The sequence below is a fragment of the Alteribacillus sp. JSM 102045 genome (assembly GCF_041949975.1).
In the GTDB taxonomy this organism is placed as follows: Bacteria; Bacillota; Bacilli; order Bacillales; family Marinococcaceae; genus Alteribacillus.
Genome location: NZ_JBHFQG010000028.1, coordinates 1 through 49,239 on the forward strand (window position 1 = coordinate 1; position 49,239 = coordinate 49,239).

The window sequence follows — 49,239 nt, forward strand, 5'->3', positions numbered from 1 at the left end:
TCAATTGAATATGGAGGTGATTTAGAGACATGATATTTTTTTGGGCTTTTGTGGTGGGCGGATTAATTTGTGTGATAGGCCAAATTATGTTCGATGTTTTTAAATTAACACCGGCCCATACATTAGTTACCTTCGTTGTTTTAGGTGCTATTCTCGATGGATTTGGTTTATATGAACCTCTTATCGCTTTTGCGGGCGCTGGTGCTTCCGTACCTATCTCTAGCTTTGGTAATGCTCTTGTTCATGGTGCGATGGCAGAAGCAGAACAACACGGATTAGTAGGCGTTGTCACTGGAATGTTCGAAGTAACGAGTTCTGGTATTTCCGCCGCTATTATTTTTGGAATGATAGGAGCATTAATTTTTAGACCAAAAGGATAAGGAGGAAGGCTTTGTGACAGTTGGTTCTGATGTAAAACAATGCCTTTCCAGTATAAAAAACGTGAAAGGCAGTTTAGCTAGTTTAGAATTACGGACAGAGGATGAGGAAGCAAAACAAATCTTCAGAGAAACGATAACAATTATGGAGGAAATAATAGAAGACTTGAAAAAAAGGGTTGGCCAACTGGAGCTTGAAGAAGATCAATATAGAGGCTTTTAGTCTAGCCGAACATCTATCATAAGAGGGGGTAATCCAATGCCAGATTGGTTAAATATTGTTGCGCGGTCGTTAATCTTTTTAGTTGTCCTTTTTATCATTACAAAGATAGCAGGAAAAAAACAACTTTCCCAACTCTCCTTTTTTGAATACGTTAGTGGCTTTACGATTGGTAGTATAGCGTCAGAGGTAATGATGAACATTGATCTTAAAGTTCGACACGGGATTTTAGGTATTGTGATTTTTGGTGTAACCCCGTTTTTAGCAGGTTTTATATCCATGAAAAGCAAAAGAGTTCGGGATGTCTTTGAAGGAAAAGGGACCGTTTTCATAAAAAATGGAAAAGTGATGGAAGAGAATTTAAAAAAGGAGAAATATACCATCGATGAACTGATGGAGTTACTTCGATCAAAAGATGTCTTTCAAATTTCCGATGTCGAATTTGCTGTATTAGAAGCAAATGGGGAATTAAATGTTTTATTAAAGAAAGAAAATCAACCTTTAACAGCCAAAGATTTTGGGGTTAAAGTTCCCTCATTTAAGGAACCACAAACGGTCATTATGGATGGAGAGATTCTTGATGAACCATTATCGACGATTGGTTTAAGTCGAAATTGGTTAAAAACGGAATTAGAAAAAAAAGGTGTAAGCATCGAAAATGTTTTCCTCGGTCAGGTGGATTCCTTTGGGCAGTTATCTGTTGATCTTTTCGATGATAAACTTAAAGTTGCTGAACCCGTAGAAAAACCGTTAATTCTTGCAACAATGAAAAAATGTCAGGCGGATTTAGAGCTCTTTGCTCTTGCTACAAATGCAGAAGAAGCAAAGCAGATCTATAGTAAAAATAACAAAAAACTAGAAGAAGCCATAAATAAAGTGACTCCTCTATTAAGAGAATAGGTAATATTTAATTCTTATGAAGAGGGGTCTTCCTCTGTTTTGCTCTACCATATAAAACACAGAGTATCTATATTAGTACATACAGCAGCACTTTTGAAAATAACTTTTAAGGCCGGTGGATAAATAGATTTTAGCATTTTTATGAGCTTGTGCAGAAAAAAACTAAAAGAAGGGATTTATTAAAATGAAGAAAACAACAACCGACTTTCGAGATAAAGAAAATGAAAAATATGATATTCAAGACAATCCTGTTCAAGGAGATGCCAGCCTGCAAAATGACAAGTTCGATCCGGGAGAGAATAGCTATTTAAATGAATATTCATACTCAGGTGATGAAAATGGAGAAGAAAACCAATTTGCTGAGGAACTTTCAGATGGAGGGGAAAGGAATGAATTGATAAAAGAACAAACTAATAGGAATTTTAATGAATAATATAAAAACAAAGAATATAAGGGCTGTTCATGCAGCTCCTTATTTCTTATTTCAATTTCACCGATAAAAGAAAAGGAAAAGTTTCCAAACCATGAATAAAAACAACATATACCCAATAAACGAATAAACATGAGACCAATCTGTATCATGAACAAACCACCCTAATTGTTCGGTGATCTGTTCTATAAAAAAGATAGCAGCCCCAGTGATGAGTATGATCATCCAACGAATAAAAAAATGAACTCGTTTTGCAACAAATAAAAAAAGAATAGTGAACAAAGGCAGAAAAAATAAAGTGAACACAATATTAATTGTAAATATTTCTGGAAAGAGTCTGATAGGAAAATGATATATTCCTTTTCCTACAAAAATTAAGTCTAAGTAAGTCCCCGCCAGGGAAGCGAATAGAGCTGTAATTATATAGGCATAAGGTTTATTATTCACGCTGGAGAAATATTGCTTTTTTTGCAATGATTGTACTCTCCATTTTTTCAATCGTTCTGCAGTACTTTTCATAAATGTCCCCACTTTTTAATTTTTCGTCTTTCCACAAATAATCAACAATTCTCCAATCCTCAAACCAGTCGCCCTTTTCCGCTTCTGGTTGATTAATATTTTTCCAAGCATACTGTAAGGGAGGGCTGTAAATACGGGCTGCTCCTTCTCGCAGCTGGCAATTTTTTGTTCTACGCTGATAAAGTTTGCCCGGCACCTTTTCGTTAACATGATGAAAAAGATGATTCCAATAATCTTTCCGTGAGCCAGTATGAGAATGTTGAGTTGCCCAACATAAAACACCATGTAAGGCAGGAGGATACTGAAAAAGCAATGAATATAAACGTTTGCCTAACATGATCCTCTCATGAAGAGAACCGAAATAGTGCAATGTATCGCCAATTAAGCTTGGTTTGTCTGTCGTATCGTTCTTATAAAATGGAAAGATAATATGATTAAAGCGTAAAAAACTATATAGTTTAAAACCTAAAGTGTTTAATACTGTATTTTTATAATGATGGTGTTTAATAACTCTTTTTTCTAAATAACTTTGTTCATTAATCACCATAGCAATAGCTAAAAGATTGCAGTCACCATGCTTCCAAAAAAAATTCCATATCGTTTCCATAAATGTCGAAACATCAAAATACGGAAGAAGATAAAAATGATTTTTATTCGTCCTTAAACTTTTCTGATACAGTAAAAATTGCGGGTATACATCTTGAAATACTAACCAGTTTCCACGTTCTAAAAATAAAAAGAAATTTTTCTGTTCTTTCTCTGACAATAATCTGGTGAGAAGATCACCTTTTAAATCTGTCATATACCAGCCGCCGTTTCGCGATACCATATGACCTAAAAAAGCCCAGTGAATTTCAGGGTGCCGTAGAAAAAAATTCAAATATGCCTTTGTCCGCGTAACGTTATTTATATTCCATTGGTTTGTCGTTACATTAATATCATCAATTAATTTTCTTTCTTCTTTTGATAGTTTATGTTTTGGAAAAGAGCTTATTTTATTTTTTGTTTTCTTTTTTAATTCTTCTTTTATTTCCTTATAACATTTTTCCTTCCATTTCTTTTTTCCCAACCAGCTGACTTTCAATCTATTACCCTCCTTTCTATTGGGGGAATATAGATGTGAAGAAGGGAATAAGTATTGTAAAAATGTTTGTAATAAGAGAGGGTAAGTTGTTACATGAAAAACGTAGAAGCTGAAATAAATAGGCTGATTAACCTTTTGATTGAGGAACAGAATCATGACGGTTCATGGTCCTATCCATTTGAAACAGGTATTTCAACCGATTGTTATATGATCATCTTATTACGAACGCTGCAAATAAATGATGAAGATTTAATTTACTCTCTGGTGTGTAGAATTCTAAATAGGCAGGAAGAAAATGGGGCATGGAAATTATTTTATGATGAAGATGAAGGGAATGTAACGGCAACAGTTGAAGCATATTATGCTCTTCTCTTCTCTGGTTATCGAACACAGAATGATCCAGACATACAATTAGCCAAAGAGTTTATTGTGGCAAACGGCGGTTTAAAAGAAATTAATATGTTTACTAAAATCATGTTAGCTTTGACGGGTCAATATAAATGGCCGAGTTATTTTCCTGTTCCGATTGAGATGATCCTATTGCCCAGTTCATTTCCAGTTAACTTTTTTGACCTTTCGATATACGCAAGAGCAAATTTAACTCCTATATTCATTGCTGCGAATTATAAATTTAGCTTAAAGACAAAAGGGGCTCCAGATTTATCGGATTTATTTTTAAAAAGAGGCGATGATGAGTGGGGGCAAGAGTTAGATCATTTACGGACTTTTCTTCCTCCTATTCAACAAGGGATCAATCATCTTATAGGTTATCCACATAAGCTCCATGAGCTAGCTTTAGAACGCTCTGAGCATTACATGTTGCAGCGTATCGAGTCAGATGGGACTTTTTACAGTTATTTTAGTTCTACATTTCTTATGATTTTTGCTCTAATGGCACGTGGGTATCCAAAGCATCACCATACCATTAGGAGGGCTGTTCAGGGACTGAAATCGTTTCATACCAACATTGATAATCACACGCATATACAGTACACCACAGCCAATGTTTGGAATACGGCTTTAATCTGCCATGGATTACAAGAAGCAGGAGTTTCCCATTCCTCTGAAACTATTCAAAAGGCCCAAAAATACTTACTATCCAAACAGCATTTTTTATATGGTGATTGGGCTATCCATAATAAAAACATGTTACCTGGGGGATGGGGGTTTTCCGACATAAATACGTTCAATCCTGATATAGATGATACAACGGCTTCCTTAAGATCCTTGAGAACCCTTGTTGTACATAACCCTGTTTATTATCAAGCTTGGGACCGAGCTATTCAATGGGTTATATCTATGCAAAACGATGACGGCGGCTGGGCTGCATTTGAGAAAAATGTTGATAAATCACTTCTTGCATGGCTGCCAGTGGAAGGGGGAGGAAAAATGGTACTTGACCCTTCTACGGCAGATCTAACCGGGAGAACATTAGAATTTTTAGGCAATTTTACTCATTTGGACCAACACAATCCCTTTATAAAGAACAGTATTCATTGGCTGCTCCAAAATCAGAGAAAGGATGGTTCATGGTATGGCAGGTGGGGGATCTGTTACATTTATGGAACATGGGCAGCTGTTACGGGATTAATGGCCGTAAAATTTCGTAAAAATCACTCGTCCATTCAGAAGGCAATAAAATGGCTATGTGAAATCCAAAACCAAAACGGTGGATGGGGGGAATCGTGCAAAAGTGACATAAATAAAAAGTATGTTTCTTTACAGGCAAGCACTCGGACTCATACCGCCTGGGCGCTGGATACACTTATAGCAGCAGAAAATGAAGAAACTTCCGAAATAAAGCACGGGATTAAGTTTTTGTTAGAGTCATCTGAAAAAAGTGATTGGACAACATCGTATCCTAAAGGACAGGGTCTCCCAGGAGGATTTTATATTCATTATCATAGTTATGAATACTTATTTCCATTACTCGCTCTGAGTCATTATAAGGATAAATTTATGAAATAAGTTAATAAGCTCCGATTCTATGACTTTAAAGTCCAGGATTTCTTAGTTAGACATTCTGGACTTTATGATGGATGAATTCAGAGGATAATCTGTTTCAGTTAATTTGTATAGACAGACAGCTTCTGATGATATCTTTTTATCCATTTAGAGGATTGAATAATTTAATGGTAAGAGAACAAAATAGGTGAAGACAATGACATTGGAAGTGATGGGGTTGAAAACACAGTTAAACATTATGATATCCATATTAATCTTTACCTTGCTAATGGGCAGACCATTGGTTATTAATGCTAAAGAACCCCAAGAACTGCAAGGCTTTTCTTATTCTCCATTTGAATATATAGTACGTGAGCAATATTATGGTGACATGCTTCCATGGGAAGATGTTCGTTCATTATTGCCTCATAAGGTGAAATTTCAGGTTATTGATCTTGACACTGGCTTAAGTTTTCGTGTGCAAAAGCGTGCTGGTAATCAACATGCAGATGTACAGCCGTTAACGAGAAAAGATACTCAAATTATGAAAGAAATTTATGGTAATAGCTGGAGTTGGAAAAGACGAGCTATTCTGGTTAACACTAATGATCGTATGATTGCTGCTTCTATGCATGGAATGCCTCACGGGGGAGGGGGTTTGTCGAATGGGTTTCCTGGCCATTTCTGTATTCACTTTGCTGGAAGCATAACCCACCGGACAAAAAACTCGGATCCAACTCATCGACTGATGGTTTTAAAGGCCTCTGGGAAACTGGCAGAATACCGTAATGAAATGAATCCATACGAAATAATAGATCTTTTTATTACAGCCATAAATCAAAGTGATCCTTATATGTTACAAATGACCCTGTCTGAACCTCATACGTTACAAATGGCAGCTATTTTAAAACGTATGGACCGGATGGGAATGGTTTCAAAACATACGAGTTTCAAAAAGCTGAAAAAACTGCCTATCGTGGCATTGGAGGTACCTGTCGAACTTCAATCTTATCAACGTGATCAGGGAAAAGAGAGAAAATCATATACTTTCATCCTGACACGAGATGTAATAACCAATCGATGGGAGATTCTCTCCGAAGATTTTTTAAACCTTATGTAATTTACATTGAAGCGGAGTAGAAGAAACAATGGTCAACAAGGAGTAGATAAGAATCATTTTCTCCTAAAGGGTTGGATTTTTCTTCATTATTATTTATACTGTAATAAAATAGAATAGCTCATAACTAGGGGAGTCCAATAAGCTGGGCTGAGAAAGAAATGCTTTGAAGTTTCTTGACCCTTTGGACCTGATCTGGATCATACCAGCGTAGGGAAGTTAGAAACTCATCCATGATGAATAAACTTCTACATATACAAAGCCGGGTCCATCCTTTAAATGGGACCGGCTTTTTTATGTACTTCTACCTGTTTGCAATTTGTTATGTTCTAGATCTCGTCCTTTATCAATGAACTTATTGAAAAGGAGAGATTTTTTTATGTCCATTTCTTCATTAAATGAAAAAAACATTTCCATCATGTCCAGTTTCTCCGGTAGTAAGAAAGTTTATGTAGAAGGTTCAAGACCGGATATTAAGGTACCTATGCGCGAAATCGACCTAAGTCCGACAACAGGAAGCTTTGGGGAAGAAGAAAACCCGCCACTACGTGTCTATGACACAAGCGGACCTTACACGGACTCTGATTATTCGGTTGACATAACAAAAGGACTTCCTGCCCTTCGCAGTAAATGGATTCAGGAACGATCCGATGTAGAAGAATATGAAGGCCGTGATACAAAACCTGAAGATAACGGATATCGTGATGAAGATGATCCCCGTGCTAATCATGACGTGTTTCCTGGATTAACACGGAAACCACTGCGGGCAAAAAAGGGGAAGAATGTTACTCAGCTTCATTATGCTAAACAGGGGATTATTACGCCTGAAATGGAATTTATCGCAATAAGAGAAAATATGGACCCTGAATTCGTACGTGACGAAGTGGCAAAAGGTAGAGCGATTATTCCCGCTAGCATTAATCATCCAGAAACAGAACCAATGATTATAGGACGACATTTTCATGTCAAAATTAACGCCAATATCGGTAATTCTGCTGTTTCTTCGTCGATTGAAGAAGAGGTTGAAAAAATGACCTGGGCAACGCGCTGGGGAGCAGACAATATTATGGATTTATCAACTGGTAAAAATATCCATAAAACTCGCGAATGGATTATCCGCAACTCAGCCGTCCCTGTTGGCACTGTTCCTATATATCAAGCATTAGAAAAAGTAAATGGAGTTGCTGAAGACCTGACTTGGGAGGTTTACCGGGATACGCTGATTGAACAAGCGGAGCAGGGGGTGGATTACTTCACCATTCATGCTGGTGTGCTTTTGCGGTATGTTCCGTTAACAGCAAAGCGCCTGACTGGTATTGTCTCTCGGGGCGGCTCGATTATGGCACAATGGTGTCTCTATCACCATGAAGAAAGCTTTTTATATACTCATTTTGAGGAAATCTGTGACATTATGAAAACCTATGATATTGCATTTTCATTGGGTGATGGTTTGCGACCCGGTTCCATCGCAGATGCCAATGATGAAGCACAATTTGCAGAACTGGAGACTCTTGGGGAGCTAACAAAGATTGCTTGGGAGCATGACGTTCAGGTGATGGTGGAAGGCCCAGGGCACGTACCAATGCATCTTATTAAAGAAAACATGGACAAACAATTAGAGACGTGTGAGGAAGCGCCGTTTTATACGCTTGGGCCTTTAACAACTGATATAGCTCCGGGCTATGATCATATTACATCAGCCATTGGAGCTGCCATCATTGGCTGGTACGGGACAGCGATGCTTTGTTATGTGACGCCAAAAGAACATTTAGGTCTCCCTAATAAAGACGATGTTCGTGAAGGGGTAATAACATATAAAATTGCTGCCCATGCAGCGGATTTAGCCAAAGGACATCCGGGAGCACACAAAAGAGATGATGCTTTATCCAAAGCTCGTTTTGAATTCCGCTGGAGAGATCAGTTTCATTTATCTTTAGATCCTGAACGTGCCTTAGAATATCATGATGAAACATTGCCTGCAGAAGGGGCAAAAACAGCCCATTTCTGTTCCATGTGCGGACCAAAATTTTGCAGCATGAGAATTTCACAAGATATTCGCAATTATGCCGAGGAAAATGAACTGTTTACCAAAGAAGAGATTGAAAAAGGGATGAAGGAGAAAGCTGAAGAATTTAAAAAATCTGGCGGCAATATTTATCAGTAACTTTTTAGGAGGTTCAGGATGTTGTCGAAGGTGGAAAAAATTGAAGAAGAAATGAAACAGTCAAAAATTCATCTTGCTTTTTTGGAGAATCGTTTAAAAGAGATTCAACAAAATTGTGATCATTCCTTTAAAGGTAATTCTTATTATGAAAAATGTGTGAAGTGTCATAAAATAGAAGTTTTCTATTACTAACAAGACTGACAAATTAAAACTGGTTCTAATGCGAACGTGTACCTGTCAAGTAGAAACAGTTAAAATACTTTTCATCAGTGAGGTCCAAAGTCTCATCATTTGGCCTCACTTTCTTTATCGTTCAAGCAGCTAGTTACACTCTTTCGTTTAAGTGCGTCAGATCCCTACGATGTTTCGTATTTCACGGGTATCTTGACAGTGAAACGTCTTTTGGTTGTTTTTGTTTCTAGAACAATCTATCGCACTTCAAGTGCCAAAAGAAGTTTTCGATGAAAGCATTGTCCCAGCAGTTGCCTCATCGCTGGACATGGACTGGGATTATCCCAAGTTGAGCACGAAATACCTCAAAGATGATTATATTATCTGCCTCCTTATATAAAGGCAGTTTTTCAATCTTGTCTGCTCTAAGGGCAATATCAATAAGGGCCAGTTTTTAAATGAAGAATTTGTTAAGCTAATTCCCCACAATAATGGCATATACGTCCACATGCGCCATTTCCGCAATTTACTATTTCATGGCTAGAGATTTTCAGCATTCGACCTATTAAAAAAAGATAAAGTCTTTGTCCACGAACACATAAAAAAACAATTATTTAGAGTATTGATTATTTTCAGAAAATATAGTATTGTATGATATATCATATATCAATAATCTACAATTTTACTAAGATGACTAATTTTTATGGCTAGGAGGTTTCATAATAATGTATAAAGTATCAGCAAACAATTTAAGAAATTACTGCAAAAGAATATTGGTAGAAGCTTCTTTACCGGAGGAAGAAGCAGAAGTAATAGTGGACAGCCTGGTGGAGGCCAATGAAATTGGGGTTGATTCTCACGGTGTAACAAGACTTGCAGACTATATAACTCGTTTGAATAAAGGGATAATAGAAAATAAAACGGAATTAACGGTATTAAGGGAAGCTGGCTCCACTATTTTATATGATGCGAACAATGGATGGGGCCAGTATGCCGGGAAAGTGGCAATGGAAAGAGCAATAGAAAAAGCAAAAAAATATGGTTCCAGTGTAAGCGGAGTAAGAAATTCAAATCATTTTGGCACCGCCTCTTATTTTGCAAAAATGGCAGCTAACGCTGGGTGTTTGGGGATAGTTATGACAAATGCCTCTCCTTTAATGGTAGCGTGGGGATCGAGAAAACCAACTTTAGGAACAAACCCCTTTTGTGCAGCCGTCCCAACAAATCAGCATCCTGTAGTCCTTGATATGGCTACAAGTAATGTCGCCCGAGGGAAAATAAATTTGGCTGCAAAAAATAAACAAAGCATTCCAGAAGGGTGGGCCATCACGAAAGATGGTGAACCTACAACCGATGCTGAGGAAGCTCTTAAAGGGTTTCTATTACCGGTTGGAGCGAAAGGCTCAGGGTTAGCTATGATGATTGATATTATGACAGGAGTAATGACCGGGGCGTTATTTGGGGAGGATATTCCGAGAATGTACGATGATGCCGATCCTCAACAGCTGGGTCACTTATTCATGGTGTTTAATATAGAAAACTTTATGGATCTCGAAGCGTTTAAGGAACGGATGGACGAGCGGATTAGACAAACGATAGAAAGTCCAGCGGCACAAGGGTTCGATAAGGTGTTTATGCCGGGAGATATTGAGCAAATGAGAAAAGAAAGCGCTTTAAAGGAAGGTATTCTGGTAAGTGCGGCAGTCTATAACGAACTAAAGCAATTAGGAGAAGAGTATGGTGTGAACGCCGATCTATAAAGGAACAAATTGGGTGATTTTTTTAAAAATTCTGTGATATATCAAATATCAATGAGATTAATCAAAATCTGAAAGGAAGATGAGGGGAAAATGGAAATGGATAAGCTGCTGACGGAGGTTACAGCAAAGACACAAAATATAAAGTCATTAAGGGATGTGGCTTTAGAATTTTTGAGGGAAGCAATTTTTACTGGACATTACCAACCAGGAGATCATTTAAAAGAAAGGGATCTGTCAAAGTTATTAGGAATTAGCACGACGCCGATCAAGGAAGCATTAAGAGTTCTAAGCCATGATGGTTTAGTGGAGACAGTCCCGAGAAAAGGAACATTTGTCTCTGAACTGGTGGAGACATCCATTGAAGAATTTATGATGCTTAAATCGGTGTTAGAGGGACTAGCTGCTAAACTAGCTGCGTTAAAGATCACAGACGATGAGGTGAAGGTTTTAGAAAAACAAGTGGCAGAGATGGAGAAGCTAACAAAAGCCAAAGAGGTTGAAAAGTTAGTTTCTGTAAATTTTAAATTTCATAGGTTAATTAGAGAAGCAGCAAATAATCCAATGATGTTTCAGACGTTGAACAATGTAGTTGCACTTGATATCGCTTTTCGAAAACGGGCTTTAAAGTACGACATGGAGATTGAGAAAGGGTTTCTAGAACATAATGAAATCTTCCAATCTATTAAAACCGGAAAAGCGGAGTTGGCTGAAGAATTAATGAAAAAACACATTATGAGAACAGCAGTTAATGTATTGGAACAAAAATAATTTTAGTGGAAAAAATAAGGATTTTTTGGGGGGTGAATAATGGGAAAAGTTTCTTATATACCATTTTAACAGGTTATATCGAGAGCTATCGGTAAAGGGACAAAAATTAACAAGGAGGATTTTGTAATGAAGAAATTAACCGGTTTTTCACTAATCATGTTATTTTTTTAGTAATGATTTTGTCAGCCTGTAACGGGGCGGAAGAAACAGAAAGTTCCGATAATAGCAACAGCGAAAGCGATGTTGAAAATGTAAGCGCTTCCTCCAAGTATCCTGAATTTTTGACGGTTGCGGGAGCTACTAGCGGAGGAACCTACTTCTTGTTGGCAAATGCGCTCAGTCAAATGATGGCAAGTGAATTCCCTGACATTGATACCAATGCTAAATCCACAGCCGGCTCTCCTGTTATTATTGAAAATATTGAAAACGGGGAGGTTGAACTAGGGATTGCGCAAGCCGGGGTTGCGGAGCAAGCATATAATGGTATTGCCCAATTTGAAGGACAAACAATGGAAAATATTCGACAGCTGACCTATTTTTATCCCAATGTAATGCAAATGGTGGTAAGAAAAGATGCCGAAATTGAATCGGTCGAAGATTTTTTTGGTAAAACCATTGCAGTAGGGGCATCAGGAAGTGCAACAGAACTGAACAGTCGAGATCTGGTTAAAGCGGCAGGGTTAACATATGATAACATCACACCTGAATATGTGAGCGAATCTCAGTCTGTAGAATTAATGAGAAATAAACAGGCCGATGGTGCCAATATGATTGCTGCCTTAGGAAGTTCAAATATGCTAGACATTTTAAGTACAGGTGATTACGAAATTCTTGAGATTGATGAAGAAACAATTAAGACGCTGTCAGAAGAAGTAAATGGCGCCTACTACCCGTATACGATTCCGGCCGACACATACCCAAATCAACCGGACCCAATTGAAACGTACGCTGTTGCCAATTGGCTGCATGGAAGCGCGGAGCTTTCGGAAGATTTTGTTTATGAAATGATGACGAGCATATATGAAAATAAGGAAGTCCTGGTTGAAACACACAACGTAGCGGAAAATATTAATTTAGAGGATGCCTTAAATGGTCAAACGATCCCTCTCCATGACGGGGCGATTAAATTCTATGAAGAGAATGGAATTAAAGTGAATCAATAAGTAGGAGCTCAGCCGGGGGAGAATGCATCCTTTCTACTCCGGCAGGTAATCATTTTACGCCACCGGCATTTTTAAAAGAAGAGCAATGTATGAGGGAAGAGGTGATGGTAATGGTCAAAAAGGCGAAGAACGATTCAAAAAAAAAAGATGACAAAAAGAGGCCAGCTGCTGCAAGTGATACAGAGGAGAAGAAAGAAATAGCAGAAAAAATTAATGTAGAAGACATAGCAAAAAATTTTGAGGTGGAAACGAAATACCGAAACATTAAAGGGAAAATAGGATTAATGGTTGCTTCCATTGCAATAGCAATGTCGGCCTTTCATCTGTTTACTGCAGCCATACCGATAGTCAGTGGGAAACACCGGGCGATGCACTTGCTGTTTGCACTCGTTCTTGTCTTTTTGTTATACCCTGGCCGAAAGAAGTCTAGTCAAGAAAAACCAACCGTATTTGATTATCTTTTTGCTATAGTAGCTGCTGTTTCCACAGGATACTTAGTTGTTATGTTTGATGCGATAGCAATAAGAGGGATGACTACTACAACGCTTGATTTGGTCATGGGCTTTATTACGATCGTAGTTGTAATAGAAGCAACCCGCCGATGTATCGGAATAGAGCTTCCCATTCTGGCTTTGCTGTTTTTAGCTTATGCTTATTTAGGTCCATACTTACCAGGAGAGATGACTCACCGGGGGTATAATCTGGAAACATTAATTCAGCATATGTACATTGGAAGCGAAGGAATTTTTGGAATAGCGCTTGGAACGTCGGCAGCGTATATTTTCCTTTTCATTCTATTCGGGGCTTTTTTAAACGGGACTGGTCTATCGAGCTTTTTTACAAATGCTTCGATGGCTCTGGCAGGTCATAGGCCAGGCGGACCAGCAAAGGTATCTATATTAACAAGCGGATCTTTAGGGATGATTAATGGAAGTGCGGTAGCAAACGTGTCAACGACAGGTCTGTTTACGATTCCTTTAATGAATCAAGTTGGATATAAACGGAGATTCGCTGCAGGTGTAGAATCGACCGCCTCAACAGGGGGACAGTTTACCCCGCCAATTATGGGTACGGCCGCTTTTATTATGGCTGAATTTTTAGGTGTTCCATATACAAATATTATTATAGCAGGTGTTATTCCGGCCATTCTTTACTTTGTTTCTTTGTGGGTGATGGTTCACTTTGAAGCATTGAAATCAGGGTTGCATGGAGTATCAAAAGAACTTCTCCCGGAAATGAAAAGCGTTTTTAAAGAAAAAGGGCACTTGCTGCTCCCTATTGTTTTGCTTCTGTTTATGCTATTTGCAGGTTATACACCAGTATACGCAGCCTTTTTTTCCATCGTAGCAACCTATTTCGTTAGTTTTTTACGGAACTCAACACGAATGGATATGAAAACATTGTTTAAAACGTTAGAAGAAGGTGCGAAAGGTGCTATTACAGTTGCAATGGCAACAGCAGTTGTGGGTTTTATTATTGGCGTTGTCTCGTTGACGGGGATTGGTTTAAAATTAGCGAACCTCATTTTAGTTTTTTCGAATGAACAATTATTATTAACTTTGGTCCTGACAATGATAACCGCCATTATACTAGGCATGGGTCTTCCGACCGCTGCCTGTTATATTGTTGGAGCTACTGTTGCAGCCCCAGCAATCACTCAATTAGGCGTTGAACCATTAGTAGCTCACTTTTTCGTTTTATATTTTGCTTGTTTGTCTGCCATTACACCTCCAGTCGCTTTAGCATCGTACGCGGCTGCCGGTATTGCCGGAGAATCACCATCAAAAGTAGGGTGGACAGGCTTTAGATTAGGTATTACAGGCTTTATCGTTCCATTTGTTTTTGTCTATTCTCCAGAGTTGCTTTTACAAACCAATCAATATTTAACGGTGGGACTTGCATTTGTAACCGCACTGGTCGGGGTATTTTCTTTAGGTACAGCCATTGTAGGCTATCTATTAGATTACACAAAGGTGTATGAGAGAGTCATGTTAATTGTAAGCTCCCTGTGCTTAATACAAGCTGGCATAACAACGGATGTAGTCGGGATTTCTCTGCTGGTCATTGTGTTATACGCACAATTGAGGAGAACAAAAAGTATAAAAGAGATCATAAAAGGAAAGAGGTTCGAGAATGAAGCCATTTAAGGTATTAGTCGTGCAGCCAATTTTAGAAAGGGGCATGCAAACGTTAATAGACGCAGATATCGATATTGTTCAACCAAATTCTTTGGAAGATGAGACGTTAGCAGAATTAGCAGCTGATTGTGACGGAATGTTAGTAAGGACAAAAACGATTCCACGAAAAATAATAGAGAGAGCAACAAAGCTTAAAGTGATTGCCCGTTCAGGAGTTGGTTACGATAATGTCGACCTGGAAGCAGCTGCTCAAAGGGGAATTTACGTCTGTAATGTTCCACAAGCCAATGCCAATTCGGTGGCGGAACAAGTCATTGGAATGATTATTGCGTTGGCACACCGTATTATCAAAGCTGATAAAGCTTTGCGGCAAAATCGCTTTGAGGTGCGGGAAACTTTTATTGGATCAGAGTTAAAAGGAAAAACAGTAGGTTTGATCGGTTTCGGGAGCATTGGCCAGTTAACAGCCAAAAAATGTGCGTTTGGATTGGATATGGATGTTGTTGCTTACGATCCATTTTTAGAAAATAAAAATAAATTTGATTATTTAACATTCATGGACTCTGTGGAATCGGTACTAAAAATATCAGACTTTGTGTCTTTACATCTTCCTTACAGCTCAGAACTCCATCATTTTATCGGTGAACAAGAAATAAATAAAATGAAAGGCGGAGCTTTTTTGATTAACTGTGCCAGGGGAGGACTGGTTGATGAAAAAGCTCTGTATCAGGCAATTAAGAATGAACGAATTTCAGGGGCTGGCTTGGATGTATATGAAGAAGAGCCGCCTCAAAAGAACCACTATTTATGGGAGCTGGATAATGTCATTGTTACACCGCATATGGCTGCCCATACAAAAGAGGCACTAGAAGCCATGGCGGTAGGAGCTGCAAAAGAAATTATTGATGTGTTTAATGGAAAACAACCACAGAGCTGTGTAAATAAATATCTTCTAGATAGAAAAATAAATGAAACAATTAATTGAAGATACTGGAAGAAGATCTAATATTGATTCAGCACTATTGACAGATGTAGATACTATAGAAAGGGGAATTTGAATGTTTCATAATAAATTAAAACAACAACTAATGGATCAGACTCAGGCAACAGCCTTTGGTGTTTTTATAGGTTTTCCTTCCACCCAAATGGTTGAAATGGCAGCCTACAATGGTTTTGATGTTGTCGTCATCGATAATGAACACGGCTTGCTTTCTACAGAAAATATAGAACATATGGTTATTGCTGCGGAACATGCAGGAGTAACTTCTATTGTGCGTGTCGTTTCCAGTGAGTCTGGCGAGATATTAAAAGCGATGGATCGCGGTGCCCATGGGGTCCATGTACCACAGGTCGATACGAAAGAGGAGGCCCAACAGGTAGTTAATGCGATAAAGTACCCTCCCGTTGGTAATAGAGGGGCCGCATTCTCCATGAGAGCAGCTCGTTATGGCGCGGTGCCTATCAAAGATTATTTAATCCATGCAAATGAAGAAACACTAGCATGTATTCATATAGAGAGTAAAAAGGCTTTGGATAATATAGAGGAAATCATAAGTGTTTCAGGCATTGATATGGTTTATATTGGTCCAACCGACTTATCTGTGTCCCTCGGTTATGAAGGAAGTATAGACCACCCGGAATTGCTTAAAGCAATTGATTCTATACAAGAAACAGCTCGGAAATATGATGTTAAGGTAGGTATTCATACAAAGGACAGTGAGGGAGCGAGATTAAGAAAGGAATGGGGAGCAGATTATGTTTGTTTAACAGTTACTTCTCTTCTTAACCAATCATTTTCAGGTTATATTCAAAATGCAAAAGAAGCAAGTGGAGAAAAAAATAACTTTAAATAAGGAGAGTGGAAAACATGACCTACAAAAAATTAGCAAAAAATTTAGAAACAATTTGTGCTATAAATATAACCCCATTTTATAAAGACACAAAGGAAATTGACTGGGGAGGACTAGAAGAAAATATTCAATTTTTATTGAAACATGGTACGGAAGTAATTGTTCCAAACGGAAATACGGGTGAATTTTATGCTTTAACGTTGGAAGAGGCAAAACAACAAACAAGAAACGTGGTCGACATTGTACAAGGTAGAGCAACAGTGGTAGCAGGAGTTGGCTATTCCGTTAATACAGCCATTGAGTTAGGAAAGGATGCCCAAGAAGCAGGGGCTGATTGTGTAATGATTCATCAGCCCATTCATCCTTATGTAACCACAGATGGAGCCATTTCTTATTTTAAAAAGATCATTGAAGCATTAGATATTCCTTCTATTATCTATTTTAAAGATCCACATTTAAGTGATGATGTTATTAAGGAATTAGCACCATTAGAAAAATTTATAGGAATAAAATACGCGATTAACGATTTACCACGCTTTAAGAAAGTTATAAGGGAAGTACCCGAAGAGCACAATCTGGCATGGATCTGCGGAACAGCTGAAAAATGGGCTCCGTTTTTCTATAACGCAGGTGCTAAAGGTTTTACGTCTGGAATAATTAATATTTATCCCGAAAGTTCTTTTGCTATGTTAAACGGGTTAAGAGAAGGCGATCATGAAATGGTGTGGAAAGTTTGGGAAGAAACATTGGATTATGAAAACCTAAGAGCCAAATACAATAACGGTAATAATGTCGTAGTCATAAAGGAATCCATGGCTGAAATTGGGATGAATAGTGGTGTTACAAGAGAACCAGTGAATCCATTAAATGAAGAAGATAAGAAAGAAGTTGAAGAAATTTTGGAAAGTTGGAATCTGCTAAACAAAGTAAATGACTAAAAGAGGAGTCGATACAGAATGATGAATACGATAACAGCTGCAAAAGCAATAGTAGAAGTAATGGTAAGGGAAGGTGTGGAAAAGGCCTTTTGTGTCCCTGGTGAAAGTTATCTTAGTGTCATGGATGCGATGTATGATTACTCGGAAATAGAGTTAATTAGCGGCCGACAAGAGGGCGGCGTATCCTTTATGGCAGAAGGTTATGCAAAAGCTACTGGAAAAGTTGGGGTGTGTTTCGCCACCCGGGGTCCTGGTGCAACAAACCTTTCGATTGGGCTTCATACAGCTTATCAAGATTCCACCCCCGTAGTTGCTTTTATTGGCCAAGTAGAAAGTAACTTCAGAGGAAAAGAAGGTTTTCAAGAAATTGATTTACCTGAATATTTTAAACACATCGTAAAATGGACTGCCGAATTAAGGGAACCCGAAAGAGTTCCTGAATTAGTCCACCGGGCTTTTCATATTGCTAGGTCAGGAAGACCGGGACCTGTATTAATTTCCCTTCCAGAAAATATTTTAAATGAAGTCGCAGAAATGGAATTTACTAAATCTGATACTTCTGTTTACTCCCTTCCCCGTCCATCTATAGATGCTGTTGAAAAAGCAAAGAAGCTATTAGAGGAAGCAAAACGACCAGTCATCATCGCAGGAGGAGGTGTGACTCATACAAAATCTGCATCTGAATTAGTTAAAGTGGCGGAATCAATAAACAGTCCAGTTGTCAGTGCATTTCGTAGGTTTGATGCCTTTCCTAATCATCATTCTCATTACGTGGGTTCTTTAGGACTTGGCACTCCGAAATATTTAATCGATTTCATCCAAAGCGCTGATGTAGTATTAGCATTGGGGACGCGTTTTTCCCAAATTACCTCCCAGGATTACTCGCTAATTAATGTTGAATCAAAGCTCATTCACATCGATATTTCCGAAGGAGAATTAAACAAAATTTATCGGCCTGAACTTGGGGTTGTCAGCGATGTAAAAAGTTTTTTGATTGATCTTCTTTCTGTAACCGAGAAAGGATTTAATAACACTTTAATAAAGAAAAATTATGTTCAAAATGTTAGAGAGGAGTACGAGAAATTCTCTACCCCACAGCCAATAGACGGAGAAACCACAGTAAACCTAGATGGCATGATGCACGATTTAAACAGTGTACTTCCAGAAGAAACGATTTTAACCAGTGACGCAGGAAATTTCTTTGGATGGATGTATCGATACTATTCATTTAAGCGAGAAGGAACATACATCGGACCGACATCTGGAACAATGGGGTATGGTCTGCCGTCTGCAATAGGGGCGAAGCTTGCTCACCCTGCCCGCCCTGTTATTGCCTTTGCAGGTGACGGTGGAATGATGATGACGATTCAAGAGCTTGAAACATGTGTGCGAAATAAAATTCCAGTGATTGTAATTGTAGTAAACAATAATATGTATGGAACTATTCGTATGCATCAAGAAAAAAATTATCCTAATCGCGTGATAGCCACGGACTTAACGAACCCTAACTTTGCTGAATTAATGAAAATCATGGGAGGAGACGGTGTTTTAGTTGAAAATAACAAAGACTTTGCACCTGCCTTAGAAGATGCGCTTTCATCACAAGTTCCTTTTTTAATTGAAGTAAAGGCTGATCCAGAACACATATCGGTAGGCAAGACCATGGAAGAATTAAGAGAAATGTCTCAACGAAAAGCTTTTTCATAAATCTTCATAAGTTCTTTGAACACATGCATTTTATCATTCTGAGAGTTTATCGTGTGATCACTAGTAAAATATATTTATTTAAAGTAACCATAGGGAAAGGCCAACAAAATAAATGTTGGCCTTCCAATTTGAATTGAGCGTAAGGTGGCGAACAGTAATGGAAGTACGAATCAGAGAAATGGTTGTAAATATCCAAATACAAGTTAAACAGTAGATCCAAAAGAGAGTGGGGACGGGGAAAAAGGTGGCCGAAGGAATAGATCGCGGTTTGCAAAAGTGTTTGACCGAAGAGCTGGAAAATATAATAATGGTGGTATTGTAGAAGACGCTACAATAGGCGCTGTTAACGACACAAAACAAAATAGTGTACCTTTAGACAAAAGAGTTGGATGGGACGAAGGACTCCCCCTATTCTTGAATGCTTACAATCATTCACCATGACCACTAGTTGTTCGGTCAAAACACTGTGATTTTGTAATTTCATAAATAACGCCTTATTTGGTAATTATAAATTCTGACTTTAAAATTAAAAAAGGAGAGAAGAAAATGAAATATCTGAAAGAGAACAGGTGAAAAAGTCTTAGGGGTTTCACGAGCAAAACGAAAAAGCAAAATGGATTTTGTTGATAAATATTGAAAATCCAATTATACATAGGCAAATACATAGAGATGAAATATGTACTCCATGAAATTTGCAAAGGGTATGGAATTAAATAAGTTTAAAAAACGATCACGTAAACAGAACTAATTTTCCATCCTAAATATGTATCAAAAAAACCCAGTAGGAGGAATCTCTGATGACAGTATCCAGTGATCTAAAAACAACAGTAGCAAGTTTAAAGACTCTCAAGCCAATTTTGAATCATTTGCTTTAGCAACAGAAAATGAACAAGCTAAACAATTGTGTCAAAAATGCAGCAAAGTAAGCTCGCAGATGATTGAACAGTCTCACCGCGTAGCCAGCAAATTGAGCAAGACCTCAGTACTAACATTGTCATGGAGATCCCTTTGCCACCTTAGCAAAAGGTTCACACGGAAATTTGGTTTTCCTCGTTCAAAACCATCTTCAAGGCAGCAGGATATTATCGAAGAACCTGTAATGGAATATATGATGATTATATGGTTACTGTGGTTAAAGAATTCCAGGAAAAAGAGGACTTATCTGTAACCGGATATTTTTTACATAGGGACTATATTCAGTTAGGTTTGCTTGAATAGAATTACTCTTAAACCGTTGATTTTTAACACGCATAGGTAGTATAAAATTATAACAGGCTGCTGATATTTGCAACAGCCTGAGGTGATTTTTCGTAACGTTTCATGCGCATAAAATTTAAGACAGTTAACACCAAGCTGCCCCTACTATGATAAGCAGGATAAATAGTACGACGATTAAAGTAAATCCAGCACCATAACCTGCTCTAGCGACAGGTGCACTATACCCGAATCCTACAACCAAATCCTCCATAACCAAACTACATGGAACCCCTCCTAACATGCTTATTTTAATGACAAGTTATTTAACCGCCTGAAACACGTTATCCAAAGAGTAGAAGATTAGCTAAAATTCTCTCTGAAAATCCCCGTACTATTAGCCAGGATGGTATGATCAAACGTCATAGTCAAATACGGCTGATACACAAATGCAGAAACCGACCCCTCTGAAACGCGTTATAGACGGAAAAATTTATGTATTGTTTTATACAAGGTCATTGATAGGGTACCTTGATAAATGCATTATTTCTGAAATGCTGTTAATCAGTAAACTTTATTTAATTAATAACCGTACCCAACGAAAGCTTCACCTACAATGATTAACAAGATAAATAGTACCACAATTAAGGCGAAACCTCTGCCATAACCGTACCCTGCTCCAGCGACAGAATCGCTTATCTTAATGCATCTCCTTGTTATTTGCAACTAATATATGTCCTCTTCAAAAACATTGATATAGACAATACCACTGTTTTAGGCTCCGGTGTTTAAAGTGTTTATTGCCTTTATATCATTAGATTTATTAAATTCCGCGCCTTCCTATTACGTTTGACCATTGCTACCGTTTAGAAGGGCACATACAATGTCGTAAGTTACGGGAAGACAGGGGGTGAAAGAAAGGATGTCAGCTGCACATTATCATAATGTATGCAATCGGTTTAGAGGCAGAGCTGTTGAAATAAGAACACGTGACGGCAGAAGGCATAGAGGTATTATTTGGCACGTTGACCACTCTAGAGTATTTTTAGAACCTTTTGGCCGTAAAAGAGACCTGGGTGGTTTTGGCTATGGTTTTTTCGGTCCTGGGTATGGGTTCGGATACGGTCTTGCATTAGGTGCTATCGTTTCATTAGCTTTACTTCCGTTTTTCTTTTGGTAACTCTTTTTTTAATGAGTGTTTTATAAAAGCAGACGAATTTTTTCGTCTGTTCCCCCCCCTTTTTCATCAGAAATGACTTTAAAGCTTCTTTTTAGAAAATGTGGTAGTTTTTGATTTGATGAAATAAGTCTGTTTGAGAATGAAGCAAATCTTTACAGATTAGACTATTTTCTAGCATGTATTTCTTGACTAAGTAATACCCAACACAATACCCAGCCATTTTGGGATAAAAGCGAAATCCGTATAGTATATCTTGGTGTTTACGATCAGATGGTAAAATATTTCTGTTTGGAAACACGAGGGTGTCCCACAATTTTTTTAACGTTTGATTTGAATAATACGTTGTCCAATTTGCTGTATATTCTTCACCAAATCTTTCCCGCACTGCATTTTCAGCTAAGCCTTCCAAAATAACTGTATCCAATAAAACATAATCTTTTTCGTTTTTCTTGTATTTGGCTAACCAACAAACATGGTTGTATTCGTGAGTGAATAATGCCCTTATTTCCTTTTGCTTGTTATCGTCTGAAAGAAATAAAAATAATTTATCCTTAAAGGCTAGACCTGATTTCCCATTATAATTTTGTTTTAAATCTCGGTTATGGGGGTCTGATGGGAAAATAAAAATAGGGATATCAGGTCCACCCCATGTTTCTTCAAGATACTGTTTTTCCTTTGTTACAACATCCCATACTTTATTATTCTGTAGTTTTTTTACCCATTCATTCTCTTTTTTGAAAGGGGGGCGATACATTCCGTGCAGAATGAAATATTCATAGATTTCGAGGGGTTTAACGTTATGAAAATATGCTTTTACCTGTTCACATATTTTAATTGGTTTATCATACCAATCTATTAGCCATTTATCTGTTCTAATTACTCCCATATTAATTCTCCCCTAACCACAGATTTCATCTTATATAGTATGATTACGCCAAAAACACGTGATGAAGTATTTAGGCTCTTTTTCATAAGACAGACAATCTCCCCATCGATTTTGTTTTTGAATAATATATAAAAAACCAAATAAGGAAGCACTGGGGTAAAAAAGATGTAGAAGTATCTGTCAAAGCCGAACCCCTTACAGGTCGGCAAAAATAGTATTACGATTCAGTCGAAGAAGAGCGTCAATTCGAAAAGGGCTGTGCCACCACCTTTTCATGTATCCGTCCTGAAGAATAGAGAACACGGCCTTCCGGCTTGGGAATGGAACCTACTGGCTTACCGGGAACATTATTCATAGGGCCGATACCATTCAAATGACAAGTAAAAGAAGTGAAAAAAACGAAGAGACAATGAGCTTCCGTTTCGCATACAACCCCCTGGAAAATGGCAACTGATTAAAGAAAGAGTAATTATAAGAATCTACTCCATGAGTAGAAGCCTTCCTTTCTCTATGCAGAATGAAGGTCTTTTACTTCCTGTTATCAAATTTAATAGTAATTTGAATTTCAAAGTTTCATCATACACTTATCATATTTTCAACAAATCAAGCATTTATCCTTGTATTAGTAATCAACGGGAAGTACATATCAGCTAAACCAAAATAGGAGGCAATAACATATGTCCAACTTTGGAGGATGGACATAAAATAAGAATCATGCCTAATCTTATCGCATATTAAATACCCTTACTTTTCAAGAACAACTTTCTAAATTGGCATATTCTCAATCCATATTAGAAATGATAATGGGAAGAATTGTTGAGTGGTTTCGTCCGCAATGAAGATACGATATTCATACTTAACAATTACAAATGAAAATGGTTTTATGGCGAATTGCTAATGGGATTGGATGTTTGAAAGGGCGAAGAGAAAATTCTAGACAAATGTTTTGACTTATGTAAAACCGGGAGTCATTATTCTTTTGCATGAGTTGCCACAAACGGTTTTTATTCTGTCTGCTTTCATTCAGGGTCTCAAAGAGAAAGGATAAACATTGAACAACCCTCAGAACCGTTGAATTTACCCATTTATAAATGGAGTGGATAGTGTGATTATACAGGAAAATATGCATATTTCGGAAATCGTAAAGGTCTGGCCAGAAACGATTAAAATTTTTGAAGACTACCATATTCCAGTTGATTCGAACAGAAAACTAGAGGATCTGGTTGACAGAGTGAAAGTTAGAGATGTGTTGAGTGATCTTAATCAATTGTTAGGAAGTTCGCAGGCAACCTGTATAGAAGGAGGCTGAAGAATAATAAAAGAGTAGGTTACTCTTTTTATTGTACCCATTTTGTCACTATTCTCTTAGCGCGGACAATGGACTGTCATGCAAAGAATATTATCCTCGCGCCCTTTAACACTCAGAGACTGAAAGGTAAAGGAAACCTGTTTAAATATTCAGCAGTGGGAAAGCTCTGTGAAGTACGGTTCTTCCCGGGGAACAGCAAATGAAAAAATACTTAAAATGGTTCTCTCCCTTCAGGCTCCTCCCATACTACAGAATTTATTTATTTTATTTATAGTTTCAACACATTCTCTTGCTACATTTTAATAACAGATTGGCAATCAGCTATCCAATGTAGAAGAGGAGGGAGATTTTTAAACAATGGGGTATCCACTTATCTACTGAAAGGGATATTGTTGCTTTTGATGGTTTTTTTGGAGAATGAGTAATTCTGGCACACGTAAAAGCCCTTGCAGTATGTTGGGAAGGGGATCTTGTTATAATAAAAGGGAAACAGGAAATCATTCTCCAAAGTATGTAGACTTGGAAAAGATTATGTTCAAATGGATGAACTAGAAAAGGAAAACCCGTGTCAATGTCTCGACAAAAGATGAAGCTGGATCGCTGGGCCCAGGCAATCAATAACTTAGCTGTAGATTTAAAAAGGTATCAGGATTCACGAAGAGATTTTTTGCGAATGTCTCTCATGAACTAAGAACTCCGATCACCTACTTGGGGAGGATATGCCCCTATTGTAAAAGAAGGCTTGTACTAAAGTGAGGAAGAAAAAGAGTAGTAATCAACGATCATGCATAAAGAAGCAGCCAGACTAAAACGTTTGATTGAGGATTTGTTTTATCTTGCTAAAATGGAAGAGGGTAAAATCGATCTGGAAGAAGAAGCGATCTATATAAAAGAAGTGTTGGAAACTGTGGTTGAGCGCATACAGTTACGGGCAAATGAAAAGGGAATCGGAAATTATTTCGAAATTGGAAAACAATATACCGTTTATATACGGTGACGGGATTCATATGGAACAAATTTTTTATAATCTGCTTGAGAATACGATTCGCTATACAGAGCATGGGACTATAAACGTCCGGCTGAAACAGGAAAGCCAAGAAATGGTGTTAATATAGGTTGAAGATACCGGAATAGGAATCCCGGAAGAAGAAAAGCCTTATATTTTTGAACGATTTTACCGTGTGGAAAAATCACGGACCCAAAAACATGGCTGCACAGAGCTGGGCCTTGCGATCACCAAGGAACTCATAGAATTGCAGGACGGAAGGATTGATATGTCGAGCCAAGAAGGCAAAGGAACCAGGTTTGACATACGGTTTCCGACAATACCAGATGAAAAGGAAGGACAAACATGAAAGGCATGGACTGGGTGGTAGCTGTATCTCTGGTGGTAATTGGGTTGTCGTGTCTTACAATGTCTGCTTCCGCTAAAGGGATATATCGATACGTTTTTAGTTATTTGTTTATTTGCGGGCATCCCTGCATTTTTAGGCGGCTTACTCTATTTGTATTTTAGAAAGAGATAAGTAGAGGGAATATTACAATGGAGAGATGGTTTACAAATAGCATACCCTCAACTGGAAGTATTGGCCGAAGAGAAAAAGAGAAAAGGAGAAAGTGTGTTATCTATAAATTATTTGGAAGGAGTAAAGGCCATTATGATGATGAATGGAATGGGGATTATCTGGATGCTGTTGTGGATTGTCGTCTTAGGCTTCGTTATTTATGGGGCGCTTAGGCTGATTCCCAACAAGAAGGAAGAGGAAGATCCTGCGGTACGTATCCTGAAAGAACAATTTGCTCGGGGAGAAATAAGTGAAGAAGAATATGAAAGGAGAAGAAAAGTGTTATCAAAAAATTAAAAAACAAAATTCAGTTCGAACGTCCCCTTCTTATGCTCTATTCTCTTCCAATATTTAATGAAAAATGGGCTTCTCCATTTGAAACGCTTAAAATAATATGTCATATGCTAGTGAAACGCTTAAAATAATATGTCATATGCTAGGCGTAGCAGCAAATCAAAGGAGTGAAGCTATTGTATTATCATCCATCTCATTGGATTTCCCCGCCACCCCCTATCTATGAGCCAAAAATGCGAATGGAAAACACCCCTTCACAGAATATGATGCCCGAAAACAACATGGACTCTATGATGGATATGATGCAAAGACATATGCAGGTGACAAATGAGATTAAACGAAAAGTGGATCAGATAGATGAACGATTGCGGCGAATGGAAGAGAAAATGAGAAGGTAGCGGGGTGCTGCCTTTTTTTGTTAGAAGGTTCCAAAAAACTTTCAGTTCCCCTTTTTAGCCTTCTCATACCCCTTACAGCTTTGAATACAAGAAACGAGAGAGAAATTTTCCCTGTTTCACAAAATGATCACAAAGGCTGGTATACTAACTAACATTAAAAATTTTTTCTTATTAGGGTGAAGTAGATAAGAAATATAAATGAGGATAAATGAGCAGGAAAAAAATGAGTGAAAAAATAACTTTTGAAGTAAAAGGCAGCACAGATCAAATGAAATATGAATTACAAGCAAAAAATCATACGATTGTGATTGACGAACCACCGGAAATGGGAGGGTCCGATAAAGGACCAGACCCCCTGTCTAATCTACTTGCTTCACTTGCTGGATGTGAAAACGTTATTGCTAATATGTAGCTAAAGAAATGAACTTTGACCTTCAAGGGATCGAATTTAACGTGACAGGAGAACTCGATCCAAGAGGCCTAATGGGAAAGGCTGATGTTCAACCATATTTTAATCAAGTTACAATCTATGCAAATGTTAGAACAAGTGAATCTGAAGAACGGGTAAATGAATTAAAAGAAAAAACGGATGCACGCTGTCCAGTTTATACTACGTTAGAAGCGGCGAATATTCCTATTAAAGCTGAATGGACAAAAGCATAAAAAATGGAAAGGAAAGTTCTCACTGCTCTTTAGATGTGAACTTTCCGTCTTTTCTTAAAAGAGTAAAGCCCGAATTATTTATGATATCAAATGAAAAAAATCTGTTCAGAAAAAATGGATGCCCTCTTTTCGTTTTGAATCCCATTTCGACCGCGAAAAACAAACAGTTAAATCGGATAACGGACAAGGTCTGTGACTATTTGAATTGGAACGGGGAAGAAAGGTTACTCCATATGGATTTAGGTATTCAATTGCTACATTGCTCGATGAAAAAGGAATTTCACGAGACTGTATACAGTTTTTACTAGGCCACAGTGAAAGTGCAAATATAAGGTTTTATCTTAGGAGAAATCACAGAAAGATCTATCAAATTAGGAAATCCCTAATTGAAATTGTGCCAATAGTAATGAAAGAGTAGCGACGCCCCCAGAAAGTATTCCAAACAATGATGGCAATCAAAGGAACAATAATAGAACACTTCCATATTCAGAGGAATTTTTACTAGAATTATCACAGAAAAATCCAATGCTTTTTAAAAAATTGATGCTTAAACACTTGTAATAACCTAATAGGGCATGTTAGTTAATTTCGTCTTACTACCAACTTTTTTCTCAATAATTCGGCAGCTATCTATTTATAGATAGAATTCATCTTTATTTAAATAAGCGGCATGTAATTTAGCTGCAATTGTTCTAAATAGATAAAGATAATGATAGGCTTGCATCATAAATAAAGGATATGATGGAATGATGAGCACTGTATTTCTAGAGGAAATAAACGAAGCTTGTTTGGAGGGGGCAAAAACTTTCAAGGATACAACTTTATAATAGACATTACAATCATTTAATCCAATATTTTGTTTTATTTATTTTATTATAGAGTATTTGTTATTGGAACATGATTATTAATGTCACTTGTTTAAAACGGTTTAAACATCAAAAGAGCCCTGATTAACAAAGTCAAGCTTTATGTTAATCAGGGGTGATTTAGATGCGTGCTGTGCGGTGATTATTTTATTATTTATAGGTGTAGAATATATCGCTTTTTTCTTTTGCTCAAAATCAATATGAGTGTACATTGAGGTTGTGGCTAGATTTTTTCATTACTTTCCTGGAGTAGCAAGCTTGCAAAAGTATGACGAAGATGGAAGATGATGGAGAGAAAAGTGATTTGGTGGTAACCCTAACTTTTCTAATATATCTTTGAATACAACATACAGCTCCCTAGGGTTCATTTTTTTCCCATTTTTATTTACAAATATAGGTTCAGCAGGGTGTAAACGATAATCTAATAATGCTTTTCGATAGATGAAACAAAGGAATAACAATAGGGTGAAGAGGAAGGAGGCGCTCTTTCTTCCCTTTACCTTCTACTCGAATAGTATTGTTTTCCAAATTTACTTGTTCCCACTTTAAATCAACGAGTTCTTGACGGCGCATCCCTGTGGTTGCAAGCAATTTAAAAAGCAGGTGATTCCGAAGTGCCAGGGGACGCTTGCCTTTTTCCAAGAAATGAAAGAGTTTTCGCAGTTCATCTAAATTCATATAGACAGGTAATTTTTTTCGGATTTTGGAGCTTGAACTCCAGCCATGAAGTCTAATTTCATGTAATTTTCTTTTAACTCTGCAATGTTTGGGGCTTTGCTTCATGGTTCAATACTTGGTCTTGAATAAAACGTCGACTTGTGGAAGTAGATAAATCATCAAGATTTTCTGAGCGATCATGTGAACGTAAGAAGTCTTGAAAACATTTCAAATCAAAAGCATAACTACGAAGCGTATTTTTCGAATAATTTTTTTCAACTTCGAGATGTAATAAGTAATCATCAACAGCATCTGTAAAATTTATTTATAGAACCTCCAAACAGTGTAATTATAAGGACGTCTCCGAGACTTTTTGAGACGAACCAGATATTCTTAGATACGACCAGTAAACTTATTGAGACGTCGCTAATAATTATCGTCAAGTTGAAAGGGGGAAGTTCCTAATATCGATTATTATCAGAACCTATGAGGGAACTTATTGTTTAGTTGAGGTTTATTTCTAGTTTACATAATATATATTGAGGGGCTGAAAAAGCCCGATTTATCGGTCGTTGACATAATTAAAGAACGTCTTTAAGTTTTATCCGACGCGTCTATAAGAATTATATTAACTTCATAAGTTAACATAATATACCGTTAATAATATCAAAAGCGTCGAGGATTTACAACTCGTACCAGTTGATGATCATCTACTACCTGTCGTACTATTACATCAAGCAGAAATGTGTTACAACATAACTAAATATGGTTTATAACATAAAAAATATGAACACTCCATATTAAATATAACGAAATTTAGAGTGTATCCAATAATTTCATTTATAATTCAAATAATTTCTGGTATATATATTAAAATAAAATAAATACCTGAAAACCTATTAGTCAAGGAGGAAATTATGAAAAAAGTTAAACTGTTTTTATGTCTGTTAATTATATTAGTTATATTTTCACCAATAATTGTAAATTCCATAATTGTTAGCCCTACAACCCATGGTTTTAAAGTGGTAAATAATAACGATTGGATTTCTTTTTATGGCAGCATTATCGGGGGACTAATTACTTTAGTAGGTGTTGCTTTAACAATTGTTTATACTTCATACCAAAATAGGGAACAGGATCGTAAAGGTATCAAACCCTATATATCTATTACTCAGTTGTACAAAAATTCTATTAAAGATGAAGTAGCACATTTAACGAATGATGATTATAAAATTGGTTTGATTGCTATGGTTAATAATGAAAAAAGGTCGGCTAATGATTTAATGATTGATGAGTTAAGTTTCTACGGTTTTATAAAAAACATAGGTATAGGAACAGCAATAAACATACAATTTGTAAATATGTGGATTGAGAATAAAAAAATAAGTTGTGGTTGTACTAATGTGAAAAATTCATTAGAAGTTGGAGCAATGGATTTTTTCAGAATAGAATTGTTTAATATAGTTGTTGAAGACAAGGATTTGAGTGCAAAATACAAAAAAATGTTAAATGATATAGAATCCGTAAAATTCCCTAATATTCATTTTCGTTTTGATATAATTTATGAAGATATGTTGGGTAATAAATACAAACAACATTCAGAAATTGAAGTGCAAATAATAGATAGAGGAGAAGAAAAAAAACGATTTAATGTACTTTTTGATAATGTATCTCATCCGAAAGAAATAAATACTAAGATTTAAAGAGGATAGGGGGAGGTTAACTGATCTTGGACAAACTTCAAACAGTATGCGAACCACAGCTCGGATTTCAAGCTGTGGATTTGTGTTTTTCTTATAATTAAGGAGGAAGAATTTTAAGAATTTTGTGTTATTTAAGTGAAGTCAACATTCCGAGTTAATATTTCGGAATATTTTAACTAATTATACTTAAAAAAATCAAAACTACACCTGGTAATTTCACCCTTTCTTTTCTGTATCGAATATAGGGTGATGTCTATGCACCAAAAGCCTATTTCAATGTAAATTAAACTGTAAATTTAATTGTGAAAGTTGTGATATTTCGCTTGTAATTTGGTATGCGTTTTTTCGTTTTACACCTCTGAAGTTAATCCGTTAATAATTTAAACCACTTTTCTTATGTTGGTGGAATTGACGTCGAGCACTCAGTGTTAGACAATAAGTACTATCAATATGAAAAAAATAACAAAATAGATTAAAAAATGTCAAAGAGAATCATTTTAAATTAAAGGAGAGCTAGGATGAGCCAGGATGTTCTAGACACCATCATTCAAATAGATCAGGATGGCGAAGATAGAGATGCTTACGATTCTATAAATGGGTATTTATATCAATTTGAATTAACTTTACTGCATATCCTAGAGGATGGATCTGATAATGATGCATTTGGTGAACCGCATAAAAATAATCCAGGGATTTTTAAATTAGAGACAATTGAAGACTATGTTAAATATTATAAAGAAAATAACATTGACCATATAAGGTCTGCCCAGATAAAGCATCATAATACAACAGCAGGTGAATCAAAATATTACAAGGCTATATTATGGATGTATTGTGGATATCTCAGGTTTCTTCAAGAAAGTAATCAAAATGTAACGTATCAAACTATACTCTTCCATTTTGATAAATCTCCAGATAATAAAGATATACTAAATACATTAAATAAAGCATTAGAGTCTGAGAGGAATAAAGAAAAGGACAAGCAATATTCAGCGTATAAAGAAATAATAAAAACTCAACTTGATTCGATCCACAATAGAGAAGAATTCTCTGACAATGCGAAATATGTTAAAACTAAAAGTTTAAATGAAGTTTCAGAAACGATTAAACAAAAATTAAAGATTAGATATCAAAAATATAGAGCAGAGTACAGTAACGGTGAATTTTTATATGCTGCAGCTGTAAGTAAATTAATTAGAGATGGACGAGAAAAATACCCTATATCCCTAAAGGATATTGACGATTATTTTAAAAATAACAAAATAAATATTAATAAAGATTTCTACCAAATAAAAATTATTGAAGAAATTTATTATATTATAGAGCAACAAAAAGAGGAGGTAGCAACACCTAGAGACCTGTCATTTATTGTTAATAGTAATGAATGTGTACAGGTAAATGATAAAATAATAGATTCCTATGACGGGATTTTAGAGAATATTAGAGTATTTTTAACCGAAAAGTTCAAGTTACCGGAAAACCGACGGTCATTTTTAAATACAGTTGTTACCAAAAAGCTTAACGAATATACTCCGGATTCTCATACAGAATACCAAGTTTTTTTAAATTGTTTTGATGAAACAAAAGCATTTATTGCTAAATTAGCTAAGATTATCTACTTCTATCAAGCACAATTTGATGAAGTAGCGGACTTAAACAGCTGGTTTGATATTAGAAATAACGTATGGTTCTTTTGTTTTCCATACGAACAAAGAGGAAATGGTGCAATTATGGGTGATATCCCACCCAGTGCGAACGCAGCTTATATAATATCAGAATTAATAACAAGACTATCGAAATTTGAGATTAAACCACATGTATGGTACTTAGGCGATGTAAATATACGTGCTTCACAAAAAATAGATTACAAACCATCAATAACTAAAATTGATAATGAAAGTTCGCCTTGTAATCCAAGTGATGGGCATTTTTATATTCAATGTTTAAACTGTTTGTCCGTTACCGACTATGAAAAAATTGAGCAAGTTTCTAATATTTTTACTAAGGGTTGTGATGAAGACACATGAAGTTAAACGAAGTTACTAAGGTATTGGAGAATAATGGTTTTAAGCAAAAAGAATTCATGATAAATAAAAGCCAGTACAATTCAGAAACAGAAAAGTATGAACACAAACAAGTGAGCATTTTAGATTTTAAAAATATATTTACTAATAAAAATGAAACAGAAATCTATTTAATAGAGGAAAAAGATCAATTATTCATTAATGAAGAGGTTGATGAATTTGAAAAAAGAGTGGCAGGATTTATCGCATTCTTGGGCAACAATCCTTTGAAATATAATATTAATCTTTTATTATTATGTCCTTTAAATTTACAAAGAAAAGGTAAGAAGGAAAGTGAAGAAATTAATAAGCTTATTAGTTATGAAAGAAATAAATACTACTGTAGAAAGATATTTTTAGACACGGCAAATCAAAATTTTGAAGATGAGATGTCCCTAATTCCATCATTTCCGATTAAAGTGAATGTTGAAGAAGTTAGTAAGGGTTATAAAGGTATGTCTGATGCAATAAAAACTATTATTAATAAGCCATTATATAAAGAATTAATTAAAGAAGAACCGAATAAAGAAAAAGTTTTGGAATCTTTAGGGGTACAATTAAAGGATGAGGAAAAATGAATAACAGTTTTTTAATAAATAAAGTTTGTATTAATAATTTTAGAGGGTATCAAAATAAAGAATTTGAATTTTTTAAGGGTAATAAGGACAAAAGAGGATTAATTTTGTTAGCGGGACCAAATGGATATGGGAAAACCTCATTTTTAGATGCAATTGAATGGTGTCTTACTGGTACTATAAGACGCCTTGAAGAAGAATATGGTCAAAGAAAAGATAAAACTGTTCAAATGCAAAAAGGTTTATTAAAAAATAATTTATCTCAAGATAATGTTACTGTTTGTATTGATGCTGAATATAACAATAAGCATATAATATTCGAGCGATCCTTTGATGGGCAAAATGAATTTGAAGGATTTAATATTGATAAAACGACTTTTATCATAACTGTTGACGGTCAACAAAAAGGTGGCAAAACTATTGACTCTATATTAGGGGTTGAAGTTGCTAAATACTTTTATGATCGATTCACTTGTTCTTATGAAAAAAATTTAAAAATGTACGAGAAGAGTAGGACAGATATATATGAAATATTTTCAACATTTTTCGGTGGAACAGATGAAATAGAGAAAATTATAAATAACCTAGACGGATATCAAGAAGGTAAAGGGAGAAATAAGAAAATACACCCTGGTCTTATTAAAGAGATTGATGATAAGTTTTTACAATTAAAAAAGGAAAAGGTGGTGGCAGAAAACACATATAACAAGGAAAAACAAAATTTAGAAAGCATTTTAAAACAGATGGAACATATTGGGGGATTTAAAAAAACGTTAGAAGTTTATCCCAATAAGTTGATATATAAAGAGGAAAAGCGTGCAATTGACCTCTACCAACAAGATTTAGACTTTAATTTAAAATATCAAAGTATAAAAACACAAAAGAAGATTCTTGAACAAATCAAATATCTCGTTGATAAAAATAAAATATTTAGTTTAAGTCAGGATTATTTAAAACATTTAACTCAAGAGATAAACTTAGACAACTTCAAAAATCATTTATTTATCCCTTTTAGAGAAAAAGAAGAAGCAATTGTTAGATCTCAAGGGAAGGATTTTTCGGAATATAAAAATAAAAAAAACAGATATGAAGAAGTACTTAAGGACTTAAATCAAATAAAAACTGTATCTAAAGACTCTTTTGACAAGTTAAAAAAACTTGGAAATCAGTTGTTAAAACAGGAACATCATTGTTTTACTGAAATAGAGAATGCTTATGAAAAATTGGAAGCAAGAGATCAGTTGCTGGGACAATTACAAAGATACAAAACTACCGATCTCGCTACCAAATCATTACGCGCACTTATTGATCATATTGAAGGATTTACTAAATTAAGGGCAAACGGTCATAAAAAATGTCCGTTATGTGGAAGCGGGGAGCTATTTGCCTCTCACGACACAAAACTAACAGAAGAAGCTAAAAAAGCTTTAGGCGTTATTGATGAAGAAAGGGCTGCTCTTCAGCAAGAACATAATCAATATAGCAGTGAACTTAACGATGTTCTTGAAAACATAAAACGGGTATTGAATAATGAAGCGAGTAAACAATTATCAGATATAAATAAGGTTTTAAAGTCTATAAATGACACTGAGTCAATCAAGTTAGCCTGTTCTAAGTTCCAATTGAATTTTGATAAGATAGACCTTAAGACATTGAGAGAATATGAAAAAAAATTACGATCACAAAGCATTGATGAACAAAATATTATTGAATTAGAAAAAAATATAATTAATGGGCTAGCAGATAAATATGAGAGACTCGAAGGTATACCTAGTTTTATTGATTTGGATGAATATATGACCAACAAGGAATTTATGGCTTTAGACAATATTAAAAAAAGAGAATGTATAAATCAATTTATACGTTTATATGATGAAGAATTATCTACCCTAGAAATAAATAATAAAAAGGATATTTTAAAAGAAGATATAGATTCTGAAACAATAAATGTACGTATTTCAATATTAAATCGTCTAGAAAAAGAAATTGAGCAAAATAAATTTTTGCAAGATACGAAAAATAAAGTAGAACAAGCGGAAAACATATTTCATAAAATTAACAAAGATTTTAAGAAAAAATCAAGTGAACTCCAAAAAATAAAGCAAATTTCAAGGGATATGAAAAAATTGAGAGGAGATTGGGACGAAAAAATTGCTCAAGAGATCAATGGACCTCTACAAAAGGTTTATAAGAGGTTGAATAGACACACCAATATCGATAACATTGATTTAACTAAAGAAGGAATTACTAAACAAATGGCAAAAATAGGAGTTACGTTAGACGATAAAGAAGTTAATGCTTCGAATGTGTTAAGTGCAGGGCAACTGTCCATTGTTTCTTTATCAGTATTTCTTACTGTTGCAATGGGACATCGAGATAACCCTTTTAGATGTTATTTTATGGACGACCCTATACAGTCAATGGATGATTTAAATATTTTATCGTTTGTGGATTTGTTAAGAACTGAGTTAGGAAAAAGCCAATCAAAAACAAGTTTTATTGACCAATTATTTTTGACAACATGTGATGAAGATCTTGAAAAACTAGTTAGTCATAAATTAAAAACCTTTAATGTGAATTTTACACATCTTCATTTTATAAATTATAGTGAATATGAAAAAATAACATAAAGAAAAAGACTTTAAGGTGGATTTCCATTATTAAAAATTTTAGACACTATAAAAAAGTCCACTGTTTGGGTTTAGTCAAACAGTGGATTTTTTTTAGTGGTTATTTTCAACAATACTTCTTCATTTCTTTAAGTTGATGTCGATTATAGAGCTTACTTTTATACAATAATGAAGGTACTTTTAACATTGAATAAATGTCAAATACATTTCTTCAATGGTTAATGTATTAATGGTAAAATATAACCATATTTATACGGTCGTCGAATTAGGTAAGGTGGTGTGGTAATTGAGTAGAGAAAAGCTTTCAGAAAGAGATGTATGTACAAAATATATCACCCCTGCTATTACAAATTCAGGTTGGGATCTTCACCGTCAAATTCGTGAAGAAGTGTCGTTTACAAATGGGCGTGTCGTTGCAAAAGGCAGTGTATATACACGTAAAAAGTCAAAACGTGCGGATTATATCCTATATTATAAGCCTAATATCCCCATTGCCATTGTTGAAGCAAAAGATATGAAACACTCAGTTGGTTCAGGTATGCAACAAGCATTAGAATACGCTGAAATGTTGGATATTCCTTTTGTGTTTAGCACGAATGGTAAAGGGTTTTTGTTTCATGATCGGACCGGCAATAACGAGGTTGTTGAGCAAGAATTAGCAATGAATCAGTTCCCTTCACCGGAAGAGCTGTGGAAGAAATATCGAGAATGGAAAGGGTTAAGCTCCCAGGAGGAAAAGGTTTTTACATATGACTATTATGTCGATGGGAGTGGAAAAGAGCCACGATATTACCAACGAGTCGCAATCAATCGAACAGTCGAGGCTGTTGCTAAAGGGCAAGATCGTCTTTTGCTTGTCATGGCGACTGGAACAGGAAAAACTTATACAGCCTTTCAGATTATTTGGCGGTTGTGGAAGTCAAAGAAGAAGAAAAGAATTTTGTTTTTGGCTGATCGGAATATACTTGTTGATCAAACGAAGACCAATGATTTTAAACCTTTTGGAGATAAGATGACCAAAATTGAAAAACGTACTGTAAATAAAGCATACGAGATATATCTCGCTTTGTATCAAGGCGTATCCGGGGTAGAGGAAGATAAAAATATATACCGCCAGTTTTCTCCGGACTTTTTTGACTTGATCGTTATTGATGAGTGCCATCGGGGCAGCGCTGCTGAGGATTCATCTTGGAGGGAGATCTTAGAATACTTTTCCTCTGCGACACAGATTGGGCTTACAGCGACACCAAAAGAGACCAAGGATGTTTCAAACATTGATTATTTTGGTGAGCCTATTTACACATATAGCCTGAAGCAAGGAATTGATGATGGTTTCCTAGCTCCTTATCGTGTGATTCGTTATACATTGGATAAGGATGTTGAAGGATGGCGTCCTGAAAAGGGTCAAACCGATACGTATGGGTATGAAATCGAGGATCGGATTTACAATCAAAAGGACTTTGATCGCCAGTTGATCATAGATGATCGAACAAAAACGATTGCTATGAAAGTTACTGAATATCTTAAAAATACAGATCCTTATCAAAAAACGATTATTTTTTGTGTTAATATAAATCATGCTGAGCGAATGCGTCAGGCAATGGTCAATGAAAATGCAGATATGGTTTCGGAAAATCGCAAATATATCATGCGTATTACTGGTGATGATGAAGAAGGGAAGCGTGAACTGGACAATTTCATTCACCCAGATGAACCGTATCCTGTAATCGCAGTTACATCAAAGTTGATGACAACAGGGGTAGATGCACAAACATGTAAGCTCATTATTCTCGATTCCAATATCAATTCGATGACCGAATTCAAGCAAATTATTGGTCGGGGTACTCGAATTAACGAAGAGTTTAGTAAATACTCGTTTACCATTATGGATTTTCGAAATGCAACTCGCTTATTTGCGGACCCAGCATTTGATGGACCACCTGAAAGTGTATACGAGCCTAGTGAAAATGATCCTGCTACCCCACCTGAAGACGAAGAAGATCGTGATGAACATGGTGTTAAAGGCTTTCCTCAAGGTGAACACGATGAAGGTTGGGGAGACGACGACTGGTCTAGGGATGAAGAAGTGAATGAAAAACCTCAAGTTTATACCGTAGACGATGTGAAAGTAAAGGTACTCAATGAGCGAGTTCAGTATATTGGGGAAGATGGGAAATTAATCACTGAGTCCTTAACCGATTATACTAAGAAAACCGTTCGAAAAGAGTTTTCATCACTCGATGATTTCCTTCGTAAATGGAAAAGCGCGGATAAAAAAGAAGCGATTATTCAAGAGTTATTAGAGCAAGGTGTATTACTGGATGCCTTACAAGAAGAGGTTGGCGAAGATATGGATCCATTCGATCTCATCTGCCATGTTGCCTTTGATCAGAAGCCATTAACCCGTAAGGAACGTGCACAGAATGTGAAAAAGCGAGACTATTTTACGAAATACGGTGAACAGGCAAGAAAAGTGTTAGAAGCTTTATTGAATAAATATGCTGACGCAGGTATTGAACATATTGAAGATATTCAAGTTTTAAAATTACCACCTTTTGATGAATATGGTTCTATGATAGAGATTGTTAAGATGTTTGGTGGAAAACAACAGTATCAAGAAGCCGTAAGAGAATTGGAACAAGAAATTTATACAGCTTAAATAACTAGGAGAGGGTTCATGTGAGTATTTCAAGTATTATTAAATCCATACAAGACATCATGCGTCAGGATGTCGGGGTTGATGGGGACGCACAGCGTATTGCCCAACTCGTATGGATGATCTTTTTAAAGATATTTGACGATAAAGAAATGGAAATGGAATTAATCGAAGATGATTACCAATCCCCTATACCTGAGAACATTCGTTGGCGTAATTGGGCAGCTAATGATGAAGGGATGACGGGAGACGAGTTGCTTGATTTTATTAACAACGAATTGTTTCCGACCTTGAGAGAATTACCTAGTGTTCAAGAGGGATCTCGTGGCTTTATTGTAAGGGAAGTGTTTCAGGATTCGTATAATTATATGAAATCAGGTACACTGATGCGGCAAGTCGTAAACAAAATCAATGAAATTGACTTTAATAGTTCGGAAGATCGTCACCTGTTTAATGATTTTTATGAAACCTTTTTAAAAGACTTACAGAGTGCCGGAAACGCAGGTGAATATTATACACCACGTGCGGTTACTCAATTTATGGTTGATATGGTTAATCCTAAACTTGGCGAAACCGTTCTCGACCCTGCCAGTGGAACGGGTGGTTTTTTGACGTCATCTTTAGAACATTTGAAGAAACAAGCTGATACAATTGATGATCGAAAAGCTATTACTGAGTCGATACTCGGTATAGAAAAGAAGCCGCTACCTCATTTATTAGCGGTCACAAATTTAATTTTGCATGACGTTGAAATTCCAAAAATCAGACGAGATAACTCTTTATCTTATCCATTACGTGATATCCGCGCAAAAGATAAAGTGGAAATTATTGTAACCAACCCTCCGTTTGGAGGTGTTGAAGAAGATGGCATAGAAGTGAATTTTCCTTCAAATTTTCGAACGAAGGAAACAGCAGATCTTTTCATGGTATTGATTTTGACAAAATTAAAAGATAACGGTCGATGTGCGATTGTGTTGCCTGATGGATTTTTATTTGGAGAAGGGGTTAAAACAAGATTAAAGGAACGTCTCCTTGAGGAGTGTAACCTCCATACCATTGTTCGTTTGCCAAATGGTGTATTTAATCCATATACGGGTATCCGGACAAATTTGTTATTCTTTGAAAAAGGAAAGCCAACGGAAGAAGTTTGGTATTTTGAACATCCTTATCCGGAAGGGCAAAAATCGTATTCAAAGACAAAACCTATTCGTATAGAAGAATTTGATCGAGAAAAGCAGTGGTGGGACAACCGTGAAGAAAACGAATATGCGTGGAAAGTAACAATTGATGAGATAAAAGAAAAAGATTATAACCTAGATATAAAAAATCCTTATTCTGAAGAACAAGAATGGTTATCCCCTGAAGAAACTTACTCACAGTACAAAGCTTCATTAGAGCAAGTTAAAGAAACAAAGCAAAAGTTAGCTGATGAACTAGCGGAGATTATAGGTCGGGTGAAAGCATGAAACATTTCATCGAACATTTCCAAGATGTCATACAGACAGAAGAAGATGTAGAGCTTTTGAGAAAAAAAATTCTTGATTTAGCCGTTCGTGGACAGTTGGTAGAACAAGATCCAAATGATGAACCAGCTTCATCAATAATTAAACGAAATAAAAATGAAAAAGAGAAATTGATTAGAGCAAAGAAAATTCGAAAAATTAAACCACTACCCCCAATTAATTCAGAAGAAATCCCTTTTGATATCCCAAAAAGTTGGGAATGGGTTCGTTTGGATGAACTCTCTGCTCCTGCTAATAATTCTTTTGTTGATGGTCCATTCGGAAGTAACCTGAAAACATCAGATTATACTCCTTTTGGGGTTAGACTTATCCAGCTTCAAAACATTAAAGAAGGATACTGGGATGATAGTAATAAAAAGTATATTTCTGTAGAGAAAGCTAATTCACTATCTAGATGTTTGACTTATCCAGGAGACATTGCTATTGCGAAAATGGCTTATCCTGTAGCTAGAAGTTGTATTGTTCCAGCTTTGGAGAAACAATATATATTAGTAGCAGACTGCATCAAATTAACAGTATTCCAACAAATACAAAAAGAATATGTATGTAACGTCTTAAATTCTATATTTTTTAAAAATCAAGCTGAAAATGTTAGCACTGGGACTACACGAAAAAGAATAAGTTTAGGTAAACTTAAAAAGTTATTATTTCCTGTCCCACCAATAAATGAACAGAGACGAATAGTTGATAAAGTGGATAAATTGTTCACATATTGCAATCTACTTGCATCAAACATTCGTCAAAAAAAAGAAAGATCTTCTTATTTAAATAAAAATGTGTTCACACGAATTAAAGACTCGACTAACAAAGAAGTCGACCGTGATATTAGATTTACAATTGAACACATGGAAGATCTTTTACAAACAAAAGAACATGTTCAGTTATTACGAAACAGTATTTTAAGCCTTGCTACACGAGGAAAGCTTGTAGAACAAGATCCAAATGATGAACCAGCGTCTGTTTTCCTTAAACGTATCAAGGAAGAAAAGGAACAGTTAATTAAAGAAAAGAAAATTAGAAAAACAATAGAAGCTCAACCAATTAAAGCTGAAGAAATACCATACAAAATACCAGATAATTGGGAGTGGGTTCGTCTATCCCAAATTGTTTATGTACTTGGTGGTTCAACCCCTCAAAAATCTAGGGCTGACTTTTGGAATAATGGTGACATTCTATGGGTATCCCCTAAAGACATGAAGTCAATGTATATAAAAGATTCTATTGACAAAATTACTTCAAAGGCATTAGAGCAAAGACCCCTTGCGTTAATCCCAAAAGAATCACTATTAATGGTTGTTAGAAGTGGAATTTTAAAAAGGACTATACCATTAGCTTTAACGCAAAAAAAATGTACCATTAACCAAGATATAAAGTCTTTAAATGTACCTGTAAAAAACGTTAATAAATATCTTTTTTGGCTATTAAAAGGTAATGAATCGAGAATTTTAGAAGAATGTGCTAAAAAGGGTACTACTGTCGATCGAATTATTTTTGATGATTTAATGAAAATGTTATTCCCTATTCCTCCTTTAAAAGAACAAATGCGTATTATAAATAAAATAGAAGAATTAATGAATATCTGTGATAAACTCGAACAACAAATTACATCAACAGAATATAAGAGCAATTTGTTTATGCGGTCTGTTTTACAAAAAATATAAAACAGGGAGGTGAATGTAAAGCATGAGTAAAATCGATGCTCAATCAAGAACTATACGTGAGCTTTTGAGTGGAACAAAATATGGGATTGATTATTACCAAAGGGAATATAAATGGGATACAAAAAATATACGGGAACTTCTTCAAGATCTAGAAACAAAGTTTCTTTCCAATCATCATTTGGAACATGAAAGAGAAGAAGTTCAACATTATGAAAATTATTTTCTAGGTTCAATTGTAATAAGTGAAAAGCAAAACCAAAAATTTATAATTGATGGTCAACAACGATTAACTTCTCTCACAATGCTTTTAATTTACTTACACAACTTGCAAATTGGTTTTTCGGATGAAAAAAAAGTAGATGTAAGTGACTTAATATTTTCAATAAAATTTGGAAAAAAGTCGTTTAATTTAAATGTTCCTGAACGTGATGACTGCGTTAACGCTTTATTTTCTGGTCAAGTGTATGACCCATCCGATCAGTCGGAATCCGTAAGAAATATTGTGTATCGATACAAAGATATAGAAGAAGAATTTCCTAATAGCTTAAAAGGTGATACATTACCGTATTTTATTGATTGGTTATTAGAAAAAGTTATTCTTGTTGAGATTGTTGCTCATTCAGATGATGATGCGTATACCATATTTGAAACAATGAATGATCGAGGTTTAAGTTTGAACCAGACAGATATGCTTAAAGGTTATTTGTTAGCAAATATTAAAAATTCCAATGAAAAGGAAAAAGCTAATCAATTATGGAAGAGCAGAGTTCTTGAGTTAATTGAAATTGGAAAAGAAGAAGAAGTAGACTTCTTTAAAACGTGGTTAAGGGCTAAATATGCCCGTACCATTAGAGAACGTAAAAAGGGTGCCAAAAACCAAGATTTTGATAAAATAGGTACAGAATTTCATAAATGGGTAAGAGATAATAAACAAAGTATTGGTTTAAACAATAGCTCTGATTTCCTACACTTTATAAAAGAACAGCTTGTATTCTTTTCAAAACAATATATTAAGATACGTAAAGCAGCCCAAAAACTTACAGCAAGTTTGGAAAGTGTTTATTATAATGCTCATAATAATTTTACTTTACAATATCCTTTACTCCTTGCACCATTACGACTAGAAGATGATCAAAACACAGTTGATACAAAAATTCAGTTGGTTTCATATTATATTGATAATTTCATTGTTCGTAGAGCGGTTAATTTTCGAACATTAGGTTATTCATCAATCGTTTATACAATGTTTAATCTTATGAAAGAGATTCGTGATTTAGATGTTATAAGCTTGTCATCGTTGCTTAAGAAAAAATTAGATGTGAATGAAATGAAAGAAACAATTGATGGTGTAAAAGACTTTAGATTGCATCAACAAAATTATCGTTATGTTCGATATGTTTTAGCACGTATTACTCATTATATTGAAAACCAAAGTGGGGTCGAATCTAATTTTGAAACGTACATTTCACGAAATATAAAAAAGCCTTTTGAAATTGAACATATCTGGGCTGATCAATATGAAAGGTATAGTGATGAATTTGATTCACCAGAAGCTTTTATGGAATACAGAAATCGAATTGGAGGATTGCTTTTAATACCTAGAGGATTTAATCAAAGTTATGGTAAAAAGCCATACGAAGAAAAGGTATCAGCTTATTTTGGGCAAAACTTACTTGCACAGTCGTTAAATGGACAATGTTATCAAAACAATCCCTCTTTTTTAGCTTATATTGAACGCAGTGGACTTCCTTTTAAGCCATATCCTCATTCATTTAAGAAAGAAGATCTAGATGAAAGGCAAGAACTCTATCGTTTAATTTGTCAGGAAATATGGAATCCATCAGGTTTAGAAGAAATTGTACAAATATAAATTTCACCTTCTTCACTAATATAAATAGTATTTGAAAGGTGACCGTATTATCTATCATTAAAGAAGGATATTTTTTCTTTTGATCTCTAATGGTAAAATTCATATTAAAAAAAGGAGCCGTTTTGGCTCCTTTTTTAGCATTTTTGATGGAATTGGATACTAAAGATCTATAACAAGTTTTTTCTAATTTGCTTGAGATTTTTTAATTTAAACAACGATGATAATTCTCAACAACAGGTTAAAATCCCCAACAAATAATAAGAATGACAGGAAGGATTTTCATGTTTAGCTATTTATGTCATAATATTTATAATAGGAAAAAAGTAGCGAGTTCTTAAAAGAGTAGAACATATATGAACGATCAACGACTCGACAAAAAAATTGAACAATGGAAATCAAGGTTATTGGATTTAACAAAACGAAATCGGCTGTTAAACTTCAAATCTACAAATTCTACACTTAAGTTGGATGAAGATACTGATGTGGTTTTTAGGCAATTGTATAATAATGATTACATAAGAGTTAATACATTGGTCGAGTTAAATGAAGAAGCTAAAAAAATTACCCAATTGAAAATTAAAAAGTCCAGGGAAGATATTAGTGAAGAAGAGATAAATAAAATTGAAGATAATAATCTTGCCAGGGTGTATCAAAAATTAGAAAAACAATTGAACAACATTCGTTTAAATGCGAAATCATCAATCGACGAAAAGGGTGTAAATACCCTTTATTTAGCTTGTGGTTTTTTAAATTGGACTGAGGTTGATCATAGTAATGTTGTTTTAAAATCGCCAATTTTATTGCTCCCTGTGTCATTATCTCGTGAAACGGCAAGGGATCCGTACTACATTAACAGATTGGATGATGAATTAATTTTAAATCCTGTCTTAGAGCAAAAAATGAAAGCTGATTTTGGTATTGAATTAACGCCCATTGAGGAATTAGCGGTTGATTTAGACAATTATTCTGAAATTATTAGTCATTATAACCAAGAGTTAAATATTGAAGATAATTGGGAAATCAATGACGAATCCTATATTGGGCTTTTTTCTTTTAGTAAACTTGTTATGTATAAAGACTTTGAACAATATGAGGAAATCGTTAGAGAAAACCAATTTGTACAGCAATTAGCAGGTATTGAACAAGAAAAAGATATTTGCCTGCGGGAAAACATTCCTGATATAAAAGAATGTGATCGCGAATTGAAATCAGAGGAATCATTCCAAATTTTAGATGCAGATTCAAGTCAGCAAGAAGCTATTTTTGCAGCTAAAAATGGTGTAAGTTTTGTCATGCAAGGTCCGCCTGGAACAGGAAAAAGTCAAACCATAACAAATATAATTGCTGAGTTGCTTGCCCAAGAAAAAAAAGTTTTATTTGTTAGTGAAAAGCGAGCTGCCTTAGAGGTTGTAAAAAAGAAATTGGATGAACAAGGTTTATCAGATTATTCCCTTGATTTACACAATCATAGCTCAAATAAAAAAGCAGTTTTAGAAGAATTAAAAAAATCATTCAATCAACAACCTTCACCATTTTATTTAAGTCACTCTTATTCTGAATTTGATCAAATCAAACAGGATTTAAATTATTACGTCGATGAATTACATCATAAGATATCTCCTTTGGAAAAGACGGCATACGAGATACATGGAGAACTTGCAAAATTAGATGATATTCCTGAGGTATTGTTTGATTTAGATAATATAAATTCTTATACTCAGGAAAAATTAAAAGTCACAACGAAAAAGATAAGAAGGTTACAAAAACAGAAAAAGAAAATAGGAGATTCTAAAAATCATCTTTGGCGAGGCACCATTTTAACTGAAACGGGATATGAGTTTGAAAGTAAAATAACCGCAATGTTTAGTCAATTAGCAGATAAATTACATCAATTAAATCACCAGCTAATAAGAACTTGCGAATTTATTGGTTATGACCATGACCTTTCACTTGCAGGCGTTGATCATTTGATTGATATTGGTCAAAAAATTGAAAATAAACCAGTTTTACCAACTCATTGGTTTAATAAAAAAGAAAAAGAGTCATTATATAATGCCAAAGAAAATATAGAAAATTATAAAGAAATTTTTAATACTTATTTTAAAATCCAAAATAGCATTTTGAAAGATTATGATCAGGGCATCTTAGAAGAAGATTTAAATAATATAAAAAATACATGTACAGAAAAGCATAAAAACACTCTTGCCGATTTCACCAATGATTTTGAACAAAGTTTTAATTTACTTCTTGATTTTGAATCAGAGCTATTGCATTCTTTAAACTCATTAAAAGACAATTTTGAAAAAACAACAAATGATTTGAGCGAATTAGAAAGTTTATTGAATACTAATTTTAATGGAATAACAAAAGAAAATGTTAAGGAACTATTCAATGTTTATGAAGGAATAAAAGATATCCCACGCCCTACAGGCTCATGGTTCAATTCAGATAATAATAATAAATTAAGAAAAGAAATTGAAGAAAACAAAAAATTATTTAACGAATACTCTACCTTAAAAAGCAAAATTGATGAAAAATATCAAATTGAAATCATTGATGAAGATTTAGAAGCGCTCTTAAACCGATACCAAAATGATTATTCGTCTTTTTTAAGAATACTTAAAAGTTCTTATAGAAATGACAATAGGTTTATTAAAAGCTTTCAAAAGGAAAAACAAAAAAGTTCATATTATGATACTATTCAAGATTTACGACTGCTTATGCGTGCCCAAAAAATGAGAAAACAAATTGATGATAAAAAAGATGATTTAGAAAATTTATTCGGATTTTGGTATAAAGGCGTTGATACTGATTGGGATACATTGAGAACAAATTTAGAAAGTATTTTATCTTTATCCTTGTATTTAGACAAAATTAATAAAAAAGAAATCTTTCAGCCATTTATAATAAGATTAGAAGAACAATCCTTAAAAAATTTCTATCAAATTATTAATGACTTAAGCAATAATTACGATAATATTATCCAAGACTTAACATTTGTAAGAAATAACTTTTTACCTAATATTAATCAAATTGATCGAACAGATAATATTTTAAAAATCGGTCCTGACATAAACCAAATTTTAAAAACAACCGAAGAGATTCTAAATGCCAAAAACACTGTTACTAAATATAAAAAATCGAATGAATTAATGGCATATGACTCTTTCGATAAATTATTTGATTTAGTGTCACAATTTAATCAACAAAAACAATTAATCAATAAAATGAGTAAAACTTTTTCTCTTTATTATGGGAAGCTTTATAAAGGCACTGAGACAAATTGGACGGATATAAAAGAAGCCCTTGAATGGACTTTACAAATGAAAAAGAATTTTAAGGATTGGTTCCCAGAATCATTTATAAATACTATTGAAGATTCTTCCCAAATAAATTCATTTATAGATTTGTGTCGCGAGTTAAAATCTCTCAGGGATGATTTAGAAGAAGAGTTGGTTTTCTATGAAAAGATATTTCAACCTAATGAACTCAAATTTAATAATAAATCCATTTATCATGCTGATTTAGCTGATATTTCACCACAGTTAGATTTACTTTCAAAAAATACTTCAAAAATCAACGAATGGGTTGTTTATAATGAATCATTACAAGATGTCATCAAAGATGGATTGAGCAATTTTGTCAATTCCGTGATTGAAAGACACGATGCATCGTTTGAAAAAATATTCTTGAAACGCTTTTACCGATTATGGTTAGATAACGCTTATAGTAAGCTTAATTCTTTAAAATCTTTTAGGCTTGATCAACATCATCATAAACTTGAAGAATTTAAAAGTATGGATGAAGAGCAAATCAACTCTAACAGTGCACGGCTTCATAAAATGTTAACCGAACAAAAAGAAAATTACATTAACAACATTGCTGATAAACGATCAGAGTTGGGAATTCTTAATCGAGAAATTCGTAAGAAAAAAAGGCATAAACCTATTAGACGACTTTTTTCGGATATTACAGAATTACTATTATCAATAAAACCATGTATGATGATGAGCCCATTATCAGTAAGTCAATTTGTTGATCCATCCAAATTAGCTTTTGATGTGGTTATTTTTGACGAGGCATCACAAATACGACCTGAAGATGCCATTGGTTCTATTATGAGGGGGAAACAAATCATCATTGCTGGAGATAATAAACAATTGCCGCCAACTTCCTTCTTTAGTCAACAAGTTGATGTTGATGATGAATTTATAGATGAGGAAGATGAAGATTTATATGAGATCTTTGAAAGCATCTTAGACGAATCTTTGTTATTTATGCCCACGATATCACTAAAATGGCACTACCGTAGTAAACAAGAATCGTTAATTGCTTTTTCAAACCGTGAAATATATGATAACAACTTGTATACCTTCCCTAATTCAATAAGTGGTACAAATGATGGTATATCATTTGTCCATGTTGAAGATGGGATTTACGATCGAGGAAAATCCAGTAAAAACATTAAAGAAGCCGAACGTGTTGCTTTGTTAGTAAAAAAACATATCAAACGAAATCCCGAAAGATCACTTGGAATTATTGCGTTTAATCAACAACAGCAAGAAGCTATCAGAGATAAAGTAGATGAGATGATACTTAGAATGCCTGAAATAGAATTCTACTTTAACGAAGATCATTTCGAATCATTTTTCATTAAGAACCTTGAAAATGTCCAAGGTGATGAGAGAGATACCATCATTTTAAGTATTGGTTATGGAAAGGATAAAAATGGTTCATTGTACTATAATTTCGGTCCATTGAATAAAGAGGGAGGAGAGCGAAGATTAAATGTTGCGGTGACCCGGGCAAAAAAAGAAATAATTGTGGCTTCAAGCCTTTTAGATATTGATTTAGATGACGCGAAGTTGAATAGGCGAGGACCAAAGTTACTAAAATCATATTTATCTTATGCTCGAAATAACGGAGAGTTTAGTCAAAACGAGGGTATTCAAAACGATGGCGATTTTGACTCTCCATTTGAACAAGATGTTTATAATATGTTACGAGATAAGGGGCTTGAACTGAGAAAACAAGTCGGCTGTTCTGGTTATCGTATCGATTTAGCTGTTGTTGATCCCAATCAACCTGGTAAATACATTTTAGGTATTGAATGTGACGGGGCATCTTATCATTCTTCCAAAACTGCCCGAGATCGCGACAGATTAAGACAGAGTGTGTTAGAGTCTCTTGGTTGGAAAATCAAAAGAATATGGTCACAGGACTGGGTCAAACACAAGAAAGAAATTACCGAAGATATTTTTACAGAAGTAAAAGGTATCGTTAAAACATAAGCAATAAGATTTTAAAGGTTAATTTTAACCCTTTGTTAAGTGAAACGCCGTCCAGATCGGACGGCGTTTTGAGGTATACCAATATTTCTAATTTGAAAGGAAAAATCTTTAAAAATATTAAGCACAAGGAAACTTGTGTTTTTTTATAGATATAAAAAATGAAAGTTTAAGCTTTAAAAGAAGGATAACCTAAATCCTTTACCAAAAATTTTGTTAAAGTTTAATACCATTTATAATAAAAAGTTCCAAAAAAGTTTTAATCAAGAAGTTCTTGTCAATCCTCAGAATAACTAAATTAAAAAATAATGAATATAAAAGTGTTTTTTGGGAAGGTGGAAATGCTAATGGAGGAAATGCAAGACAACAACTTCATAGAAGTTAAATCATGTGAATTAGAAAAATTGATTAGTGAAAACTCGGAACTAAAAGTTTTTTTAGATTTAGATGGAAAAGTAAAAAATGAAATTATTGAAGAATTGAATTTAGGGAAAATTATAGTCATATCGGTAAATGAATTTAGCCAAAGTGTACACAATCATAAAATTGGGTCAAGGATACCCCGGATGTTGAATAATCAAAATTATGCGATTTCAATCACAAACAATGAGGTTAATAACGAAAATAAAGAGAAAAATGAATCCTTACCTGGTCAATTTGATTTCAAACAGCATAGAGATTTAAAATATAAAAAACAAATTCACGATAATGTAAAAAATGATTTGAATAAAAAGTTAAGTCGCCGTGGAGAGAAAAAGAAATTTTATCAACAAATTGCTGCTGAATGGGAATATGTAGATAAGGATGGTAATCGAGATACTACTCAGGTTAGCAAGGTTTTAGCTGGAACACAGGGTTCAATTCTTTCAGAAGATATTTTATGTAATTGTCAACTGAAAATTCCCCCACATAGTCATTTAAAACTCCCCCACCTAAAATTTCCATTTAAGGGAATATTTATTTAAGATGAGGGGATACTGATGAGATTCCCGTTCTTCTTACACAGAC

38 protein-coding genes, 3 pseudogenes and 1 riboswitch are annotated in these 49,239 nt (G+C 35.0%); of the genes and pseudogenes, 34 read left to right on the top strand and 7 right to left on the bottom strand.

Annotated features, from left to right (window positions below):
• Positions 1-29 precede the first annotated feature (29 nt).
• From spoVAE to ACE1TI_RS16180, 4 genes are all read left to right on the top strand, one after another.
• Positions 30-380: a stage V sporulation protein AE gene (gene spoVAE / locus ACE1TI_RS16165; protein ID WP_375008592.1), complete on the top strand. Its 351-nt coding sequence runs from the start codon at positions 30-32 to the stop codon at positions 378-380.
• Between the two features lie 13 nt (positions 381-393).
• A complete protein-coding gene (locus ACE1TI_RS16170) occupies positions 394-600 on the top strand; it encodes a DUF1657 domain-containing protein (protein WP_375008593.1) in 207 nt (68 codons plus the stop codon).
• A 36-nt stretch (positions 601-636) separates the two neighbouring features.
• Entirely contained in the window at positions 637-1,497 is an 861-nt protein-coding gene (locus tag ACE1TI_RS16175) for a DUF421 domain-containing protein (protein ID WP_375008594.1), read from the top strand.
• Between the two features lie 184 nt (positions 1,498-1,681).
• Positions 1,682-1,930: a hypothetical protein gene (locus ACE1TI_RS16180; protein WP_375008595.1), complete on the top strand. Its 249-nt coding sequence runs from the start codon at positions 1,682-1,684 to the stop codon at positions 1,928-1,930.
• Between the two features lie 57 nt (positions 1,931-1,987).
• On the opposite strand, the gene ACE1TI_RS16185 is transcribed toward ACE1TI_RS16180, so the two are convergent.
• Both ACE1TI_RS16185 and ACE1TI_RS16190 read right to left on the bottom strand, forming a co-directional pair.
• Complete coding sequence (locus ACE1TI_RS16185; protein ID WP_375008596.1) at positions 1,988-2,446, bottom strand: CBO0543 family protein; 459 nt, start codon at positions 2,444-2,446, stop codon at positions 1,988-1,990.
• Complete coding sequence (locus tag ACE1TI_RS16190) at positions 2,367-3,530, bottom strand: DUF2515 family protein (RefSeq protein ID WP_375008597.1); 1,164 nt, start codon at positions 3,528-3,530, stop codon at positions 2,367-2,369. Before ACE1TI_RS16190 ends, ACE1TI_RS16185 begins: the two co-directional genes overlap by 80 nt.
• Before the next feature lie 93 nt (positions 3,531-3,623).
• On the opposite strand from ACE1TI_RS16190, the gene shc reads away from it, so the two are divergent.
• The 13 genes from shc to ACE1TI_RS16255 all read left to right on the top strand — a co-directional run bounded on the left by shc (position 3,624) and on the right by ACE1TI_RS16255 (position 20,468).
• Positions 3,624-5,498, top strand: coding sequence for a squalene--hopene cyclase (gene shc / locus ACE1TI_RS16195; RefSeq protein ID WP_375008598.1), 1,875 nt, complete (start codon positions 3,624-3,626; stop codon positions 5,496-5,498).
• A 184-nt stretch (positions 5,499-5,682) separates the two neighbouring features.
• Positions 5,683-6,594, top strand: coding sequence for a hypothetical protein (locus tag ACE1TI_RS16200; RefSeq protein WP_375008599.1), 912 nt, complete (start codon positions 5,683-5,685; stop codon positions 6,592-6,594).
• Between the two features lie 116 nt (positions 6,595-6,710).
• Positions 6,711-6,825, top strand: a riboswitch (TPP riboswitch).
• Positions 6,826-6,970: 145 nt separating this feature from the next.
• Positions 6,971-8,755 carry a phosphomethylpyrimidine synthase ThiC gene (gene thiC / locus ACE1TI_RS16205; RefSeq protein WP_375008600.1) on the top strand — a complete coding sequence of 595 codons (1,785 nt, stop codon included), beginning with the start codon at positions 6,971-6,973 and terminating at the stop codon, positions 8,753-8,755.
• An 18-nt stretch (positions 8,756-8,773) separates the two neighbouring features.
• Positions 8,774-8,947 (top strand): serine protease, encoded by a 174-nt coding sequence (locus ACE1TI_RS16210; protein WP_375008601.1) that lies wholly within the window; start codon positions 8,774-8,776, stop codon positions 8,945-8,947.
• 704 nt (positions 8,948-9,651) lie between these two features.
• Entirely contained in the window at positions 9,652-10,686 is a 1,035-nt protein-coding gene (locus ACE1TI_RS16215; protein ID WP_375008602.1) for an Ldh family oxidoreductase, read from the top strand.
• A gap of 96 nt (positions 10,687-10,782) precedes the next feature.
• Positions 10,783-11,454, top strand: coding sequence for a GntR family transcriptional regulator (locus ACE1TI_RS16220; protein WP_375008603.1), 672 nt, complete (start codon positions 10,783-10,785; stop codon positions 11,452-11,454).
• A gap of 173 nt (positions 11,455-11,627) precedes the next feature.
• Entirely contained in the window at positions 11,628-12,617 is a 990-nt protein-coding gene (locus ACE1TI_RS16225) for a TAXI family TRAP transporter solute-binding subunit (RefSeq protein ID WP_375008604.1), read from the top strand.
• Positions 12,618-12,727: 110 nt separating this feature from the next.
• Positions 12,728-14,764, top strand: coding sequence for a TRAP transporter permease (locus ACE1TI_RS16230; protein WP_375008605.1), 2,037 nt, complete (start codon positions 12,728-12,730; stop codon positions 14,762-14,764).
• Positions 14,751-15,740, top strand: a complete 990-nt coding sequence (locus ACE1TI_RS16235; RefSeq protein WP_375008606.1) for a hydroxyacid dehydrogenase — start codon at positions 14,751-14,753, stop codon at positions 15,738-15,740. The genes ACE1TI_RS16230 and ACE1TI_RS16235 overlap by 14 nt, the downstream gene beginning before the upstream one ends.
• Positions 15,741-15,813: 73 nt before the next feature.
• Positions 15,814-16,608 (top strand): HpcH/HpaI aldolase family protein, encoded by a 795-nt coding sequence (locus tag ACE1TI_RS16240; RefSeq protein WP_375008607.1) that lies wholly within the window; start codon positions 15,814-15,816, stop codon positions 16,606-16,608.
• Between the two features lie 14 nt (positions 16,609-16,622).
• The gene (locus ACE1TI_RS16245; RefSeq protein ID WP_375008608.1) at positions 16,623-17,543 is read left to right on the top strand and encodes a dihydrodipicolinate synthase family protein; all 921 of its coding nucleotides are present in this window, start codon (positions 16,623-16,625) and stop codon (positions 17,541-17,543) included.
• Between the two features lie 18 nt (positions 17,544-17,561).
• Positions 17,562-19,250, top strand: a complete 1,689-nt coding sequence (locus tag ACE1TI_RS16250; protein WP_375008609.1) for a thiamine pyrophosphate-dependent enzyme — start codon at positions 17,562-17,564, stop codon at positions 19,248-19,250.
• Between the two features lie 1,062 nt (positions 19,251-20,312).
• The gene (locus ACE1TI_RS16255) at positions 20,313-20,468 is read left to right on the top strand and encodes a peptidoglycan-binding domain-containing protein (RefSeq protein ID WP_375008627.1); all 156 of its coding nucleotides are present in this window, start codon (positions 20,313-20,315) and stop codon (positions 20,466-20,468) included.
• A 124-nt stretch (positions 20,469-20,592) separates the two neighbouring features.
• Here ACE1TI_RS16255 and ACE1TI_RS16260 read toward each other — a convergent pair whose 3' ends face one another.
• A complete protein-coding gene (locus tag ACE1TI_RS16260) occupies positions 20,593-20,718 on the bottom strand; it encodes a YjcZ family sporulation protein (RefSeq protein WP_375008628.1) in 126 nt (41 codons plus the stop codon).
• A 308-nt stretch (positions 20,719-21,026) separates the two neighbouring features.
• A pseudogene (locus ACE1TI_RS16265) lies at positions 21,027-21,125 on the bottom strand (YjcZ family sporulation protein); the annotation flags it as partial.
• Positions 21,126-21,366: 241 nt separating this feature from the next.
• Here ACE1TI_RS16265 and ACE1TI_RS16270 point away from each other — a divergent pair.
• Positions 21,367-21,624: a hypothetical protein gene (locus ACE1TI_RS16270; protein ID WP_375008610.1), complete on the top strand. Its 258-nt coding sequence runs from the start codon at positions 21,367-21,369 to the stop codon at positions 21,622-21,624.
• Positions 21,625-21,715: 91 nt separating this feature from the next.
• Here the strand turns inward: ACE1TI_RS16270 and ACE1TI_RS16275 are convergent, their stop codons facing one another.
• Positions 21,716-22,510, bottom strand: coding sequence for a DUF2268 domain-containing putative Zn-dependent protease (locus ACE1TI_RS16275; RefSeq protein WP_375008611.1), 795 nt, complete (start codon positions 22,508-22,510; stop codon positions 21,716-21,718).
• 1,105 nt (positions 22,511-23,615) lie between these two features.
• Between ACE1TI_RS16275 and ACE1TI_RS16280 the strand changes: the two genes are divergently transcribed.
• The 6 genes and pseudogenes from ACE1TI_RS16280 (at position 23,616) to ACE1TI_RS16305 (ending at position 26,739) form a co-directional block, all read left to right on the top strand.
• Positions 23,616-23,819 carry a hypothetical protein gene (locus ACE1TI_RS16280; protein ID WP_375008612.1) on the top strand — a complete coding sequence of 68 codons (204 nt, stop codon included), beginning with the start codon at positions 23,616-23,618 and terminating at the stop codon, positions 23,817-23,819.
• Between the two features lie 784 nt (positions 23,820-24,603).
• Complete coding sequence (locus tag ACE1TI_RS16285; protein WP_375008613.1) at positions 24,604-24,816, top strand: hypothetical protein; 213 nt, start codon at positions 24,604-24,606, stop codon at positions 24,814-24,816.
• Positions 24,817-24,946: 130 nt separating this feature from the next.
• Positions 24,947-25,174: pseudogene (locus ACE1TI_RS16290) on the top strand (ATP-binding protein); the annotation flags it as partial.
• A 264-nt stretch (positions 25,175-25,438) separates the two neighbouring features.
• Entirely contained in the window at positions 25,439-25,681 is a 243-nt protein-coding gene (locus ACE1TI_RS16295; protein WP_375008614.1) for an SHOCT domain-containing protein, read from the top strand.
• A 173-nt stretch (positions 25,682-25,854) separates the two neighbouring features.
• Positions 25,855-26,076, top strand: a complete 222-nt coding sequence (locus ACE1TI_RS16300; protein WP_375008615.1) for a hypothetical protein — start codon at positions 25,855-25,857, stop codon at positions 26,074-26,076.
• 223 nt (positions 26,077-26,299) lie between these two features.
• Positions 26,300-26,739 (top strand): annotated as a pseudogene (locus ACE1TI_RS16305) (OsmC family protein).
• A 1,265-nt stretch (positions 26,740-28,004) separates the two neighbouring features.
• Here the strand turns inward: ACE1TI_RS16305 and ACE1TI_RS16310 are convergent.
• Positions 28,005-28,388 (bottom strand): tyrosine-type recombinase/integrase, encoded by a 384-nt coding sequence (locus ACE1TI_RS16310; RefSeq protein ID WP_375008616.1) that lies wholly within the window; start codon positions 28,386-28,388, stop codon positions 28,005-28,007.
• Positions 28,357-28,587 carry a site-specific integrase gene (locus ACE1TI_RS16315; protein ID WP_375008629.1) on the bottom strand — a complete coding sequence of 77 codons (231 nt, stop codon included), beginning with the start codon at positions 28,585-28,587 and terminating at the stop codon, positions 28,357-28,359. The genes ACE1TI_RS16310 and ACE1TI_RS16315 overlap by 32 nt, the downstream gene beginning before the upstream one ends.
• Positions 28,588-29,179: 592 nt before the next feature.
• On the opposite strand from ACE1TI_RS16315, the gene ACE1TI_RS16320 reads away from it, so the two are divergent.
• From ACE1TI_RS16320 to ACE1TI_RS16365, 10 genes are all read left to right on the top strand, one after another.
• The gene (locus ACE1TI_RS16320) at positions 29,180-29,965 is read left to right on the top strand and encodes a hypothetical protein (RefSeq protein WP_375008617.1); all 786 of its coding nucleotides are present in this window, start codon (positions 29,180-29,182) and stop codon (positions 29,963-29,965) included.
• Positions 29,966-30,483: 518 nt separating this feature from the next.
• Complete coding sequence (locus ACE1TI_RS16325; protein ID WP_375008618.1) at positions 30,484-31,992, top strand: hypothetical protein; 1,509 nt, start codon at positions 30,484-30,486, stop codon at positions 31,990-31,992.
• The gene (locus ACE1TI_RS16330; protein ID WP_375008619.1) at positions 31,989-32,606 is read left to right on the top strand and encodes a hypothetical protein; all 618 of its coding nucleotides are present in this window, start codon (positions 31,989-31,991) and stop codon (positions 32,604-32,606) included. Before ACE1TI_RS16325 ends, ACE1TI_RS16330 begins: the two co-directional genes overlap by 4 nt.
• On the top strand, positions 32,603-35,233 hold the full coding sequence (locus ACE1TI_RS16335; protein ID WP_375008620.1) for an AAA family ATPase: 2,631 nt from the start codon (positions 32,603-32,605) through the stop codon (positions 35,231-35,233). The genes ACE1TI_RS16330 and ACE1TI_RS16335 overlap by 4 nt, the downstream gene beginning before the upstream one ends.
• Positions 35,234-35,519: 286 nt before the next feature.
• Positions 35,520-37,892 carry an EcoAI/FtnUII family type I restriction enzme subunit R gene (gene hsdR / locus ACE1TI_RS16340; RefSeq protein ID WP_375008621.1) on the top strand — a complete coding sequence of 791 codons (2,373 nt, stop codon included), beginning with the start codon at positions 35,520-35,522 and terminating at the stop codon, positions 37,890-37,892.
• A 20-nt stretch (positions 37,893-37,912) separates the two neighbouring features.
• Complete coding sequence (locus ACE1TI_RS16345; RefSeq protein ID WP_375008622.1) at positions 37,913-39,355, top strand: N-6 DNA methylase; 1,443 nt, start codon at positions 37,913-37,915, stop codon at positions 39,353-39,355.
• Entirely contained in the window at positions 39,352-41,073 is a 1,722-nt protein-coding gene (locus tag ACE1TI_RS16350) for a restriction endonuclease subunit S (protein WP_375008623.1), read from the top strand. Before ACE1TI_RS16345 ends, ACE1TI_RS16350 begins: the two co-directional genes overlap by 4 nt.
• A 22-nt stretch (positions 41,074-41,095) precedes the next feature.
• On the top strand, positions 41,096-42,943 hold the full coding sequence (locus ACE1TI_RS16355; protein ID WP_375008624.1) for a DUF262 domain-containing protein: 1,848 nt from the start codon (positions 41,096-41,098) through the stop codon (positions 42,941-42,943).
• A 353-nt stretch (positions 42,944-43,296) separates the two neighbouring features.
• Positions 43,297-48,234 (top strand): DUF4011 domain-containing protein, encoded by a 4,938-nt coding sequence (locus ACE1TI_RS16360; RefSeq protein ID WP_375008625.1) that lies wholly within the window; start codon positions 43,297-43,299, stop codon positions 48,232-48,234.
• A gap of 344 nt (positions 48,235-48,578) precedes the next feature.
• Positions 48,579-49,196 carry a hypothetical protein gene (locus ACE1TI_RS16365; RefSeq protein ID WP_375008626.1) on the top strand — a complete coding sequence of 206 codons (618 nt, stop codon included), beginning with the start codon at positions 48,579-48,581 and terminating at the stop codon, positions 49,194-49,196.
• Positions 49,197-49,239: the final 43 nt, after the last annotated feature.

Excerpts from the sequence above, each read along its gene's own strand:
- spoVAE (WP_375008592.1), top strand. The coding sequence starts at position 30 with ATGATATTTTTTTGGGCTTTTGTGGTGGGCGGATTAATTTGTGTGATA.
- ACE1TI_RS16175 (WP_375008594.1), top strand. The coding sequence starts at position 637 with ATGCCAGATTGGTTAAATATTGTTGCGCGGTCGTTAATCTTTTTAGTT.
- ACE1TI_RS16180 (WP_375008595.1), top strand. The coding sequence starts at position 1,682 with ATGAAGAAAACAACAACCGACTTTCGAGATAAAGAAAATGAAAAATAT.
- ACE1TI_RS16185 (WP_375008596.1), bottom strand. The coding sequence starts at position 2,446 with ATGAAAAGTACTGCAGAACGATTGAAAAAATGGAGAGTACAATCATTG.
- shc (WP_375008598.1), top strand. The coding sequence starts at position 3,624 with ATGAAAAACGTAGAAGCTGAAATAAATAGGCTGATTAACCTTTTGATT.
- thiC (WP_375008600.1), top strand. The coding sequence starts at position 6,971 with ATGTCCATTTCTTCATTAAATGAAAAAAACATTTCCATCATGTCCAGT.
- ACE1TI_RS16210 (WP_375008601.1), top strand. The coding sequence starts at position 8,774 with ATGTTGTCGAAGGTGGAAAAAATTGAAGAAGAAATGAAACAGTCAAAA.
- ACE1TI_RS16215 (WP_375008602.1), top strand. The coding sequence starts at position 9,652 with ATGTATAAAGTATCAGCAAACAATTTAAGAAATTACTGCAAAAGAATA.
- ACE1TI_RS16220 (WP_375008603.1), top strand. The coding sequence starts at position 10,783 with ATGGATAAGCTGCTGACGGAGGTTACAGCAAAGACACAAAATATAAAG.
- ACE1TI_RS16225 (WP_375008604.1), top strand. The coding sequence starts at position 11,628 with ATGATTTTGTCAGCCTGTAACGGGGCGGAAGAAACAGAAAGTTCCGAT.
- ACE1TI_RS16230 (WP_375008605.1), top strand. The coding sequence starts at position 12,728 with ATGGTCAAAAAGGCGAAGAACGATTCAAAAAAAAAAGATGACAAAAAG.
- ACE1TI_RS16235 (WP_375008606.1), top strand. The coding sequence starts at position 14,751 with ATGAAGCCATTTAAGGTATTAGTCGTGCAGCCAATTTTAGAAAGGGGC.
- ACE1TI_RS16240 (WP_375008607.1), top strand. The coding sequence starts at position 15,814 with ATGTTTCATAATAAATTAAAACAACAACTAATGGATCAGACTCAGGCA.
- ACE1TI_RS16245 (WP_375008608.1), top strand. The coding sequence starts at position 16,623 with ATGACCTACAAAAAATTAGCAAAAAATTTAGAAACAATTTGTGCTATA.
- ACE1TI_RS16250 (WP_375008609.1), top strand. The coding sequence starts at position 17,562 with ATGATGAATACGATAACAGCTGCAAAAGCAATAGTAGAAGTAATGGTA.
- ACE1TI_RS16260 (WP_375008628.1), bottom strand. The coding sequence starts at position 20,718 with ATGGAGGATTTGGTTGTAGGATTCGGGTATAGTGCACCTGTCGCTAGA.
- ACE1TI_RS16270 (WP_375008610.1), top strand. The coding sequence starts at position 21,367 with ATGTCAGCTGCACATTATCATAATGTATGCAATCGGTTTAGAGGCAGA.
- ACE1TI_RS16275 (WP_375008611.1), bottom strand. The coding sequence starts at position 22,510 with ATGGGAGTAATTAGAACAGATAAATGGCTAATAGATTGGTATGATAAA.
- ACE1TI_RS16285 (WP_375008613.1), top strand. The coding sequence starts at position 24,604 with ATGCATAAAGAAGCAGCCAGACTAAAACGTTTGATTGAGGATTTGTTT.
- ACE1TI_RS16310 (WP_375008616.1), bottom strand. The coding sequence starts at position 28,388 with ATGAAGCAAAGCCCCAAACATTGCAGAGTTAAAAGAAAATTACATGAA.
- ACE1TI_RS16320 (WP_375008617.1), top strand. The coding sequence starts at position 29,180 with ATGAAAAAAGTTAAACTGTTTTTATGTCTGTTAATTATATTAGTTATA.
- ACE1TI_RS16325 (WP_375008618.1), top strand. The coding sequence starts at position 30,484 with ATGAGCCAGGATGTTCTAGACACCATCATTCAAATAGATCAGGATGGC.
- ACE1TI_RS16330 (WP_375008619.1), top strand. The coding sequence starts at position 31,989 with ATGAAGTTAAACGAAGTTACTAAGGTATTGGAGAATAATGGTTTTAAG.
- ACE1TI_RS16335 (WP_375008620.1), top strand. The coding sequence starts at position 32,603 with ATGAATAACAGTTTTTTAATAAATAAAGTTTGTATTAATAATTTTAGA.
- ACE1TI_RS16350 (WP_375008623.1), top strand. The coding sequence starts at position 39,352 with ATGAAACATTTCATCGAACATTTCCAAGATGTCATACAGACAGAAGAA.
- ACE1TI_RS16355 (WP_375008624.1), top strand. The coding sequence starts at position 41,096 with ATGAGTAAAATCGATGCTCAATCAAGAACTATACGTGAGCTTTTGAGT.
- ACE1TI_RS16360 (WP_375008625.1), top strand. The coding sequence starts at position 43,297 with ATGAACGATCAACGACTCGACAAAAAAATTGAACAATGGAAATCAAGG.
- ACE1TI_RS16365 (WP_375008626.1), top strand. The coding sequence starts at position 48,579 with ATGGAGGAAATGCAAGACAACAACTTCATAGAAGTTAAATCATGTGAA.